Genomic DNA, 55,190 nt, shown 5'->3' with positions numbered 1-55,190 from the left:
TCGGCGCGGGGCACCGGCGTGCGTGCGGCGTCTCGGCTGGTGGCGAGCCCGGCGCGGTGGGGCGTATCGCTTCACAGCTCGAGTATGCGGAGCTGTTACCGCCCATCCCTTGACGGGGCGCGGCCGGAAGTGGGTTGATAGCCACACGTTGACAACGTTGTCAAGAAGTAAACCTTCGGGGGATCGAAGGGATGGTGTGGGGATGCGACGGTGGTTAGCGGCCGTATCGATCACGATGGTCAGCGTGCTGGGTCTGACTGCCTGCGGAGGCGACGGCGGCGGACAGGCATCGCAATCACCCGCGGCGGACAGCGGCGGGAAGCAGCAGGTTGAGGTCTTCTCCTGGTGGACGGGACCGGGTGAGGCCGACGGCCTGCAGGCGATGAAGAAGATCTTCGAGGAGAAGAACCCGGACTACTCCTTCTTCGACGCCGCGGTGGCGGGCGGCTCCGGTGACAAGGCCAAGGCGCTGCTGCAGTCGAAGCTCCAGGCGAACACCCCGCCCGACACGTTCCAGGGCCACGCGGGCGCCGAGCTGCAGGGCTACATCAAGGCGGGCAACCTGGAGGACCTGACCCCGCTCTACGATGAGCTGAAGCTGAAGGACGTCTTCCCCGAGCAGCTCATCGAGCAGATCAGCGTCGACGGCAAGATCTACTCCGTGCCGGTGAACATCCACCGCTCCAACGTCCTGTGGTACAACCCGGGCGTGCTCAAGGAGGCCGGGGTCTCGGGTGCGCCCAAGACGATCGAGGAGTTCATCGCGGCGCTGGAGAAGGTCAAGGGCACCGGCAAGATCCCGCTGTCCATCGGCTCCGAGTGGACGGTCACCCACCTGCTGGAGAGCGTGCTGCTCGGCACGCTGGGCGCCGACAACTACAACGCGCTGTTCAAGCCGGGCGCCGACTGGAACAGCGCGCAGGTGACGACCGCCCTGGAGAACTTCGCCAAGATCATGGAGTACGCGGGCGACCCGCAGGACGACTGGCAGCCGGCGGCCAAGCAGGTGGCCGACGGCGAAGCGGCGTTCAACATCATGGGCGACTGGGCGTACGGCTACTTCCACAACCCGCCGGAGGGCGGCCTCGGCAAGACGTCGAAGACGGACTTCGACTGGGCGCCGTCGCCCGGCACCGAGGGCACCTACCTGTGGCTGTCCGACAGCTTCACGCTGCCCAAGGGCGCGAAGAACCGCGACGGGGCGCTTGCCTGGCTGAAGGTGGCCGCCAGCAAGGAGGGCCAGGACGCCTTCAACCCGAAGAAGGGCTCCATCCCCGCCCGTAAGGACGCCGACCAGTCGCTCTACACCGACTACCTGGCGGACGCGCTGAAGGACTGGCAGAGCAACAAGCTCGCCGGCTCCATCCAGCACGGTGTGGCGGTGAACCAGCCCTGGCTGGCCGCGATCAACGAGGCGGTCGGCCTGTTCATCGGCACCAAGGACGTCAAGGCGCTGCAGCAGGCCCTGGCCGACGCGGCCGCGGCCAACGCGCAGTGACGCTCCTGGTGCATCGCTCGACAACAGCCGCTCGATAAACGGCACAGGCGCGGCGGGCCCGGCTTGCGGGCCCGCCGCCCCCGTGGGAGGTCATGCTTGTGAGGCGGGCACGCTCGTGGCTGCCCGGGCTGCTCCTCGTGACACCGTCGATCATCCTGATCGCTGTCTTCGTGTACGGCATGCTGGGCTGGAACTTCCGCCTGGCGATGACCGACCAGCACGACGAGGTGTCCGAGGGCGAGTTCGTGGGGCTGCAGAACTTCGTGGACATCTGGGACCAGTCCCGGTGGCACCTGTCCGTGAACCACGCGATCATGTTCACGGTCGTCTTCGTGCTGGGAGCGCTGCTGCTCGGGTGGCTCCTGGCGTTCCTGATGGAGAAGGGGATCAGGGGCGAGGGCACGTTCCGCGCGATCTACCTGTTCCCGATGGCCATCTCGTTCGTCGCGACCGGCATCGTGTGGCGGTGGCTGATGAACTCCGGCACGGGGGAGCGGGCGGTCGGTCTGAACCGGCTGTTCGACTGGCTGGGGCTGCCGCAGTGGCAGTGGTTCCGTGACCCCGACTGGGGGATGGCCGCGATGGCACTGCCAGCGATATGGCAGATGTCCGGATATGTCATGGCACTTTTCCTGGCGGGGTTCCGCGGCGTCCCCGAGGAGCTGCGCGAGGCCGCCCGGGTGGACGGCTGCAACGAGTGGGGCGTCTACCGGCACGTGGTGCTGCCCATGCTCCGGCCGGTCACGCTGTCTGCGCTGATCATCCTCGGCCACATCTCGCTCAAGGTCTTCGACCTGATCGTCGCGGTGTCCGGCAAGCAGATCATCACCGACGTGCCCGCGGTCTTCATGTGGGTGGCGGTGTTCGACTCGCACGACCCGGCCAAGGGCGCCACGATCGCGTCCTACATCGTGCTCAGCGTGGCGATCTTCGTGATCCCGTACCTGATCTGGTCGGTGCGTAAGGAGAGGCGGTCATGACGGCGGTGGCCGGGCGCAGGGCGGCGGGCTTTCAGTACGTGCGGCTCGCCGTGCTCATCCTGTTCGTCCTGATCTTCCTCATCCCGATCTACGTGCTGCTGGTCACCAGCTTCAAGCCGCTCACCGAGGCCGACCCGGGGCAGGCGTGGAACCTGCCCCAGACGTGGACGACCGAGGCATGGAGGGTGGCCTGGGAGAAGCTCGCGCCGGGCCTGTGGAACAGCGTGCTGCTCGCGGTGCCGGGCTCGCTGCTGTCGTGCGCGCTCGGCTCCATGAACGGCTACGTGCTGTCCAAGTGGCGCTTCCCCGGGGCCGACGTGCTGTTCACGCTCTTTCTGTTCGGGATGTTCATCCCGTACCAGGGCGTGATGATCCCGCTCGTGCAGCTCCTCGTCGGGCTGAACGACCTCACCGGGCTGGACGGCGTCTTCTACGGCGGCATCCCCGGCCTGGTGCTCGCGCACGTCGTGTACGGCATCCCGATCTGCACGCTGATCTTCCGCAACTACTATGTGACGATCCCCGACGAGCTGATCGAGGCGTCGCGGGTGGACGGGGCGGGCATGCTCCGCGCGTACTGGTCGGTCGTCCTGCCGGTGTCGGGGCCGGCCATCGCCGTGGTGATCATCTGGCAGTTCACCTCGATGTGGAACGACTTCCTGTTCGCGGTGTTCCTCACCGGGCCGACGAGCTGGCCCACGACCGTGATGCTGAACAACATCGCGGGTGCGCAGGCCACCCCGTACAGCCAGCAGATGGCCGCCGCCATCCTGGCGTCGATCCCGACGATGCTGATCTACGTGCTGCTCGGCCGGTTCTTCATGCGCGGGCTCATGGCGGGCGCGCTCAAGGGCTGACACGGGCCGGCCCGGGCCGGATCCGGGTGACTCAGGTCGGCCCGGCTCAGCCCGGGGCGGCTCGGGTCAGCTCGGGTCAGCTCGGGTTGGCGAGGTGGGCGATGGGCTCGCCGCGTACGTAGCGGGCCACGTCGGCGGCCACGATCGCCGCCGCCTTCTTCGCCGTCTCCTTGCTGGCCCCGGCCAGGTGCGGGGTCATCACCAGGTTCGGCGTCGTGAGCAGGCGCGACCCCGGCGGGATCGGCTCGTCGGGGAAGACGTCGCACGCGGCGCCGAACAGGTGGCCGGACTCGAGCGCGTCGCACAGCGCGTCGTAGTCGAGCAGCGCGCCCCGCGCGCAGTTGACCAGCACCGAGCCCTTCGGCATGGCGGCGATCTCGGCCGCGCCGATCATCCCGGCGGTCTCGGGGGTGGCGCGGGCGTGCAGGGAGACGAACAGCGAGCGTTCCAGCAGCTCGCGCAGGCCGACGTTGCCGGGCGCGGCCACGTACGGGTCGTGCACCAGCACGTTCGCGCCGAACCCTTCGAGCATGCGGGCCACCCGGCTGCCGATCGCGCCGTAGCCGATCAGGCCGACCGTGTTGCCGTCGAGCTCGGGCCCGACCTGGTCGTAGGAGTAGTAGTCGCTGCGCCACGCGCCGCCCTTCAGCTCCGTGTGGGTCTGCGGGATGCGGCGGGTGGCGGCGAGCAGCATCGCCAGGGTGTGCTCGGCGGTGGCCACCGCGTTGCGGCCGGGTGCGAACGTCACCTTCACCCCGGCCTCGGTGGCCGCCTTGAGGTTGGCGTTCACCGGACCGCTCCGGCTCACGCAGAACAGCCGCAGGCCGGGCGAGGCGTCCAGCACGCGCTTGGTGAGCGGCGCCATCTGGGTGACGCACACCTCGACGCCGCGCAGCGCCTCGATCAGCTCGTCCTCCACGTCGGACGCCTCGTCCACCTCGCCCACCGGGCCGAACGGCACGACCGGCCAGGGCAGCGTCAGCTCGCGGACGTCCAGCTCACCGGGCACGGCGCTCTTCAGCGCGTCGATGAGCAGGTCGTTCCTGACGAAATGGTCGCCTGCGGCGAGGACTTTGAGTGTCAACGAACGGCTCCAATCGGGGAGTTGTACTGCAGCAGCGCCACCCGTCCCGTGCCGGCCTCGTCCAGGCGCAGCTCGGTCAGGGCGCAGTTGTCCAGCCGGGGAACAGCCGGCGGTACTCGCCGAGCGGCAGCCCGAGCAGCCGGCACAGGGAGAGCCTGATGGCGGTGGTGTGCGCGACGACCAGCACGCGGCCGCCCGCGTGGGCGGCGGCGATGTCGCCGAGCGCGGCGACGAACCGCTCGGCGGCGGCGTACGGGTCCTCGCCGCCCGGCAGCGGATGCGCGGCGGGGTCGGCCTCGAACGCGGCCCTGGCCTCGGGGAAGCGGGCCTTCATCTCGGCCGACGTGAGGCCCTCGCCCTGGCCGAAGTCCAGCTCGCGCAGCCGGGCGTCGGTGCGCACGGAGAGCCCGGCCCTGGCCGCGGCGGTCTCTGCGGTGATCACCGCCCGGCTCAGCGTGGACGCCCACACGGCCGCGAGCCCCGCTCCCGCCGCCCAGGAGGCCAGCTCGGCGGCCTGCTCGTGGCCGCGCGGCGTCAGCTCGATGTCGCTGATCCCGGCGTAGCGGTTCTCGGCGTGCCAGACGGTCTCGCCGTGGCGGACGAGCACGAGGTCGGTCATCGGGCGGTCCTCTCGCGGGCGTGTGCGGCGGCCCGGCCGTCGAGCCAGCCGCGTTCTTCCAGCTCGGCCACGAACCGCAGGTACGGCTCGCGCACGCCGGTGTCCACGGGCTCGACGACGGCGCTGGTCCTGATCATCGCGTCGGGGTCGCCGCCGGCCAGGACGGCCATGCCCAGCGCGGGCTCGGCGTTCTCACGCAGCGTCACCGGGCGTTCGAGCACGTCGGCGCGGAGCCGCGTCCAGTACGCGCTCCTGGTGGCCCCGCCGGTGAGGATGATCTCGCCGTCCACGGGCGCGCCGAGCAGGTCGAGATAGTCGAAGCAGAGCCGTTCGACGAAGGCCGCGCCGAGCAGGATGGCGGCGTAGCGCTCCACGTCGTCGGCCGGCTCGCCGAGCGTGAAGCCCTCGGCGCCGGGCGCGGCGAACGGGAACCGCTCGCCCCGCGAGACCAGCGGGTACGTGACGGCGGGCGGCAGGCGGCGGCCGTAGCGCTCGGCGGCCTGCCGGCTGAGCGCGTCGAGGTCGGCGCCGGGCAGGTCGCGGGAGAGCACGCCCGCGCCCGTGCTGGACGCGCCGCCGGGCAGCCAGGAGCCGTCGGGGGCGCGGTGGGAGTAGACCACGCCGAGCGGGTCGTGGATCAGCTCCTTGGTGACGCCCTTGAGCACCAGCGTCGTGCCGAGCACCGAGTTCCAGCTTCCCGGACGCCGGGCGCCCGCGCCGAGCTGGGCGGCGCAGCCGTCGGTGGTGCCGGCGATCACCGGGGTGCCCTCGGGCAGGCCGGTCTCCTCGGCCGCCGCCGCGCACACCGTGCCGAGGCGGGCGCCTGGGCGTACGACGCGGGGCAGCGTGCCCTCGGGCACCCCCAGCGCGTCGAACACCTCCTCCGGCCAGCGCTCCTCGATCAGGTCCACGCCGGTCTTGAGCGCGTTGCTCAGGTCGGTGGCCACGTCGTGCCCCACCAGGCGGCGGTTGACGAAGTCGCTCTGGTGCGCGGCGCGGGCTCCTCGCGGGGCGTCCCGCAGCAGCCACAGCAGCTTCGGCAGCGCCCAGTTGGGCTGCATGCGGCGGTAGCCGAGGCGCTCCCACACCGCCGCGCCCGCCTCGTTGGCGCGGGTGGCGTCGGCGCGGCGGTCGTCGTACATGAGGGCGGGCGTCAGCGCCCGGCCGCCCGCGTCGGTGAGCAGGATCGTGCCCGAGGTGGCGTCCACGGCCACGCCCTCGACCCGCTCACCGCCGGGCACGCCGCGCAGCGCCTCGCGGGTGGCCGTGGCCAGCTCCCGCCACCACTGCTCGGGGTCCTGCTCGTGCCGGGGGCCGTCGCGGTGGCTGGTCAGCGGGCGGCTGCCGGTGCCCAGCACCCGTCCGTCCGCGGCCACGGCGAGCGCGCGTACGCTCTGCGTCCCGAGGTCGATGCCCACCCACACGCTCATGAACGGCTCCTCAGCTCGGCGAGCAGCGGCCAGGTGCCGGCGGCGCCGCCGCGCAGGGTCAGAAAGTCAGCGAAGAGGTCGTCGTAGAAGGCCCGGCGGGCGGGGTCGGGCTCGACGGGCTCGCGCAGCCGTACGTGCCGGGCCGCCGCCTCGGCGACGGACGGCGCCGCGCCGGTGGCGGCCAGCCCCACCAGGGCCGCGCCCCGCGCGCCCACCTCGCTGTCGGCGGAGCGGTGCACGGGCAGCCCGGTGACGTCGGCGATGAGCCGCAGCCAGACCGCGCTGTTGGCGCCGCCGCCGCACACCCGCAGCTCGGTCGGGGCCGCTCCGGTCGCCTCCAGGCAGTCGCGGATCACCATCGTCAGCCCTTCGAGCACGGCTCTGGCGACGTGCTCGTGGCCGTGCTCGAACGACATGCCGTGCAGCGACCCCCTGGCCTGCGGGTCGGAGAACGGCGCGCGCTCACCGGCCGGCGACAGGTAGGGCAGGAACGCGAGCCCCCGGGCGCCCGGTTCGCTGGTCGCGGCCAGCTCGCCCAGCTCGGCGGGGGCCGACAGCCCCAGCAGGCGGCACGTCCACTGCACGACCTCGGTGCCGGCGAAGGTGGGGAAGGCCCGCAGGTAGCCGCCGGGCAGCGCGATGGTGATGCCGGTCGGCGGGCCGTCGAGGTCGGGGGATGCGGCGATGACCTCGGTGCACAGCGTGGTGCCGAGGATGCCGCACGCCTGTCCCGGGCTGACCGCGCCGGAGCCCAGCGCGGTGGCGGCGATGTCGTACGGGGCCATCACCACCGGCGTTCCCGCCGCAAGGCCCAGCGTCTCGGCGGCCCGCGCGGTGAGCCCGGCGACCGGGCACGGCCGGATCGGCGGCAGCAGCCGCTCGGCCCACTCCAGGCCGAACAGGGCGAGCAGTTCGGGGAGTACGCCCGCTCGGTCAGGTCCATGAACGGCGCCGAGGCGTCGGACTCGTCGGCCGCGATCTCCCCGGTCATCCGGGAGTAGATCCAGCCGCCGCAGGTGAGCATGGCGCTGGACCGGTCGAGCCGGTCGGGGTCGTGGGCGCGCAGCCAGGTGAGGATGGCGTGCGGCAGCCCGGACGCGGCCGAGGAGCCGTTGCGCCGGAACGCCGTCTCGGCCAGTCCGTCGCGCGTCCACGCGGCGACGATGGCGGCGGCCCTGGCGTCGTTCCACAGGATGGCCGGGCCGGTGGGCTCGCCGGCCGCGTCCACCAGCCAGCAGCCGTCGCCCTGGGCGGTGACCGCCACCAGCTCGGCGCCGCCGGTCCTGGCCGCGACCTCGCGCACGGTCTCGGCCACCGCGTCCCACACGGCGTGCATGTCCTGCTCGGTGTGGCCGGGTGCGGGCCTGGTGACGACGGTCTCGCGCCGGGCGACGGCCGTCTCCAGGCCGGACTCGTCGTAGCCGACGGCCTTGATGACGGTGGTGCCGGCGTCCACGCAGATGATCGCCATCATGCCCTTCCATGTGAGGTCCTGGACCGGCGCGAGATCGAGTCGACGATCTCAAGACAGGGGCTGCCCGCGCACGGGCGGACACCCCTGGGTGTCCATCACGGTAGCGCGCAGTCAGAAACTTTGTCCAGCACAGATGTTCAGCGCTGGCGGTGTGAGGATCAGAGCGGTGTGAGGATCAGAGCGGTGTGAGGATCAGAGCTGGTGAGCCGCCGCCACCAGGCCCTCGGCCGTGGGCGTGTCCGTGACGAGCTGGTTGAAGTAGCCGCCCCGCGCGCCGGCCATGATCGAGAGCACCTTCTCGGCGCCCACCGCGACCGCGATCGAGCACGGGATGCGCCGCAACTGCTCCTGCTTGGCGGCGACCAGCCGCTCGCCGCCCGGGTACGTCACCGGCTCGCCGTCGCGGTCGTAGATCCGCATGCACACGTCGCCCACCGCCTGGCGCAGGCTCTCGGCGTCGCGCGGCATGAGCGAGGGCACCGTCTGCCGCATCAGCGGCGGGGAACCGACGCCCACCAGCGCGCACTTGGCCCGCTCCCACAGGTCCATCACCCGGCGCACCGACGGCTCGTGCTGCAGCGAGTAGAACAGCTCGGGTCCGGGCAGCGCCGGCGCATAGAGGTAGGCGGGCACGCCGCCGACGCGTTCTGCCAGGATGCGGGTGGTCTCGTTGGTCTGGAACCAGGGCTGCGGCTCCTCCTGGCCGCCCACCGCCGGGGCGATGGTGACGCCGGGGTAGCGGCCGAGGTCCTCGCGGGCGCACTCGTAGACCGTGGTGCCGGAGGAGACCAGCACGACGTCGCCCGACTCCAGCCCGGCCCCGGCCAGCGCGCGGGCCACGCCGGGGGCCAGCCAGGGGCCGAGCGCCGGGCCGCTGACCTTCGGCACCAGGTGGACGCGGTCGAGGCCGAGCAGCTCGGCCACCTCGGCGGCCAGCGGGCCGTCGCCGAGCGAGGCCGGGCGGTGCACCCTGATCTCGACGATGCCCTGCCTGCGCGCCTCGGTGAGCAGCCGGCTCACGGTGGCCCTGCTGACGCCGAGCCGCTTGGCGATGTCGCCCTGGGTGGCGTCCTCCAGGTAATACTGCTGGGCCGCGGTGTACATCAGCTCCTGGGGAAACCTGGCCTGCGCCTCGGGTGCGACGTCGGCGGCATTCATGCGCGCGCTCCTGAATGGACTGTGAACAGATTTTCAGAACTGATGCGCAACCCACTATAGCCACGTGCCCTTCGCACGTGCCGGAGGAAAGGTCAGCCCCCGATCAGGGCGTCGCCGAGCGGGGTGCGCGCGTACACGACGCTGCGGCCGGTGCGGGTGCCGGCGATCAGGCCCGCGCCGCGCAGCGCCGCCACGTGCTCGCCGGCCGTGCCCACGCTCTGCCCGAGCAGCGCGGCGAGCTGCGTGGTCGTCGCCGGCTCCGCCAGCTCGGCGAGGATGCGGGCCCGGCTGCGGCCGATCAGCGCCGCCAGCCTCGCGGGTGCGGGCCGCGCCTGCCCGTACGCGGCGATGCCCCTGGCCGGGTAGACCAGCGCGTACGGCCAATCCTCCTCCAGGTACGCGCCCACGCTGTCCATGAACGCCGACGGCAGGAACAGCAGCCCCCTGCCGCCCAGCCGCCGCTCCTGCCCGTGCATGCTGCGCAGCTTCACCTCGATCCGCCCGCCGCGCCAGCGCACCTGCGGGCTCAGGTCGTCGAGCGCCGCCTGCCAGCCGTACGCCGCCAGCCGCCCCGCCCGGTAGGCCACGTCCCGCTGCAGCACCGCGCGCAGCCGCGGCCAGTCGTGGACCAGGATCTCCGTCCACAGCGCCTCGTACGCCCGCGCGACCAGCGTCACCACGTCGGGGCCCAGCAGCAGCTCCCGCACCCAGCCCGGCACCGGGGGCCGCTCGGCCAGCACCTGCTCGATCTCCGCGTGCGCCCGTGACACCGGCGTGGCCCGCACGGCGGCGATCTCCGCCTCGAACGGCACGTCCACGGCCGTCGGCGGCGGCGCGACGAAGTCGACGTTCGAGCCCGGGTTGCCGGTGATCGCCATGGCGGCCCGCAGCGCCGGCAGCTCTTCCTCAAGCCGCCGGTACGTCTCGCGCCACCGCGCCGCCCACGGCTCGTGCGCGCCCGCCCGGTAGCGGCCCGCCAGCACCCATTGGGCGTGCATGGTCTCGATCAGCGGCGAGATGGCGAACCTGCTGGCCATCACGTCCTGCGGCACCACCTCGATCGTCACCACCTTTCGGTTATATCCGAAAAAGTCGCCCCACCTCCGGGGCGGGCCCGAGCATCGGGAACCGTGAAAAGCGCGACGTTCGGCGAGGTCTTCGCCGTCAAGGAGTTCCGCGTCCTGTTCGGCAGCTTCGCCCTGATGATCGGCGGCGATGTGATCAGGATGCTGGCGCTGTCCGTGCTCGTCTACGCGCGGACCGGCTCCGCAGGGCTGTCGGCGGCGGCGTACATGGCCGGGTGGCTGCCGTACATCGCAGGCGGGCTGCTTCTGATCTCGCTGGCCGACCGGCTGCCGCCGCGGGCGCTGATGATCGCGGGGGAGCTGGTCAGGGCCGTCACCTGCCTGCTGCTCGCCTACGCCGGGCTGCCGGTGTGGGCGATGCTGGCGCTGGTGCTGGCCACGGGGCTGTTCTCGCCCGTCTTCTTCGCGGCGCGGGCGGCGATGCTGCCCGAGGTGCTGCCCGGCGACGCGTTCGTGCTCGGGCGCTCGCTGCTCAACATGGCGTCGGCGAGCGCACAGGTCGCCGGGCTGGCGGCGGGCGGAGCGGTCCTCGCCGTCGTCGGTCCCTCAGGGGCGCTCGCGATCACCGCCGTGCTGTCGGCGGTGGCGGCCGTGGTGCTGCGGCTCGGGCTGCCGTACACCGCGGCGCGGGGGAACGGCGGGCCCGGCGCGATACGCCAGACGCTGCGGGTCAACCGGCGGCTCATCGCCGACGGGCGCGTACGCGGGCTGCTGCTCGCCATGTGGCTGCCATGCGTGTGCCTGGCGGGGGCCGAGGCCATGGTGGTGCCGTACCTCGGCGGGCAGGGGCAGGCCGGGATGGTGCTCGCGGCGGCGGCCGTCGGCATGGCGGCGGGGGAGTTCGCCGTGGGGCGCTTCGCGGCGCCCGCGCTGCGCGAGCGGTTGTCGTTCCCGCTGGCGCTGCTGCTCGGCGTGCCGTGGACGGCCTTCGCGCTCGGGCCCGGCATCGGGTGGGCGGCGGTGCTCGCGGCGCTCGGCGCCGCGGGGCTGTCGTACCAGCTCGGGCTGCAGCGGCGGTTCGTGGACGCGGTGCCCGAGGAGGTGCGCGGGCAGGCGTTCGGGCTGCAGTCGGCCGGGCTGATGACGGGGCAGGCGGCCGGCGCGGCGCTGATCGGCGCGCTCGGCGAGGTGATCGCGCCGGGGTACGCCATGGCCGCGTCCGGGCTGGCCGGGGTGGTGGTCGCGGTGGCGCTGGCGGGCGTGCTGCGCTCACCGGCCGTCCGCGTCCCCGCCTGAGCCCGCGGTCCCCGCCCGCACACGCGTCCTTGTGTGAACGCGCCCGGTCCGTCGCGTCGGGGGACGCGCGTCGGGAGCCGGCCAGGGGCGGCTCGCCCTCAGAAGCCGGTCGGGGGCAGCTCGCCCGAGCCGCGCACGATGAGGCGTACCGGCAGCTCCACGTGCTCCGAACGGCCGGTGTCGCCGCCCAGGCGGCGGAAGAGCAGCTCGGCCGAGACCCGCCCCATCCACGCCGGATCCTGCGCCACCACCGTCACCCCCGGGTCGAGCAGGTCGGCCAGCTCGAAGTCGTCGAACCCGACCAGCGCGATCCGCCGCCTCTCCAGCGCCCGCAGCGTCGTCACGGTGTAGCGGCCGTTGCCGGTGAACAGCGCCGTCGGCGGGTCGTCGAGGGCGAGCATCCGCTCCAGGTCCGTACGGATCGCCTCCAGCGACGGCGGCCGCATGGCCACCAGCCGCTCGTCGTACAGGCCGCCCAGCTCGTCCCGGTAGCCGCGCCGCCGCTCGGCTGCGGTGAAGATGGCCGGGTCGTCGCCGAGGAAGGCGATCCTGCGGTGCCCGTGCGCCATCAGATGGCGTACCGCCAGCCGCGCACCGCCCGCGTTGTCGGCCAGCACGGTGTCCACGTCGAGCCCCGCGCCCGGCGGCCGGTCGGCGAAGACCACCGGCGTCCCCGCCTCCAGCTCGGGCCGCAGATAGGTGTGGTCGTCACCGGCCGGCACCACGATCAGCCCGTCCACGCGCCGCGCGCAGAACGTCTCGACCAGCTCCCGCTCCCTGCCGGGCTCCTCGCCGGACGAGCCGCTCAGCAGCAGGCAGCCGTGCTCGATCACGACGTCCTCGACCGCCCGGCTCAGCCCCGAGTAGAACGGGTCGGCCACGTCCTCGATGACCAGCCCGATCGTGGCGGTCCTGCCTCTGCGCAGCACGCGCGCGCTCTCGTTGCGGCTGTAGCCGAGCCGCTCGATGGCCGCGCGCACGCGCTCGGCGGTGGCCGGGTGGACGCCGGGCTCGCCGTTCACGACGCGCGAGACGGTCTTGAGCGCGACGCCGGCCGCCGAGGCGACGTCCTTCATCGTCGGTCTCACGCCTGGATCATTTCCTACTCGGGAGGGGCGGACAACGTTGTCAAGCGGTTGTGCCAGAGTGGTCGTCTATGTCGTTGAGATCCGCCGTGCTCGTGGCCGGGTTCGCCCTGGCCGCGCTCAACCTCCGCCCGGCCATCGCGGGCGTCTCCCCGCTGCTCGACGAGATCATGGGCGACGTGGGCCTGAGCCCCGCGGGCGGCGGCGCGATCACCACCGTCATGGTCGTCTGCCTGGGCGTGTTCGGGCCGGTCACGCCGCTGCTCGCGCGCCGCATCGGGCTCGACCGCACGCTGCTCGCCGGCCTGCTCGTCATCGCCGCGGGCGTCGCCGTACGCGGGCTCGACGGCGCGCCGCTGCTCTACATCGGCTCCGCCCTGGCCGCCACCGCCATCGCGGTCATGAACGTCTCCATGCCCGGCGTCGTCAAGCAGCACTTCCCCACCCGCGTCAACCTCATGACCGGCGTCTACGTCTCGGCCGTGGTCGCCGGTGCCGCGCTCGCCTCCGCGCTGGTGGTCCCCGTCGAGCACGCCACCGGCGCCGGCTGGCGCGGCGTCACGGCGCTGCTCGCCGTGCCCGCGCTGCTCGCGGCACTGCTCTGGCTGCCGCAGGCGTTGCGCGGCAGGCCGCAGGTGGGCTCCGACGGCCCGCGCCCGTTCGGCGCCGTGCTGCGCAGCCGCGTCACCTGGTACGTCACCGCGCTGATGGGGCTGCAATCGCTCACCTTCTACGTCATGCTGGCCTGGCTCCCCACCATCTTCCTGGAAGCGGGGCTGCCCGCCGACCAGGCCGGCTACCTGCTCAGCCTGACCAACGCGGTGCAGGTCGGCACCTCGCTCGCGGTGCCCGTGCTGGCCGGGCGGCGCGCCTCGCAGGTGCCGTACGTGGTGGGCGCGTGCGTGCTGACCGTGCTCGGCTACCTCGGCATGCTGCTCGCCCCCACGACGCTGCCGTGGGTGTGGATGATCGTGCTGGGCATCGGCCAGGGCGCCTCGTTCGCGCTGGCGCTGCTGATCATCGCGCTGCGTCCCGCCGACCCTGCGGCCGTGACCGCGCTGTCCGCGGTCGCCCAGTCCGTCGGCTACGTCGTCGCGGCGCTCGGCCCGATGCTGTTCGGCTACCTCAGGGAGATCTCCGGCGGCTGGACGGTGCCGCTTTCGGCCGGACTCGGCGTACTGGTGGTGCAGCTCGTGGCCGGATGGCTGGCCGGTCGCCCTGCTACGTTGGAGGGAGCCCGACGATGATCGAAGGGGAGTCCCGCGTGCTGACCGACACGCTCCGGCGGCTGGCGGACGAGCGCGGCGGGGTGCTCGGAGTGGTGCCCGGCCTCGTCATCGACCCTGACGGCTCCTGGACCCCGGTCACCGAGCTGGTGCGGGAGCCGTACACGCTGCTGACCGAGCTGGTGGACGAGACGGCCGCGCGCTGGAACGCCCCGAGGCACGTCGGCGCGGCGCTGTTCTGGAAGACCTACGGCTATTGGCACGCGCTGCCGCTGGCGCTCGGGTGGGCGCTCGGCGGGCGGGTGCCGATCATGCCGTTCGACGCCACGTACTTCCAGGTCTCGCCCGCCGGGGTGACGCTGGCCGCCTCCCGCGTGCGCTGGGACACCGGCGTCGGCGCCATCCGCGAAGCGCTGGAGGAGTCGCAGCGCCCGCTGGTCGAGGCGATCAACGCGCTGACCAAGGTGGGCGAGCGCACGCTGTGGGGCTCCACGGCGGAGGCGTTCGCCCACCCGCTGACCACGATCGTGCCCGGCGACTACATGGAGCTGCTGCGCTTGATCGGGCCGCCGCTCGACGGGCTGATCGAGCCCGCCGGCGACGGCTACTTCCGCAGGACCTGCTGCCTGTGGATCACCCTGCCGGACGTGGAGCCCTGCGGAAGCTGCTGCGTGCTCAGGCCCGCCGCGCGGGCGCGTGCGGCCTCAGGCGACTGACCCGACCGGCTGCGCCTCGGGCACGGCCTCCTGCCCGGTGATCGGCTCCGGGACCGGCTCGTCGATGGGACGCAGCTCGTCGGCGTAGCTCACCGAGACGCGGCGCATGACGCCCGTGCCGTCGATGGAGTACTGGCCGAGCCGCCACAGCGGCGGCGAGTACGCGTGGATGGACACGCTCTGGTCCACTGCGCCCGTCAGCCGGTGGATGTGGTCGGGACCGAACGAGAACGACTGACCCTCCGTCACCACCGTCTCCAGGTGCTCGCCGCCGATGCGCGGGTTGCACTCGCGCAGCGCGCCCTGCACCACGCGCACCGCCCCCGAGGAGATGTCGTGGTCGTGCCAGCCCGTGTCGTCCTCCGGACGCCAGCACAGCAGCCAGACGTCCACGTACGCGTCGCGGTAGAGGGAGGCGTAGTGCCGCCCGCCGTCGGCGGGGAAGTCCACCTGGTCGCGCCACTCCTCCGGATGGGCGGCCAGCTCGTCCACCAGGTCGCGCAGCTCGCGCCGGTCGAGAGTGCGCTCGGGGAGCCTGGAGCAGGTGCCCCCGTCCTGGATCTGGTCAGTGCTCACGTACGAGTCTCCTTTCTGTTCAGCAGACGACGGGGGTTGACCACCCGGATGGCGTGGCCTGCGGCCGCGCCGAGCCCGGGATCGGGTGCGGTGGCGTAGGGGGCGTCGGATCCGTTGACCACGACGTCGATGCCGAGCTCGCGGACGATCGCGTCGATCGCGCGCGGGCCGTAGGAGGAGGTCTCCACGAAGAAGTCGCGGTCCACCAGGCCGCGCCCGCCGCCGCCCCTGGTGATGAGGCGTTCGGAGTGCAGCGGCGCGAGGCCGGCGAGCAGCGCGAAGCAGACCCGCAGCCGGGGATGCCTGGGCCGGACGACGGCGTGGAAGTAGTGCCATGCCTGGTGCATCTGCTGGACGTACGGCACCAGCGCGGGCCACCAGGGCGGCGTGCCCGGGGTCAGCGCGGCCGGCCCCGGATGCACGAACAGCGGCAGGTCCCTGCCGGTCAGGACTTCGAGGATCCGGTCGTCGGGGACGGCCGTGGCGGGGATCTGCAGGCCCGCGAAGCCGCGGTCGAGATCCTTGGCCAGGCGCTCGGGGTCGATGTCGCTGTGGCAGGTGGCCGCCCACGCGCCGTACGGCTCGCCCAGCGCGAGCGCGCCGTCGTGGTAGGCGTCGATCAGCGGCCAGGCGTCCTCGGGCGGCAGGAACTCGATGCCGAGCGGGCTCGACAGCGACACCAGCGCGAGCTCCAGGCCGGTCGTGTCGCGCCCTTCGTGATCGGCGGGGTTCACCTCGTACGGCGGCTCGCCGTCGAGGATCAGCGTCCAGCCGTCGAGGTACGGCGGGCGGGTTCTGGTGCGCAGGGCATCGACGAATCCGGGCGTCCACAAGTGCTGGTGCACGTCGATCGTCATGCCGTCACTCCCTCCTTCCCCGCCATTTCCTACTCACAATACATGTAAACCGGTCTGCCTGCGCAAGGGTCAGAGTGAACCGTTTCAGTGATACGGTTCAGTGAAACGCTTCACGAAGGTCATGTCAACGGGCGTTTCTTACGTAAAAGCGACAAGCTCTCACGGGAAAGCGGCTCTCGCCGGTCCCACGCAATAGGCTGGCTGAATGCCTCGGAAGAGAGCCACGATCCGTGAGGTGGCGCGGGCCACGGGCCTGTCGCCGGCGGCCGTCTCCTACGCACTGCGCGGCCTTCAGGTGTCGGAGGAGACCATGGAGCGAGTCCGCGCCGCCGCCGCCGAGCTCGGCTACGAGGCCGACCCCATCGCCAGGGCACTCGCCAGCGGCCGCACCGGCATGATCGGCCTGCTGTGCGGCTCGCTCGAAGACCTGTGGCAGCAGTCGCTCGCCGTCGGCATCAGCAGGGGCCTGCGGGAGAAGGACCGCTACGCCCTCATCCTCGACGCGGTCGGCGACCCGGCCCGCGAGCGCGCCCTGGCCCAGCAGCTCCGCGACCAGCGCGTCGACGGCATGATCGTGCAGCCCATCGATCCCGCCGCCGCGTTCTGGCCCGAGCTGTGCGAGTCGGTGCCGGTGGTCGCGATCGGCGACTCCATCACCGGTACGGCCGGTGAGGTCGTCTTCGACAACCGGCGCGGCGTCACGCTCGCCCTGGAGCACCTCCACGCGCTCGGCCACCGCCGCATCGCCGTGCTCACGCCCACCCGGCCGAGCACCCCCGACCGGCCCGCCGACGTCCACGTCTCGGCCGAGGCCGAGCGCCTGCGGCTCGACATCGAGCTGACCACCGCGCCCCACGACCTGGCCGGCGCCACCGCGACCGCCCTGCGGGTGCTGTCGGGCGAGCAGCCGAGCGCGGTGTTCTGCTTCAGCGACTCGATCGCGTACGGCGTCTACGCGGCGGCGGCCGAGCTGGGCCTGTCGATCCCCGGCGACGTGTCCGTCATGGGCTACGACGACCATCCGATGTCGGGGCTGCTCAGCCCGGGGCTCACCACGGTCGACTGGGACATCGACGGCATCGTCAGGGCCGCCGTGCGGCTCATCGCGGCGGCGGCCGACGGCGGGGCGCGCAGGCGGCGGGTCGTGCAGAAGCCGACGCTGCGCGAACGCGGCTCGGTGGCCCGCCGCTCCGGGGCCTGACGGAGCTACGCGCGGGGCGGTCATGTCGCCGGGGCGGCCCGGCGCGGCTTGGCGGGGTTCGCGCGGTGGTCAGCCCGGCGTGGTTGCGGTGGGGCTGGTGCGGTGGTCAGGCTGGCGTGGTTGCGGTGGGGCTGGTGCGGTGGTCAGGCTGGCGTGGTTGCGGTGGGGCTGGTGCGGTGGTCAGGCTGGCGTGGTTGCGGTGGGGCTGGTGCGGGGTGGTCGCCGGGAGCGGCTTCAGTTCGGGAGGGCGCGGGTGAGGGCCTGGCGCGACTCCTCAAGGTCGGCCGTGAGCGGGCGGTCGGGCGCGGGGGCGTCGAGCGCGCGGGCCGCCGCCGTACGCTCGCAGGCCAGCACGATCTCCAGCGGCTCCAGGCAGCGCAGCGTGTGGCGGGCCGCCTGGGTGGCGAAGCCGGCGTGGTCCTCCGCGCCCCGCGAGACCACCGCCGTGCCCGTGGTCACCGGCGCGGCGAGGTGGCGCAGCTCGGCGACCGCGTCCTGGGCGACGTACTCCAGGATCAGCATGCCGGACGCGCCGGGACGGTCGGCGAGGAAGGGCAGGCGGCCGGTGTAGGCCGGGTCCATGAGCGTGGCCAGGCGGGCGGCGCTGAGCTGCGCGGTCTGCACGAGCGCGGGCCGCAGCGCGTCCAGCGCCAGCGCCACGGGCGCCGAGTGGAAGTTGCCGTTGTGCCAGGCCAGGTCTTCGGCGAAGAGCGGGTTCTCGGCCGAGGCGTTGAGGTCGGTCTCGATCGCGGTGACCGCGCGGTCGAGCGCGTCCACGGCCGCGCCGTGCACCTGGGCGAAGGCGCGGAAGCCGTACGGGTCCTGAACGCGGGTGCTGGGCTCGTGCGCCACCAGGCCGCGCAGCGCCGCCGCCACCGCCGCCTGGCCGGGGTGCGGGCGCGCCTCGTGCACGACGGCGGCCAGCGGCTCGGCGGAGGCGTCCACGGCGGCGAACGACATGGCGGCCACCTCGATCGCGGCCTCCATGAGCCGGCGCAGCCGGTGCACCGCGATGGCGGCGTCGGCCAGCGTGGCCGCGCCCGAACTGATGAACGGCAGCGCGTCGCTGGAGGCGAGCGGGAAGCGCGGCTCGGGCGCCGCCACTCCTGGCTCGCGGTTCCAGGGCAGCTCGCCGAGCAGGCAGAGCGCCGTCGTGGACAGCGCGGTCAGATCGCCGGTGCCGATCGCCCCGTACGTGCGCAGCGGCGGCGTGAAACCGTGGTTGATCGCGTACGCGAGCGCCTCGCACACGCCCGGCTCGATGCTCGAGCCGCCCGCGAGGAGCTGGTTGAGCCGGACCACGAGCATCGCCCTGGCCCTGGCGGGTTCGACGGGCGGGCCCGCACCGCACGCGTGGCTGCGCAGCAGGTCGAGGCCGCCGCCCTCCAGGAGCACGTCCCGGTTCGCGCCGACTCCCGTGCTCCTGCCGTACACCGGGCGGCCGGTCAGCTCCTGGGCGGTGGCCCACGCGGCCCGGGCCCGATCGAGGGAGGCGATCGAGACCCGGGCCCCTTCACAGGCGGCCTCGTGCACTCGCGCGCACGTCAGGCCGGAACCGTCGAGCTCCATGGATGGTGCGTGTCTAGTCGCCGTCGGGGACGAACGCGCTGAGCAGCCAGCTCACCACGCTGATGATGATCGCGCCCCAGAAGGCGGCCGGGTAGAAGTTGTCCACATGGAAGGGGATGCCGAGCTCGCCCGCTATCCAACTCGTCAGCAGCAGCATCGCCGCGTTGATGACGAGCAGGAACAGGCCCAGCGTGAGCACGATGATGGCGCAGCCGAGCGCTTTCACGATCGGCTTGACGATGGCGTTGACGACACCGAAGATCAACGCCACGAGCACCAGGACACCCCAGTACTTGGCCGAGTTCGCGGGGGCGTCGACCTCAATGCCGTCGAGCAACTGGATGGCCACCCACAGCGCGACTGCCGCTGCGAGCGTTCTGATGATGAATCTCACGCTGGTTGATCCTCCCACTTGAGCTCAGTGGTCGATAGGGGCGCCGTCAGAACGATGCCCGCCGATCACTCTGCGTAGTCTCCGGTTATCGACGGACATCGGGGGGAAGAGGCGTGCAGGGGAGGAACCGACATGGACGCGAACGGGCTCGAGTCGTTGCCGGCCGCCGAGTTGCACGACCGGGCGGTGCGCTACGCCGTACGCCACGGGGACCTGGGGTTCCTATGGGAGTTGCTGAAAGTGATCCCGGCGGCCGAGGCCGCCAGCGGTCACCACGATGAGAGCGCCAACGACCTCAGCAGGGTCTCGGCGCTGCTGAGCGACGCTCTCGTGGCGGGCGAGGGCAAGCTGGGCGAGGCGCTGCGCCCGATCTATCTCGACTACCTGCGTAAACATCCGGATGCCTGAGCGCCGGGGGCGCGCACGGGTCTCCCGTGCGCGCGCCCGGTCAGAGTCGTGAGCGGAGCGTGACGTGCGGTCCGCGTCACGCGGTGCGGACCGGAGGGGGTGAGGCGCGGCTCGGTCAGCCGGCCAGGCGGGCGCGCCGGTCGTTGTAGGTCGCGAAGCCTGGCGTGGTCAGCTCCTGCCCGTCGTGCAGCACGATCAGCGTCTCGTAGCAGCCCTTCGCGGCCAGCTCGTTCGCGAAGCGGCGGGCCTGGATGGGGCCCATGGCGTACATGGCCGTCGCGTACGCGTCGGCGAGCCCCAGGTCGGGGCCGATGACGGTGACCGAGCCCAGCGTGTCGCGGACCTCGCCGGTGTGCGGGTCGAGCACGCGGGACCCGCCGGAGGTGGCGATGCCGAGGTCGTGTGCGAGCACGGTGCGGCGGATCTTCCCGGTACGCGGGTCGCGCACGGGCACCCGCCAGCGCCTGCCGGGGGCGTGGGAGCCGCGCACGCGTACGTCGTTTCCCGCCGTGATGCGGTGGTCGCCCGCGCCCGCCTGGAGCAGCGCGCGGGACAGTCGCTCCAGTGCCCAGCCCTTGACGTAGCCGGAGGGGTCGGTCACGCCCTTGATGCGGGCGTCGAACCAGCCGCCGGTGGACTCGCTCAGCTCGTCGCAGCGGTGCAGCACCTCGATCAGCTCGGGGATCTGCTTGAGGGTCAGGCCGCGGTTGAGCCGGCTGATCTGGCTGTCCTCCTTGGCCGGGCTGAAGGTGTCCTCGGCCCAGCGCAGCCAGGCGAAGGCGTCGTCCATCAGCGGGGTCAGCTCGCGCGCCGGAAGCGGGGTGCGGATCTCGATGGTGACCGGCCGGCCCATGAAGGTCTCGGTGCGGCTGCTGCCCGGGAAGGACGCCGCCGTGGCCGGTGTCAGGGGAGCCGTGGCGGGCTCGGCGATATGAGAGGTCATCGCGGACTCGGCGATGGAAGTCGTCACGGACTGGAAACGATCAGAAGTCGTCATCTTGCCTCCTTGTCCGCCGTCCACGCTGTCAGATCACTCGTATGGTAAGCCTAAACCTTGAGGTCAGAACTGAAATGGATCTGTGACCTTGGCACGGCCAGGCGCGACAGCGCCCCACCTACATAACGCTGAAAGCGGCGCGGACCTGCTACCACCACCTCGCGCTCGGCGATGTCGGGAATCTCACGTCCGAGCCCGGACGCGCTCACCCGCTCCTTGGCGCGCGGATCGTGCTCGGCGCCCTCCACGAGGATGACGCGGTAGCGGGCCTGCAGCTCGCGCAGCTCGTCGGTGACCCGCTCGGTGCGGTAGACGGCGACGGTGCCCGGCTCATCCGCCAGCCGCTCGTGCAGCGTCCTGGGGTCGAGCCCGGTCGCGATCAGCAGAGACGGTCTGGAGGTCCGGGGCGCGCGGTGGCTCAGTACGGCCATCACGGCCGCGGCCGCGTACAGCAGGAGCGAGCACACCCGGCCGAAGCCACTGACGGCGGTCGTCCCGCCGAACTCGTGCGCCACCAGCAGCGCTCCGGTGAGATAGCCGCCTAGCCGCAGGCGCTGCCTGGCCTCCTCGGTGCGGAGATACGCGGCGGCCTTGACGGTGACGAAGCCGAGGGCGACGAGCAGCGCCGCCGCGGCGTAGGCGGAAGGAGTCCACGGAGCGCCGAAACCCGGCTGGATCGCCCCCAACTCGGCGATCGCGACGCCGCTCCAGAAGAGGATCGGCCCCTGTTGAGCATTCGCCTCGCTAGCCATACCTCAACCTTGCGGACCGAACATGAAAGCCGTCTGAGTAGGGTCTAGAAACATGGCTAACGTGCGTGTGGAGCGGACTGAAGACGGCGGATTCCGGGCGACGAACGCCCGCGGCGCCGAGGTTGCGATCGGCGGCGGCGATCAGGAGGGGGTGTTCACCCCGGTCGAGCTGCTGCTGGCGGCGGTCGGCGGGTGCAACATCGTCACCGTCGAGCCGCTCACCGCCAAGCGGGGTCACCGGCTGGTGCGCCTGGCGATGACCGTCGAGTCGGAGAAGATCGAGCCCAACAAGCTGGGGACGGTCACGGTGACGTACGACGTCGAGCTGCCGTCGGAGGAGGCCGGCGAGGTGTTCGAGGCGGTCGCCCACCGGGTGCACGAGAAGTACTGCACGGTGAGCCGGTCGTTGCAGGACGGCACTGAAGTCCGGTTGGAGCTTCCGTAGTTGGGATTAAACAGATATTCGACCCCGTTATGACGCGACCGTTGCATTCGTCTCGGTAGCGTAGTAGCAGGTCAGGAGCACTGGCGACTGACCGCGAGGACCTTCACCGATGCGGACGCGGAGGGGGACCGCGGGCCGCAAAGTGCGGGACCGCCGGCGTTTTGGGGAAGACGCCGGCCTGGACCGCCGCCGATCGGGCCGGGCAGATTTGGGGGAACTGCCCGGCCCGATCCATGCGTACGCGACCCCCGGCCGGATCCAGGCGTAATCCCTCGGCCGACTCGGGACCCCTCGGCCCGAATTCGGGACCCTCGGCTTGATTCGGGACCCATTCCTGATTCGGGACCCCTCGGCTCGATTTGGGGCCCTCGGCCCGGCCCGGGACCCTCGGCCCGACTCGGGCGTAATCCCGGTCCGATCCCTGCGTTACGCCGGCCTGATCCGTGCGTATCCTCCGGTGAGTGAAGAAAGTTCTCATCGACTGCGATCCGGGGATAGACGACGCACTCGCCCTGGCGCTGGCCGCCGGCTCGTCGGACGAGATCGACCTCGTGGGCATCACCACCGTCGGCGGCAACGTGGACCTGGAATTCACCACCGCCAACGCGCTGGCGCTGCGCGAGTTCCTGCGGATGGGCGACGTGCCGGTCACCCCGGGCAGCGCGGGCGCGCTGCTGCGCCGCACGGTCCGGGCCGCCGACGTGCACGGGCCCACCGGGCTCGGGGACGTCGTCCTGCCCGCCCCCACGCGGGGACCCTCCGAGGGGCACGCGGTCGACTTCATCGTGGAGACGCTGCGGGCCGCGCCCGGCGAGATCACGCTGGTCGCGGTGGGGCCGCTGACGAACATCGCGCTCGCCGTACGCCGTGAGCCGCGCATCGTCGAATGGGCCCGCGACTTCGTCATCATGGGCGGCTCCTTCACGCGCGGCAACCACAACCCGGCCGCCGAGTTCAACATGCTGGCCGACCCCGAGGCCGCCGCGATCGCCTTCGAGGCCGGGTGGACGGTCAAGATGCTGGGTCTCGACGTGACGCTGACCGCCGCCGTGACCTCGCCGGTGCTGGAGCGCATGCGGCCGCTCGGGCGGTTGTCGGAGCTGCTGGTGCCGGCCGCGCAGTACTACGGGATGGTGACGGCCGAGGGCGGGCCCGCGATCCACGACGCATGCGCGGTCGCGTACGTGCTGCGGCCGTCGCTGTTCACCTGCGTGCCCGCCGTGGTGAACGTGGAGACCGCCGGGCAGTACACCAGGGGCATGACCGTGACGGACTTCCGCGTCGAAGGCCGCCAGGCCAACGCCCTCGTCGCGACGTCCATGGATGTGCCGGCGTTCTGGGACCTGGTGCTGGGGGCGTACGAGAAGCTGGCGGCCCGCCTGGCGTGATCGTGTCGTCAGGGACCGGATGAGCACGGATGTGCCTGGGCGGCGCGGGCACTGTCCGAGGGCTGATAGAGTTAACCCCGTTGCGCCGCTAGCTCAGTTGGTCAGAGCAGCTGACTCTTAATCAGCGGGTCCGGGGTTCGAGTCCCTGGCGGCGCACCACAGCAAAACCCCAGCTCGGGATGACCGGGCTGGGGTTTCTGGCGTCTGCGGCGCTTTCACCCCAGGCGGTGGGGCGTCTTCGCCCCAGGCGGTGGGCGTCGCCGTCTTCGCGTGGGAGGCGGGCAAGACCGGCACGAGGTGCCGTGGACGCGCGGCCTACGTGATCGCAGCCGGCCTCGTCCTCATCGGCTCCCTACGTCCAGCAGACGAAGACTGCACTCCTGAGAAGGCGGTGAAGGGGTGGACGGCGTCGCGAAGGCGTAGGCACGGCAGGAGCTTGCCGCGTCGCCTCGGGATGGCGTCGTCACGGTGGGCGCTCCACGGCGGGAACGGCTGTGGCGGGCCGCGCATGCGGCGGGACGGCGGGCGCCGCGTTCAGGGTGCCCGCCGTGGGGTCGCCAGGACGGCCGGTCAGGCGGGGCGTTCGTCGACGCCGACCGCGCCCACGCCGGTGGTGAGGATGCCGCCGCAGTAGCCCTGCGACTCGCCGGAGCCGCCGGGCTCGAGGCGGACCCACTCGCCGACCACGTCAGGGGCCATGCCGCAGACCACCACGGCGCGGAAGATCCACGCGCGGCCCGTGCGGTTGGTGCAGGACGCGATGCCGAGGTCGCGGTCGATCGCGTGGACGAACGTGTGGCAGTCGAGGTGGGTGGCGGCCGCCGCCGGCGACGCGGTGAGCCCCATCGTCAGCAGCGCGAACGCGCCGGCGGCCGCGGCCATCCGGATGGTCATGGACATTGCCCCTCCTGGACGAACGATCGAACATCACTTTGCGTGGTCGATCGTAAGCGAAGGGTGATGGCGTTGCCTAGCGGTAGTAGCCCTCGACGGGAACCCGGGCCTCGTCGTACAAGGCCGGGCCGGTGCTGGGCGGGTCGGTGAAGGCGCTGCCGGGCGGCTTGAGCCCGTCGAGCTGCTCGCCGGACAGCGCGTACACGACCCGGCCGAGCCCCGAGCGGGCGATGGCCCCTGCGCACATGCCGCACGGCTGGCAGCTGGTGAACATGGTGGTGGCCGCCGCCGTGTCCGGGTCGAGCTCGCGGGCCGCCCAGCGGGCCAGCTTCAGCTCGGGGTGCGCGGTGATGTCGCGGTCGGTGAGCGTGCTGTTGCGCTCTTCGGCCAGGATCGTGCCGTCGGGGCCGGCGAGCAGCGAGCCGAACGGCGGGTTGCCGCCCGCCCGCGCCTCGGCGGCCAGCTCGATCGCGCGGCGCAGCAGCCGCTCCTCGTCAGGTGTCACGGTCACCGGCTCCTCCTCGTCGTCGGGGTCTCCGCAGCCTCTCACAGGGGACGCGGCACTCCGCCACCCAATAAAGGGCATCCCCGGTCATTGCGGGCGCGTCGCCACTCGATAAAGGTGCGTCAGGAAGGGCGCGGCGGCCCGTCACGTCTCCTGGAGGCGGCGGATCATGGCCTGCTTGGCCGCGGCGAACTCCTCATCCGTCAGCACCCCCGACTGGTGCAGCCGGCCCAGCTCGGCCAGGCGGCGCAGCACCGCGTCGTGCACGTCGTCGGCGGGCGGCGCGGGCAGCGGCTGGGGCGGCTCGGGCACATCGCGCGGCAGGCGCGCGAGCACGGCCGCGGCCACCAGGGCGGTGGTGCCGCCGTAGCGCTGCACGCCCCACGAGACGCAGCGCGGGTCCTTGTCCGGTGCCAGGCCGGGCCCGCCGCCCTTGAGGCGGAAGCGCAGGCTGCCGTAGCCCATGCCGGACTGCGGCTTCCACTCCACGCTCGCCACGTCGGTCAGCGGGAACTCCTGCGGGCCCAGCTTCTCCTTGTCGCTGCTGGCCCAGCCGGTCCACTCCAGGCGGATGCGCTCGCCGTCGAAGGAGACCGTGCCGTCGCCGGCGGTGGCGGTGATGGGCACGTCGGGGACGCGGACGAGGTAGTGCTCGCAGGGGCCGCTGGGCGTCTGGAAGACCCGCAGGGTGTCGCGCACCTCGTCGGCGAAGTATTCGGCCGCGCCCGTGCGGCCCTTGGGCACGGCCAGCCGGTACGGGTCGGCGGGCGGCGTCAGCGCCCCCGCGACCACGTCGTAGAGCGCGTCGGCGCCCTTGCGCAGCCTTAATCTCAGGTGGCCGCCCTTGCGCCCGGGCTCGAACGACACCCCCGCGATGGCCTCGAGCGGAACGTCGATGTCGCCGAGAGCTCTGCGCAGCTCATCGATGCCTTTATCGCTCCCGGGGACGATACGCAGCGTTTCCCCATCAAACGTCCACGACCCGTCGGGCACCGCGATCTCGGCCATATTCTCAGCCTAGGACACGCGCGCGGCACGATCACAGACGAAGGAGCGCGATGGAGATCTTCACGAGCTGGCCGTCCTGGGCGCACGCGGAGGGCCCGCTGGCCGCGGCGCTCCCCGCGCCCACCGTGGACGCCCTGCGTGACGCGGTCGCCTTCGCCCGGCGCAGGCACGGCGTGCAGCAGCGGCCGACGGGGCGGCCGTACCTGGAGCATCTTCTCGAGGCGCTGGAGGTGGCGGTGCGCGGCGCCGGGCTGAGCGACAGGGACGTGCTGGTCTCGATCGTGCTGCACGACGTCCTGGAGGACACGCCCTGCACCGAGGCGGAGGTCGCGCGCCGGTTCGGGCCCGAGGTGGGCGCGCTGGTGCGGTGGGTGACCAGGCCGCCGGGCGGTGCGAAGGCCGACCACCTGGCCTCGCTGGTGAAGGCGCCGCCCAAGGCGGTGCTGGTGAAGCTGGCCGACCGGGTGAGCAACGTACAGGAGCTGCAGCGCATGCCGTGGCGGTTTCAGCGGCGCTACTACCTGGAGACGGTCGCGTACATCATGCCGCTGGCCGGGGCCCATCCGTGGTTCGCGACGTGGTTCGCCGAGTGGCGTGGACACTGGCGGCGCGTCGAACGCTGGCCGGCCTGACGACCCCAGCGGATGCGATGAGCGGGCCCCTCGCAGGAGGCCCGCCCCGCGTGCGCGTCACGCCTCGGCGTGCACCGCCCGCTCGTTCGGGACGCAGTGGGTCATCTTCAGGTTCTCGACGTCGCGCGGCCCGTTCCTGCCCAGCTTGGCCAGCCGGTCGCGGTCCTCGTCGGTGAGGTCCTGGCTCTGCAGCGGCTCCAGGTGCGAGACGTCGTCGGGTGTGATGCCGAGGCCCTCGCCCACGCGCAGGCCGAGGTCGTCCTCGGCGAGCAGGAAGTGCCAGACCATGCGCTCCTGGATGGGCCGGTCGCACTGCTGGAGGTTGGTGACGAGGTTGCCGACGAGGTCGTCGCGCTCCCACTCCTCCATCAGCAGGTACCGCTGGCCTGCCTGCTTGTAGTCGTTGGTACGCGGGATGCGCTTGCGGGTGAGCCTGCCGGAGACGACCGGGCCGACCTCGTCGGGGTGCGGATAGTGCGCCTCGCGCAGCCCGCCGCGCAGCGACGGCTCGTAGTTGATGTGCGGGTCCTCGCCGCCGGTGTCGACGAAGTACGTCATCTGGCCGTCGCGCTGGTTGGTCCTGCATTCGGCCTTGGTCTGGTTGACCGGGAGCTGCAGATAGTTGGGCCCGACGCGGTAGCGCTGGGTGTCGCTGTAGGAGAACGTGCGGCCGATGAGCATCTTGTCGTCGGAGAAGTCGAGCCCGTCGACCAGCACGCCGGTGCCGAACGCGGCCTGCTCGTTCTCGGCGAACTGGTTCTGCACGTTGCGGTCGAGCACCATGCGGCCGACCGGCAGCGCGGGGAACTCGTTCTCCGGCCAGACCTTGGTGTCGTCGAGCGGGTCGAAGTCCAGCTCGGGATGCTCGTCGTCGGTCATGATCTGCACGCGCAGCTCCCACTCGGGAAAGTCGCCGCGCTCGATGGCGTCGTGCAGGTCCTTGGTGGCGTGGCCGAGGTCGTGCGCCTGGACGGCGGCGGCGTCGGCCTGGGTCATGCTGCGCACGCCCTGCTTGGGGATCCAGTGGTACTTCACCAGCCGGGTCTCGCCCTCCGCGTTGACCCACTTGTACGTGTTCACGCCGAAGCCCTGCATGTGCCGGTAGTCGGCGGGGATGCCGCGCGGGCTGAAGAGGTTGACGAGCATGTGCATGCTCTCCGGCGTCTGCGACATGAAGTCGAAGATCCGGTTGGGGTCCTGGCGGAACGTGACGGGGTCCGGTTTGAGCGAGTGGATCACGTCGGGGAACTTGATGGCGTCCCTGATGAAGAAGACGGCGAGGTTGTTGCCGACGAGGTCCCAGTTGCCGTCCTCGGTGTAGAACTTGACGGCGAAGCCGCGCGGGTCGCGGGCCGTCTCGGCCGAGTCGCGCCCGCCGATCACGGTGGAGAAGCGTACGGCCACGTCGGTGCGCTTGCCCTCTTCCTGGAAGAGCTTGGCCCTGGTGTAGCGGGCGATCGGCTCGTCGCCGAGCTTGCCGTACGACTCGAAGTAGCCGTAGCTGAGCGTGCCCCTGGCGTGCACGACGCGCTCGGGGATGCGTTCGCGGTCGAAGTGGCTGATCTTCTCCAGGAACTGGTAGTTCTCCAGTGTCGCCGGGCCGCGCGGGCCGATCGTCCGCTGGTTCTGGTTGTCGTAGACCGGATGCCCCTGCCGGTTGGTGAGGATGGGGCGCTGATCGTCCGGCCGCGAGCCCTGACCCGAAACGTCGGTCATCGTACCGATTCCTTCCCCCTTGCGTAGTCCTCCCCGCCTGCCCGCGAGGCTGGGACGGAAACAGGGGGAGCCCGGCTACGGGCGGCGGCTGCCGGGCGGCACCACCTGGAGCGCCGTCTCCAGCGCGGTGGCCTCCTCCGGCGTGAGACGCTCGAGGAAGTGGACCAGCGTGGCGGCCTGGTTGCCGCTGGCGGCCAGCGCGTGGCGCATCAGCTCGGCGGTGTAGGCCTCTTTGGTGGAGACGGGCTCGTACATGTAGGCCCGCCCGACCGGCTCGCGCCTGAGCAGGCCCTTGGTGTGCAGCTTGTCCATGACGGTCATGACCGTCGTGTACGCGATCTCCCGCTCCTTGCGGAGGTCTTCGAGCACGTCGCGGACGGATGCGGGCCTGCGGTAGGACCACATCCTGTCCATGATCGTGGCTTCGAGCTCTCCCAGGGGGCGTTTCATGCCCCACATGTTAAAGCGTGGTCACGTACGGACCTCGCCGCTCCAAGACTCGGTCAGCGGCTCACGCCGTCGGACGGCCGCCGCAGCAGGTCGAGGTCGGACCGCCGGGGCAGGCTCTCCCAGTCGCCCTGCGAGGTGACCGCGAACGCCCCCGCCGCGCACGCCGTGGCCAGCCGGTCGGCGGGCTCGGCGCCGGCCAGCCAGTCGGCCAGCCACCCGGCCGCGAACGCGTCGCCCGCGCCCACCGAGTCGACCTCGGTCACCTGGTACGGCTCCGCCCGCAGCACCGCGCCGTCGGACAGCTCCATCGCGCCCTCGGCGCCGAACTTGATCAGCACGTGCCGCGGCCCCCGCTTGGCCAGCTCTGCGGCCAGCTCCTCGGCGTCATCGACGTCGGCGATCAGCCGGCCTTCCGCCTCGGTGGCGAACAGCACGTCCACCTCGCCGATGACCTCGCGCAGCCAGGCACCGGCCTCCTCGGGGCTCCACAGCGCCTTGCGGTAGTTGACGTCCAGCGAGATCGGCACGCCCGCGTCCTTGGCCACGGTCATCGCGTGGCGCACGGCCTCGCGCGCCGACGCCGACAGCGCGGGCGTGATCGCGGAGACGTGCAGGATCCTGGCCGACCTGATGAGCGCGGGGTCGAGGTCGTCGGCGCACAGCCGCGAGCCCGCGCTGCCCTTGCGGTAGTAGCGCACGTCGATGAGGTCGGCCGTGCGCCTGCCCTTGATCATCAGGCCGGTGGGCGCGCCGGGGTCGGCGATGGCCCGCACGTCGACGCCTTCGCCGGCGAGCGTGAACCTGATCAGGTCGCCGAACTCGTCGGCTCCCACCCGGCCCACCCAGGTGGCCGCGTGGCCGAGCCGGGACACGCCGATCGCGACGTTGGACTCCGCGCCGCCCAGGCCGAGGTCGAAGTCGCGGGCGAAGCGCAGTGGCCCCGTGCGCCGCGCCGCGAACAACGCCATGGTCTCACCGAAGGTCACCAGCTCAGTCATCGGATCGTGCTACCCAGCCCTTCCTCGAACCAGCGCCGAATCCCGGCGACCCGGCCGGTCCCGTGGCGGCGCGTCCCCCACACCCTAGCGGGGCGCTTTCGCGCCGCCGCCGGGGCATGGAAGGGACCGGTGAAGGCCGCCGCCGGGGCATGGAAGGGAGCGCTGAAGCCGCCGCCGGGGCATGGAAGGGAGCGCTGAAGGCCGCCGGAGCCGGACGCGACCCCGGACCGGCCGGAGCGCGCCCGGGGCGGCGCGCTCCGGCTCAGGTGCACGGCTCCGGCAGGTGCGGAGTCTCAGCTCTGCGGGCGGCGGCCCAGCTTGTCGGTCCAGCCGAGCTCTTCGAACGTCACCCGCGTGGCGTCCTCGCCCTTCTCCGCCACCGCGTACTCCAGCAGCTCGGCGGTGTCCTCATCGACGACCAGCCGGAACTCGTACCCGTCGTCGCTGTCCACCGCCACGCTGACGCCCTCGCGCCCCGCGGCGTCCTTCACCTCGCCGCCGGAGCGGATGCCCGGCTGGTCGGCGAGGATCCGGAAGACGGCGGCCCGCGTGCCGGGGCTGGTCGGCGCGGTCATCAGATCGACGGCGGTCTGCCACAGGTAGAGGTCGAACTCCTTGTCGTCGTCCGGCAGCCGGTCGAACTGGGCGCGCAGCCGGGCGGCCAGCGCCTTCTTCGACGTGGGCAGGTCGCCGACGTTCTGCAGGGTGATGTCCATGTTGGAGATCGACAGCGGCCTGGGCAGGGTGTCGTCCACGCTCTGAGACCGGTCATCGAGCAGCTTCGGCGAGCCGAGCCTGCGCCACTCGGCCTCGTCCTGCGGCGTGGGGAAGACCACCTCGCGGTCGGAGCGCTTGGTGCGGTTGGTGCCGCCCGCCTGCTTCGGCCGCCACTGCTCCTCGGTCTCGACGACGTACGCCTTGAACGGCGGGCCGTCGGGGTAGACGCTCTCGCGCAGCTCCGCCAGCTTCTTGTTGTACTTCTCATTGATGGCGACCAGCTCGTCGTCCTTCGCGCCGGTCCTGTCGATCTCGGCCTGCTCCTGGCGCTGCAGTTTGGCCACGCCGTCCCAGAACTTCTTCGGCCAGTAGCCGGTGGGTGAGGCCGTGCGCTGCCGCACGTACCAATAGGAGCCGGAGCCGGGCTTCTCGCGCAGGGCGGTGTCGGCGGCGGCGAGCAGGAAGGTACGCGCGTCGATCTTCGCGGTCGGCGACGCCCCCGCCTCGCCGGTCACGACCTGCGAAGTGCCCGGAGGCGGGACCTGCGCGGGCGGCGTGCCGGTGAGCACACCGGTCGAGACGACGACGGCGCCCGCCGTGACGGCGGCGATCGCACCCGCCGCCAGCAGGAACACGGGACGCCGGGCGGGCAGGCGGCGGGGCTCCGGCCGGGTCTCCTCCCGGGCCTCGGCGAACGCCCTGGCGAGGTCGCCGTCGCGGCGCCGCCGGTAGCCCGCCTCGGCGAGCTCGTCCAGCTTCTCCGGCTTGAGCCGGGCGAACGTACGGTCGGTCATGTCCTCCCCCTGAGGGTTGTCGTGCGCACGTCAGCTCTCCTCGGCGAATCTGTTGCGGGGTGATCGGGCCGGTGACCTGGCGGCCCGCGCCTCCTGGCGGAGCGCGCGGCCGAGCCGCTTGCGCGCCCGGTGCAGCCGCACGTTGAAGGTCCGCGCCGAGCAGCCCATGACGGTCGCGGCCTGCTCGGGTGTCAGGCCGTACCAGGTGGCCAGGATCAACGCCTCCACGTCCTTGTCGGGAAGGGCGCGCAGGGCGGAGATGGCCTGCTCCCGGTCCACCACGTGCTCGGCGACGTCCCAGGCCAGGTGCTCGTGCTCGGTGGTCAGCGCGGAGATGCGCTCGACCAGGTCCTGACGCCGGTGCCACAGCTGACGTTGCTTGGCGAGTTTGTTACGGGCGACGCCCAGCAGCCACGGCAGCACCTGCTCGGGTAACTCGTCGAGCCGCCGCCAGGCCACCAGGAACGTCTCGCTGCACACATCCTCGGCCGCGCCCTCCTCGACGCGGAGCAGCACGTAGCCGAGCACGTTCCGGTAGTACCGGTCGTACAGCGCGGTGAATCGCTCTTGGGGATCGTCCACACCCAGTAGTCCCTGCGGCCGTCTCTCGATTACCACGGGACCCGGAATTTCTCAGTGACCGGTGAGGAGCGCCGCCGTCTCCTGCTGTTCCGGCACGCCGATACCGGTGAACAGGGCGTGGGCCCGCGCCCAGAGGCGGGCCGCCCGGCCGTCGTCACCCGCCCTGCTGCGGGCGTGCCCGAGCGTCGTCAGGGCGCGGGCGTGCTGCAGCGGCTGCCCCGACCTGCGGGCGTGCCGCAGCGCCCGCTCGCACTCACGTACGCACGACTCGGTGTCGCCGGACGCCAGGTGGGCGGCGGCGCGAAGGCGGTGCGCGCGGGGCAGGTCGAGCGGGTTGGCGGTGCGCACCAGCTCCAGCGCGTGGCCCGCGTCCAGCAGGGCGTCGGCGTGCCTGCCCTGGCGCAGCCTGACCTCCGCGCGTTCCAGCAGCACCTGGTCGAGGCCCATGCCGGTGTCCTCGGCGAGCTTGGCCGCCGTGCCGAGATGCGCCAGCGCGGCCTCCACCCGGCCGAGCCCGGTCTCGGCGGCGGCGGTGCCGGCGAGCGAGGCGATCTGGCAGCGCCGGTTCTCGACCTCCTGCGCGAGGCCGAGCGCGCGGGTGAAGGCGTCGATCGCGCGTACGTGGTCGCCGGCGTCGCGGTGCACCCAGCCGTACGTCTCGTACGTGACCGCCTCGGCGTAGAGCAGGCCCGCCCCCTGGGCCACGGCCAGCGCCTCGTCCAGGTGACCGAGCGCGTCGGCGAAGCTGGCCTGCCGCTGCCGGACGAGCGCCAGGTTGACCAGCGTCAGCGTACGCAGGTGCGCGTCCTCGGGCCGGCCCGTGAGCCCGAGGCAGGCCAGCAGCGACTCCTCCGCCTGGTCGAGGCGGGCGAGCATGAGGTGGGCGGAGGCCAGGTTGTTGAGCACCCTGGCCTCGCCGCGTACCAGGCCGAGCGAGCGGTTGATCTCCGCGGCCCGCCGGTAGAGCGGGATGGCCCGGCGCGGCTCGCCGAGCTGCTTGCGCGCCACGCCGAGTGTCTGCAGCACCGCCGCCTCCTGCTGCGGCCAGTCCGCGCGGCGGCACAGCTCCTGCGCCCGCCCGAGGTAGCCGAGCGCGCCCTTGAGGTCGGCGACGAGCAGGCGGGCCCGGCCGATCGAGTGGCACATCGCCGCCTGACCGCGCAGGTCGCCCGCGCGTTCCGCGGCGGCGAGCGCGGTCTCGGCCAGGCGCAGCCACTCCACGCGGCTGCGCCGGTACTGCAGCAGCACGTCGGTCAGCGCCTCGACCAGCAGCCAGGCGTGCGGCGCGCCGGAGGCGATCACCCCGGCCAGGTTGTCCCATTCGACGTCCAGCCAGGCGAGCGCCTCCTCCCGTCCGGCGAAGGCCACGGGTTCGCCGCCGGGCGTCTCGGGCACCTCGAAACCGGCCGCCGTGAGCGCGCCCGCCGCCGTGCGCAGGTAGTGGTCGTACAGGCGCCGGAGAGCGGCCTCCCGGTCGGCGGCGGAGTCCTCGGCGAGACCGCGCTGGGCCGCGTACTCCCACACCAGGTCGTGCGCGGCGAAACGGTCGGGGCCGATCTCCTCGATCAGGTGGATCCGCGCCGCCGAGCCGAGCAGGACCGCCGCCTGCTCCGCGGTGGTGCCGGCCAGTGCGGCGACGGCCGCGGCGGAGATGCCGGCGCCCTGCGCCAGCCCGAGCAGGCGGAACGCGCGCCGCGCCGGCTCGGGCAGCGCCCGGTACGACAGGTCGAGCGCCGCCCGCACCGCCACGCTCTCGTCACCGTCCACCCGCAGCCGCACCAGCCGCCCGCGCTCGGCCAGCTCGCGCACGTAGTCGCCGATCCTGCGGTGCTCGTGGTCGCCGATCCAGGACACCGCGATGGACAGCGCGAGCGGCAGGCTGCCGCAGAGCGCCACCAGCTCGCGCGACGCCTCCGACTCGCGCGACAGCCGCTCTTCGCCGACGCCCGCCGAGATCAGCCGCAGCGCCTCGTCCTGCTCCAGCACGCCGAGCGTGATGCGCTCGACCCCGTCCAGCGCGACCAGGCCGCCCAGCCGGTGCCGGCTGGTGATGAGCACGCGGCAGCCGGGGTCGCCGGGCAGCAGCGGGCGTACCTGGTCGGGCTCGCCGACGTCGTCGAGCACCAGCAGCACGCGGCGGCCCGCGAGCAGCGACCGGTAGAGCGCGACCTGCGCGTCCAGCTCGACCGGGATGTCCCTGGCCGGATGCCCGAGCCCCTGCAGCAGCAGCGGCAGCGCCTCGGCCGGTGTCATGGGCGCCCGCTGGTCGAAGCCCCGCAGGTCGAGGAAGAGCTGCCCGTCGGGGAACCAGCCGGCCCGCCGGTGCGCCCACTGCAGCGCCAGCGCCGTCTTGCCGACCCCGGCGGGACCGGCCACGAGCGTCACCCGGCCGTCGTCCATGCGGCGCAGCTCCTCCTCGCGGCCCACGAAGTGGCCGGTGACCGGGGGAAGCTGGCGGGGGATCGGCGCCGCGGGCTCCTCCTGAGGCTCCGCCGTACGCGCCGGCTCGCCGGGCCCCGTCGGCTCCGCGGTCTCCGCCAGGATGCGCTGGTGCAGGGCCTGCAGCTCCCTGCCAGGCTCGACGCCGAGCTCGCGTACGAGCCGGTCACGGAACCCCCGGTAGACCCGCAACGCCTCCGGCAGGCGCCCGCCCCGGTGCAGCGCCAGCATGATCAGGCCGTGCGGACGTTCCCGCAGCGGCTGCTCGGCCACCAGCCTGGCCAGCCCGGCGATGACCTCCTGATGCCGCCCCAGCTCCAGCTGCGCCTGCGCGCGGCCCTCGATCGCCTCGACCCTGAGCTCGTCCAGCCGGTGCCGCTCCGCCTCGGCGACGGGGCAGCTCAGATCCGGGTACGGGTCGCCGCGCCACAGGTCGAGCGCCCGGTCGTAGGCGGCGACGGCCTCGGCGGGCCCTGTGCCGCCCGCCTGCCTGACGAGGGCGGCGAACTCGTCGGCGTCCACCTCGACCGTGCCCTCGGGGATGAGATAACCGGGGCTGCGGGTCTCGATCGTCTCGCCGATCGCCCGGCGCAGCTCGGCGACCAGCGCGCGCACCCGGGCGGCCGCCGACGGCGGCGGATCCCCGCCCCACAGCCGCTCGGCCAGCCGCTCGACCGAGACCACGCGGCCCGCGTCGAGCAGCAGCGCGGCGAGTAACGCGCGCTGCCTGCCGGTCAGGCGCACCCCCCGGCCGTCCACGACGGCCTCCAGAGGACCTAGGAGGGAGACGCGGACAGCCTGACAACGCACAGTCAGAGACGCTAGTGCAGCGTCAGACAAGGGATCAATCGGACCCCTCGCCGTTCCATGCGGGATCCATGCGGCGTCCATGCACCCGGCTGTCAGAGTCTGACCAGCACTTCCGTGACTGATTGGGCGCTGAAGAACCGATGAGGCCGAGACTGAAGACCCTCGCCCGCGAGCGTGCCGGGGACGAGCTGCGGCTCGTGTACGACCCCCGCGACCGGCTGGTCCTCACCGACCCCGAGGGGACGGTGGAGAAGCTGCTCGACCTTCTCGAGCAGGGCGGCAGGACGGTCGAGGAGCTCGCCGACGAGCTGTCGCTGCCGGTCTCCGACGTCTCCGCCGCCGTCGCGGCGCTCGACGCGGAACGCCTGCTGGAGGACGGGGACAGCCTCGGCCTGCTCGACCCCGGCGATGCCGAACGCCACTTCAGCAACCTCGCCTTCTTCGAGTCGTTCGGCACCCTCCGGCGCAGCCGCGAGGACCTGCTGCGCCGGCTGCGCGAGTCGCACGTGCTGGTGCTCGGCACCGGCGGGCTCAACTCCAACACCATCCCCCACCTCGCCGGGCTCGGCGTCGGCAAGATGACCCTGCTCGACAGGGACACCGTGGACCCGCGCAACTTCGCCCGCCAGTACCTCTACCGATGGGACGACGTCGGCTCGCGCAAGGTGGAGCGCGCCGCCGACTGGGTCCGCGCCTTCGACCCGTCCATCGAGGTCGAGACCGTGGACATGGGCGTGGAGAGCCCCGAGCAGCTCGACGAGCTGGTCGCCCGCACCCGCCCCGACGTCGTGGCCTCGGGCATCGACCGGCCGGCCCAGATCGACCTGTGGGTGAACGCCGCCTGCGTGCGGCACGGGGTGCCGTTCGTACGGGGCGGCATGTGGGTCACCTCCGGCACCGTGTGGTCCGTCGCGCCGGGCGTCAGCGCCTGCCGCGCGTGCGTGCCGCCGAGCGCCGGCTCGGACAGCCCCGACCTCGCCGCGATCCGCCTCTACCGCGACGGGCCCAGGCCCAACCGCGGCATCGGGCCGGTCGCCGGACTGCTCGGCGCGTACGGGGCCTTCGAGGTCCTGCGCTACCTCACCGGCTTCGAGCCGCCGGTCTACGCGGGCCGGCCGCTCATCATCGACTTCGCGGGCGGATGCGCCACCAGCCGCACCGAATGGACCCGCGATCCCGACTGTGAAGTCTGCGGAGGGAGGTGACCCATGAAGATCGAGATCGTGCGCATCGAGAACACCCGGCTGACCGTCGACGCCGACCCGGGTTCGGACTCCTGATGATGCGGGGCCGCGCTTCTCTCCGGTGTGGAGCGCGGCCCCACACACAAGAGGCGATCACGGCACGTGCCCGCGTGCCACGCGGTTTACCCGCGCTCCCGGAGCCACCCCCCGCCCTTCACGACGGCCCTCGCGCTCCGGGAGCGACCCCCGCCTTCCGCCTCGCTTCCGCACTTCGACAGCGATCACACTTCTTGGTGGTGGGAACCGATGACCGCGTCCACGGACGCCGGCCTGCGGGAGCGGGCCGCGCGGCTGACCGTCGCCTTCGACGGCGAGGCCTGGGTGCTGGGCCGGCCGGACCTGGGCGTGTTCGTCGCGGTGCCGGAGCCGGGCGCGGTCTTCGTCACCACCCTGCAGGAGACCGGGTCGGTGGCCGAGGCCACGGCGCGCGCCAGTGAGAAGGCCGGAGAGCCGGTCGACGGCGACGACTTCATCGAAGGGCTCACCGCGGCGGGCCTGCTCGATGCCGCCACCGCCGCGCCCGACGACGACACCTCCGGGCGCGGCCGCCGTATCAGGTGGATCGAGGGCATCAGCCCTCAGGCCGCGGCCCGCCTGTTCGGGCGTACCGGATGGACGGTGTACGCGGCGGCGCTGGTGTTCGTCATCGCCGTCCTCGTGGCCCGCCCTGACCTGCGGCCCTCCTGGCAGGACGCGTGGTTCCTGCCCAGCATGGGCCTGTCCGTCTTCGGCTGGCTGGTGCTCGGGATCGCGTTCGGCGCGCTGCATGAGGCGTGGCACTGGCTCGCCGGGCGCGCGGTCGGCGTGCCCGCCACGTTCCGCGTCAGCTACCGCGGCATGTACATCGTCTATGAGACCGACCTGACCCAGATCGTCGCGGTGCCGCGCAACCGCCGTCACGGCGTCTACCTGGCCGGGATGGCCGTCGAGATCGTGGTCGTGGCCGTCGCGCTCGCCCTGCGGATGATCATCCCGCCCGGCCTGGTGAGCGACCTGCTCGCCGCCGTCATCCTGTTCAGGGTCGTCGCCATCGTGTGGCAGTGGGCCGCGCTGCCGCTGCGCAGCGACTCGTACGCGCTGCTCGCCAACGCCCTGCGCTGCCACAACCTCTACCGGACGACCTGGCTGACCGTGAAGAACCGGCTCTTCCGCCTCACCGAGGCGGAGGCCGCCGAGCTCGCCGCGTCAGGGGCGCGCGACCGCGACATGGCCCGCTGGTTCGCGCTCCTGTACGTGGCGGGCATGGCGGTCATGGTCTGGCTCTTCCTCACCGTCATGCTGCCGCTCATGCTGTCGCTCGCCCAGTGGGGCCTCGACCGGCTCGCCTCCGGGCAGATCGGGTCCGCCGAGTTCTGGGAGGCGCTGCTCGTCACCGCGTACGTGGCGCTGCGAATCGGCCTGCCCCCGCTGCTCGCCTTCCGGGAACGCCGGCTCCGCCGCGCCGGCGCCCTGCTCTGACCGCCTCAGGCTGACCGCCACGACCCTGACCGCCTTGAGCTGACCGCCTGGACCTGATCGGCCGCCTGAGCTGATCCGCGGCCTGATCGGCCTTCCCCGACAACCCGGGCGTATCCCGCAATATCCCCCTCGTTATGATCAAGGCGACCGCAGCACATCGGGGGAGCGAATGACGGATTCCCGGCCGAAGACCCTGCTCGCGATGGGCGCCGACACCGCCGCCCGCCTCATCACCGCTCCCGTGCGCGACCGGCTGCTCGCCGTCGCCGACATCGACCCTGATCTGGTGGCCACCGACTTCGCCGACCCCGCTGTGGCAGAGGCGCTGGCCGAGGCCGAGGTGCTGCTGACGAGCTGGTGGTGCCCGCCCATCACCGCCGAGGTGCTGGCGGCGGCGCCCAGGCTGCGCGCGATCGTGCACGCGGCGGGGTCCGTCAAGCACCACGTCACCGAGGCGTGCTGGGAGCGCGGGCTGCTGGTGTCGTCGGCGGCCGCCGCCAACGCCGAGCCGGTCGCCGAGTACACGCTGGCCGCGATCCTGTTCGCCAATAAGCGGGTGCTCGACAGCGCCAGGCTCTACCGGGAGCGGCCGGGCACGCGGCCCGACCTCGACACGCTGTTCCCCGGGTTCGGCAACTACCGGCGGACGGTGGGCGTGATCGGCGCGTCCAGGATCGGGCGGCGGGTGATCGAGCTGCTGCGGCCGTTCGAGCTGGAGGTGCTGGTCGCGGACCCGTACCTGAAGGAGGACCTCGGCGTCGCGCACGTCGAGCTGGACGAGCTGTTCGAGCGCAGCGACGTGGTCACCGTGCACGCGCCCGACCTGCCGGAGACCCGCCACCTCGTCAGCGCGGCCCGCCTGGCGCGCATGCGCGACGGCGCCACCCTCATCAACACCGCCAGGGGCGCCCTCGTCGACCAGGACGCGCTCATCGCCGAGCTGACCTCAGGCCGCCTGTACGCGGTGATCGACGTCACCGACCCCGACCCGCTGCCCGGCCTCACCCCTGTACGACCTGCCGAACGTCCTGCTCACCCCCCACGTCGCGGGCTCGCTCGGCGGCGAGCTGGCCCGCATCGCCGACCTGGCCGTGGACGAGCTGGCCAGGTACGCGCGCGGGCTGCCGTTCGCCCACGGGGTGACGGCCGGGGACCTCGCGATCAGCGCCTGACGCCGCCCGGAGCGGCGGCGCGCCTTCCGGGCGGGGCGCCTTCCGAGCGGGGGCGCGGCGGTGCGCCTAACGGGCGAGAGCGCGGCGGCGGTTCTCCCTGGCCGGGGCGCGCTGGCGGCGGCGGGTTCCCCTGGCGGGCCTCCCCGCGGGGGCGCGCTGGCGGCGGCGGGTTCCCCTGGCGGGGCTTCCCCGTAGAGGCACGATGGCGGCGGCGGACGCCTCGGCCTTACGCTGCTGCGCATGCAGAGACGGGTGATCGACGGCCGCTTCGAGCTGGTGGAGCGCCTCGGCGGAGGCGGCATGGGCCTGGTGTGGCGGGCCTGGGACGTCGCACTGCACCGCGAGGTCGCGCTCAAGGAAGTGCGCCCGCCCGACCCGTCGATCGACGAGCACGATCCCACGCACGCCCGCGAGCTGCGCGCCCGGGTGCTGCGCGAGGCGCGTGCCCTGGCCCGGCTCAACCATCCGCACGTCGTGACCATCCACCACATCGTGGATCCGGGCGAGCAGGGCTACCCGTGGATCGTCATGGAGCTGGTCACCGGCGGCTCGCTCCAGGAGCGCGTCCAGCGCGGTCCCATGCCCCCGGCGGAGGCGGCGCGGATCGGCCGGGAGGTGCTGTCGGCGTTACGCGCGGCCCACGCCGTCGGCATCCACCACCGTGACGTCAAACCCGCCAACGTGCTGCTGCACGCCGACGGCAGGTCCGTGCTCACCGACTTCGGCATCGCGGCCATGCGGGAGTCCACCAGCCTGACGTCCACGGGGGCGTTCATCGGCTCGCCCGAGTACATGGCGCCGGAGCGCATCAACGGCGTCGAGGGCGAGCCGGCCTCCGACCTGTGGTCGCTCGGCATGATGCTGTACGTCGCCGTCGAGGGCCGCCACCCGCTGCGCAGGAACACGGTGCTGGCCACGCTGGCCGCGGTGCTCAACCATGAGGTGCCGCCGCCGGAGCGGGCCGGGGCGCTGACGCCCGTGCTGACCGCGCTGCTCGTTCGCGACCCGGCCGCCCGTCCCGACGCCGAGACGCTCGACCGCATGCTCGCCGCGGCCCTGGACCCCGACGCCGCACCCCCGCTTCAGCCCGCGTCACCGCCCGAGCCGGGCCTGCGGCAGCCCCTCCCGCCGCCCGACAGCGATCATCCGCAGCCCTTCCCGCCGACCGGCCACGGCCATCCGCAGCCCCTGCCTCCTCCCGAGCCCAGCCAGGCGGCCTGGCCTCACGCCACGGGGCCGGGGCATGCCTTGGGGCCGGGGCACGTTGCAGGGCCGGGGCACGCCACGGGGCCTGGGCAGGTCACAGGGCCAGGGCACGCCACGGGGTCAGGGCACGCCTCGGGGTCAGGGCACGCCTCGGGGTCAGGGCACGCCTCGGGGCCGGGACACGCCTCGGGGCCGGGGCAGGCGCACACCGTGCCGCCTGGCCACGCGCGCCCCCAGCAGCGGCCGTCGCCGGGCGGCGGGCCGGTGCCGCAGGCGGACACGCTGGCCCCGCGAGGCGCCGGGCAGCGCGGCAGGGGAGCGGCCGTGGCGGTCTCGCTCTCGGCCGTCGTGGTGGCCGGTGTGCTGGTGTGGCGGCTGCTGCCCGGCACGAACGAGGAGCCCGTACAGGACCCCACCCCGAGCCACCTGGCCCTCACCGCGCCGCCGTCCTGGACGCCGGCCCCGAGCACGGCCGTCCCCAGCCGTACGGCCACCCCCACTCAGACGCCCACGCCGACGGCTCCGCGGAACATGCTGACCCCCGCCGCCATCCGCGAGATGCTCGCCAAGGCCAAGCCGGTCATCGGCGGCAGCAAGGTCGTCAAGATGTACGTGTACGAGCAGCACGCCTCCATCGAGGTGCCGACCAAGCACGACAAGGGCGTCTACGACACCTACGACTACCGCGACGGCCGGCTCGAAGAGCCCCGCATCGGCGGCGAGGTGAAGACGCCGCTGGTCGACCTCGACACGTTCGACTGGGACCGCCTGCCCGCCCTGCTCAAGCGGGCCGACAAGGACCTCGGCGTGCCCAACCCGACATCGCACCACATCATCGTGGACCCCGACTACGGCTTCACCTCGGTCAAGCAGGTGCTGCTCGTCTACGCCAGCGACGAGTACCACCGCACGGGCTACCTCGTGGCGACTCCGCAGGGCAAGGTCATCAAGCTGGTCCGCAACGAGTAGCAGGCCACGGGGACTGAGGCGGCCGGGCCGCGCGGCCGGGGGAGCGGGCCGTCGGGTCAGCAGATGTCGCGGTAGCCGGCCTCCGGGATCAGGCGGGCCCACTCCTCGCGCGTCAGCGAGCCGCCCGCGCGTTCGCACACCGCCCGCGCCGTCAGCGCCGGATCGACGGGGAACTCGCGTACGGAGCCGTCCAGCGCCACGCCGCGCAGGTGGGTGCCGTCCTGGTTGAACGCGGGACCCGCCGCCCACGACCCGGCCTGGCCGACCTCGCGCAGCGTCGCGGTGTCCCACAGCGACGTACGGCCCGCGCTGACCGCCACCAGCTCGCCGTCCGGCGAGAAGCGCAGCTCGTCCACGGGGCCGCCGCCGGTCGTGATGGTGCCGATGGAGGTCCGCTCGCGGACGTTCCACAGCAGCACCCTGCCGCCTTCCAGCCCGAACGCCAGCCGGTCGCCGTCGGGCGAGAACGCCAGCGCGGTCGTCGCCGCGCCGTCGCCGGCCTCGGCGGCCTGATCGAGCGGGGTCACCTGCCCGGTGCGCAGGTCGAGCAGGCGGGTGCCGGTGGCGAGCGTCCTGCCGTCGGGGCTGAAGGCCAGCGCCAGGTCGCCCACGCCCTCGTACGCCCTGATCCGCCGCCCCGAGTGCACGTCCCACGTCTCCAGGAGACGGCCGCGCGCCGTGGCCAGCGTGCGGCCGTCGGGGGAGAGCGCCACGGCCGGAACGTCGCCGCCCGCCGCGATCGACGTCACCCGGCGGGCGCTCGGCACCTCCCATACCGTCACCGGGTCGCCCGCCACCGCGAGCAGCCGTCCGGTCGCGTCGAACGCCAGGTCGCCCGCGGCGGCGATGCGGCCGAGCGTCCTGTGGTTCTCGGCGTCGGTCAGCTCGATCCCGTTGCCCACCTCCTTGGCCGCGACCCTCCCGTTGCCGGAGAACGCGGCCACCTGCTCCTCGCCGGCCGGCGCCGGCAGGCCGGAGACGTCGAGCGAGACGACCGTGCCGACGCCGCTCAGGTAGTGCAGGGCGCGGCCGTCGGCGGAGAAGGCGAGGCCCCTGCCGGGGTCCTTGAGCGGGTAGGAGCCGGCGAGGCGGCGCTCGGCGACGTTCCACACGCGTACCTCGCCGTCGCCGGGCAGCGCGAGCAGGCGGCCGTCCGGGCTGAACACCAGCGGGCCCGCCGCCGTCGCGGGCGTCACCTCCAGGCCGTCCACGATCTCGACGCCCCAGGTGCCGTCCGCGCCCGTGCCGGGATCGCTGCTCTTGACCCGCTCCTTCTTCGCCTGCATGGCCCGCGCCACGACCCGCGCGGTCTCCGCCCGTACCTGCGCCTGCGCCTTCGCGCTCTCCGCCTGCGTCTTCGCGCCTTGCCGCACGGACGCGGCGTCCCGCGTCACCATGGTGTCCCGCGCGTTCGCGTCCGCGGGCTCAGGCCCCGACGCGGCGCCACGCGCTTCTCCGGCGGTACGTGCGTCCCCGGCGGTGCGAGCTTCCCCGGCGGCAGGCGCTGGTTCGGCAGCGCGCGCCGATGCCACGGCGTCCCGCGTCTCGCCGGGCTCCGCCACCGGCGGGGCGTTCACGGCCTTGGCGAGCGTCACGGTCCGCGCCCGCGCTGCGTCACCCGCGGGCGCGGCGTTGCGCCCACCGGTGTTCTGCCCGGCTCCCGCGTCGGGGCCGGACGGCCTCGCACGGTCGCCCCGCGCCCTCTTGTCCTCGGGTTTCGTGGCAGCGGTCTCGTCGGCAGTGCCCCCAGCGGTGCCCTCAGCGGTGCCCTCAGCGGGGCCCTCAGCAGGGCCCTCAGCGGGGTCCGTGCGCGTCACGTCCGGCGTGGGCGTCGCGGTGGGCCGGGAGGTCCCGGACGCCGGGACCTTGGTCGGCTCGGGCGAGGCGGTGGCCGATGGGGAGCCGCTCGGCGAGGGGGTGGGGAAGGGCCGCCGGGTGGAGGTGGTGGCGTGGCTGCGCGACGGGACGGGCTTCGGTGCGGCGATCCTGTCGCGCGACGCGACCGCCGGCCCGCGCGTCTCGGGCGCAGGGCGGAACGTCTCGCCCTTCCCCGAGGGTGTCTCGCCCTTCCCCGAGGGCACAGGGCGGGCCGTGGCGGGCGTGTCGGGCGCGGCGGGAGGAGCGGCCGTGGCGACCGGGCGCGGCGATGCGGCGTCCGTACGGGCGTCGGGGGCGGCCGGAGACGACGGCTGCGGAAGGGCGAGGAGCCCGGGACCGGGGGAGAACGGCGTGGTCGGCGACGGCAGGACCGGCAGGTCGGGCTCCTGCGTCGCGGTGCGGGCGGTGAGGGCGTCGGAGGCGTCCGTACGCCTGCCGCCCGTGCCCACCAGCGTGACCCCGTCGCGCCCGGCGACCGCGAGCGTGACGCCGTCGGGGCTGAAGGCGAGGGCCGGCGCGGCGGCCCCGGCGAGCGGAGCGACCTTCACCACCCCGGTGCGCACCCGCCTGGGCACCAGCTCCCACAGCTCCACCCGCCCGTCGAGGCCGGACAGCGCCGCGCGGGTGCCGTCGGGCGAGAGCGCCACCTTGCGATCGACCACGTCGAACAGCACGCGCGGCCCCCGGTAGACCCGGGTCCTGTTGCCGCGGCTGATCGTGAAGACCCCGTCGGCCGGCGGGTGGCCGGTCGCCACCTCGATGGGCCCGTCAGGTCCCTCTGCGAACCGCCCGTCGTCGCTCAGCCCGGCGCTCCCTGAAGGCATCGGGTAGGAGGCGACCCGCCGCCCGCCCGGCACGTCGTAGACGGTCACGGACGCGGTGTCCCACCGGACGAGCTCGTCGCCGCGCAGCAGGTAGTTGGCCCGCCCGTCCGCGCGCGGATCGGTGAACACGCCCAGCTCGGGCTGGACCAGCGACGCCTGCAGCGCGGCCCGCGCCTCAAAGACCGGCGACATCCGCCAGGCGGCCACGCTGAGCCGCATCGCGGTGCGGGGATCGGTGGTCCGCATCGCGTCGGCCCGCGCGGCGACGGCCCGCGCGCCGGCCTCGATGAGGCGGTCGCGCAGGTCGTTCTGCCCGTGGACGGTCACCACCGTCATGGTCACCGCGACCGCGACCACGGCGGCGACGGCCGACAGCGCGGGCACGAGCATCTTCCTGCGCTGCCTGGACAGCGCCACGCTGTCGCTGATGAAGTCGCGTTCGAGCTGGCTGAGCCGCACGTGGCGGCGCTTGGCCGCGGCCCAGCCGAGCGCGTCGGCGAGCTCGTCGCCGCGCAGCAGGTGGCTGCGGTCGCGCCGGTGCTCGGACCAGTGTCTGGCGGCCTCGCGGAGGTGGCGGTGCACGGCCATGCCGTCGCGTTCGTCGGCGACCCAGCCGCGCAGCCGGGGCCAGGCGCGGTAGAGGGCGGCGCTCGCGGGGGTGACGCGGTCGTCGCTGATCGCGACGAGCTTGCCGATGGCGGTCTGTGAGGGGGGAACGCGGATGCTGCGGCGTACGAGGAGGCCCGCCGCCATGAGCGGAGCCAGCGCCTCGCCCTCGTCCTGCGGCCGGTCGCCGTCGAGCAGCCGCAGCAGCAGCCCCGGCACCTCTTCCTGCTGGCGCGGCGTGAGCGACAGGTACGCCTGTTCGGCCACCTCGCCCAGCGACGGCGTACGCACGAACGCCTCAGGCGGGCGCAGCTCGGTCTCGCTCTCGATGAGCAGCTCGGACGCGGCGGGCCGGTCGGCCGGATCCTTGGCCAGCGCCCGCTCCACGAGCCCGGCCAGCGGCTCGGGCAGGCAGCTCAGGTCGGGATCGACGGTCAGCAGCCGGTGCATGACGGCCCCCGGGCTGTCGCCGCCGAACGGGTCGCTGCCGGTGGCCGCGAACAGCACCACCGCGCCCCACGCGAACACGTCCGCGGGAGCCCCGGCCTCCTGCCCGGTCAGCACCTCGGGCGCCTGGTACGGGCACGTGCCGCCCGCCTGCGCCCCGGCCGCCAGCCCCAGCTCGATCACCCTGGGCCCGTCGTCGGCCAGCAGCACGCACTCGGGATTGAGCCCGGAATGAGTCAGCCCGGCCGCGTGCAGCGACCGCAGCGCCGTCGCCAGCGCGGCGGCCAGCGCGATCAGCTCGTCGCCGGAGTAGGGGCCGCCGTGCAGCCCGACGGCCTGGCGCAGGTCGGGGCCGTTGACGTATTCGCTGACCACGTACGGGATGCCGCCGTCGGACCCGACGGCCACCACTTGGGCGAGATGGCGGCAGGTCACCTGCTCGTAGCGGTGGCCGACCTCGCACCTGGGCACGGTGACGGCGAAGCGCCGCCCCTCGTCGTCATAGGCGTCGTAGACGACCCCGCGCCCACCCGCGCCAAGCCTGGCAGCCAGCCAATAGCCGCCAAGCTTCTCGGGGTCACCGGGCACCAAGCGCATCGTCACTGATGCTTAGATGCACGACACCGCCCATTGGTTGCCTCGAAGACGCCACAGGTCCCCCGCGCGCCTCGGGGGACCCATGCGTCATGATCATTATGCCAGGGTTCCGGCACGTGCCTGCCACTCCGGGCGGAGTATGGCCATCACGACCACGTCGTGCCATTCGCCCTCCCACAGCAGCGCGTCGCGTTCGACGCCCTCCATGACGAACCCCGCCTTCTCGTAGACGTGCCTGGCCCGCTCGTTGAAGTCGAACACCTCCAGCCGCACCCGGTGCAGCGGCGTCGTGCGGAACGCGTGGCCGAGCACCAGCTCGATGGCCTCGCTGCCGTAACCCTTGCCGAAGGCGCGCGCGCCGATCAGCGCGATGCGCAGGTTGCAGGACAGGTTGTCGGTGTCGAGCTCGTTGAGCACGACCTCGCCCACGAACGCGCCGTCCACCGTGATCGCCAGGTCGAGCCGGTCGGCGTGCCCCGCCCTGGTGGCGTACCAGGTGCGCAGGCTCTCCAGGTCGAAGCGGGCGCGCGAACCGGTGAGCCGGCGCACCTCCGGATCGGACACCAGCTCGAACAGGCCCTCGGCGTGCTCGGGCCCGACCGGGCACAGCGTCACCCGCTCGCCCTTCAGCGTGGGTTTCTCGGCGAACATCCTCGTTGGCTATCAGCCGCGATCATCACCGGGCAAGCCCATTTTGCTCAGCACCGCGTCGCGCACCTGCTCCGGGCTCATCACGCCGACGTCGCACATCAGGTCGGACACCTCGCGGAAATACCCCTCACGGCGGGCCCGCATGGCGGCCGGGTCATAGTCGGGGCGGTGGTCGCTGGTGTGCATGCGCTCGCGCAGCACCTCGTCGTCGGCGTCCACCCACACCACGAACGCCTTGCGCAGCGCCGCCCGCACCTCGGGGCTCTCCAGCGTGCTCGCCGCCGCCGCGATGACCTTGGGCGGTCCGGCCAGCTCGTCCAGCACGTGCTCCGCCTCGTACCGGTGCAGCGTCTCCTTGCCCTCGCGGGCCGCGATCGGCGCGGAGGTCGCCCCGTACTTGGCGAGGAGGTACTGGTCGCTGTCGGACAGGGGGAGCCCCAGCGCCTCGGCGATCAACCGACCGGAGGTCGACTTGCCCGAGCCCATCAGCCCGATCATCACGACGGGTTTGTTTTTCGACATGTGGATAGAGGTTCCTTCTTGTCAAGGAGGTAGATCAGATGACCATCGCCGGAAGCATCATCCTCATCATGCTCGGTGCGATCCTCACCTGGGCCGTCGAGTTCGACCTCGCCGGCCTCGACATCAACGTAGTCGGCGTCGTGCTCATGCTGGGCGGCCTGGTCGGGCTGGGGTTCGGCCTCTACCGCATCAGGGTCGCGCGGCGCGCGGTCGGCCCGATCGACGAGCCGGTCCACCGCCACGAGATCTACGAGGAGCCGCACGCCCGGCGTACCACCGTGTACGAGGACCGCCGCCGCTACGACGAGCCGCCCCTTTAACCGCCGCCCCTTCAGGAGGTGCAGCCCCATGCCAGGTGTTGACGAGCTGCCGTCGACCGTCAAGCGTTCTCCCAAGAAGGCGCAGGACACGTGGATCAAGGCCCACGACTCGGCCGTCAAGGAGTACGGCGAGGGACGCCGCGCGCACATGACCGCGTTCGCCGCGCTCAAGCACTCGTTCGAGAAGGTCGGCGACCACTGGGAGCCGAAGGCGAAGAAGGGCCCGTCCGACAAGGGCGCGACCGACCGCTCCGGCCGTACGGCCGAGGGCGTGGACGCCAACGCGAGCAAGACCCACCTGCAGGGCCTGGCCGCCAAGCTCGGCGTGCGCGGCCGGTCGAAGATGACCAAGCAGGAGCTCGTCACGGCCATCAAAAAGGCCAACAGGAGGGCCACGGCCAAGTCCCGCTGAGCGTCACCCGTACCGGCCTGCGCCGGCGGGCCGTTCCGGGCTTCCCGGCGACCAGCCGGGTGCCCAGGACGACAGGGCCGGCGAGGAGCGGCGGTCGGCCACCGCCGCGCATCGCCGGCCTTTTCGCATGCCCCGCGCCCTCCGTTCACCCGCCCTCCGCTTCCCGAGCCGCGCCCGGTGCTTCCGCGTGGCGGACGCGCGCCGCCCGTGGCCCCGGCAGCAGTCGCCCGCCGGTGGGGCCACGCGCTCCGAGTGACCGTCGCGTGGCGGTCCGGCGGTGATCGGCTTCTACGGTGGGCATCCGAACGGCGCTCGTCCCAACGCGCTTCCGCGTGGCGAGCAGGCGGGGTCAGAGCCGGGCGGCGGGAATCAGAGGAGGCGCTTGACGGCGTCCGCGATGGCGTGGCGGTCGATGCGGGCGTCGGCGAGCTGCTCCCGCGACGTCGCGGATCCGGGCAGATCACGTACGGCCAGCTTGATCACGCGCGGCCCCAGCTCGCTCACCGCGTCCGTCACGGCGTCGCCCAGCCCGCCCTCGATCCTGTGGTCCTCGACCGTGATGAGGTTCCCCGTGGTGGTGGCCGCCTCGGTCAGCGCGGCGGTGTCCACGGGCTTGATGGAGTACAGGTCGATGACGCCCACCGGGATGCCGTCCGCACGCAGGGAGCCGGCCGCCGCCAGCGCCTCGTGCACGGTCACCCCGGCCGCCACGATCGTGGCCCGGTCGCCGGCGGAGTGTCGCAGCACGCGTGAGCCGCCCACGGGGAAGCGCTCGCCCGGCTGGTAGATGACCGGCGTGGGCCCGCGCGTCGTACGCAGGTAGGACACGCCCTCCAGGTCGGCCATCTCCGCCAGCAGCGCCGCCGTCTGGTTGGCGTCGCAGGGGTAGAGCACGGTGCTGCCGTGTACGGCGCGCAGCATGGCGAGGTCTTCCAGGCCCATCTGTGACGGCCCGTCCTGGCCGATCTCCACTCCGGCGTGCGAGCCGACGAGCCTGATCGAGGCTCCGCTCACCCCGGCCATCCTGATGAAGTCGTGCGCCCTGGTCAGGAACGCCGCGAACGTGGCCGCGTACGGCTTCCACCCCCGCACCTGAAGACCGACGGCGGCGGCGACGAGCTGCTGCTCGGCGATGTACATCTCGAAGAACCGCTCGGGGAACTCCTTGGCGAACGCCTCGGCCCTGGTGGAGTCGGCCACCTCGCCGTCCAGCGCCACCACGTCGCCCCTGGCCGCGCCGAGCGCCGCCAGCGCCGCCCCGTACGCGTCCCGGGTCGCCGCCTGCTCGCCCACCGGGTACGCGGGCAGCGCGAGCCCGTCGTCGCCGAACCTGAACGGCGCGGCATCCGTCTCCGGCGGGTGCACGGCGACGCGGACGTCCCGGATCCCGCCCAGCTCCTCCACGGCCTTGTCCGGGTCCTTCAGCGCCTTGCCGTGGGCGCCCTCGCGGTTCTCGGCCTCCAGCACGCCCTCGCCCTTGCGGGTCTTGGCCAGGATCACGGTGGGCCGCCGCCGGGTGTTCGCGGCGTCGGCGAGCGCGAAGTCGATCTGCCCGGGGTCGTGGCCGTCGATCTCGATGGTGTGCCAGCCGAACGCGCCGAACCTGCGGGCGTACGCGCCGATGTCCCAGCCGTGCCGGGTGGGCCCGCGCTGGCCGAGGCGGTTGATGTCCACGATCGCGGTCAGGTTCGCCAGGCCCTCGCTGCCCGCGTGCTCGGCCGCCTCCCAGATGGAGCCCTCCGCCAGCTCGCCGTCGCCGCACAGCACCCACACCCGGTACGGCAGGCGTTCCAGCCGCCCGGCCATCGCCACGCCGACCCCGATGGGCAGGCCCTGGCCGAGCGAGCCGGTGGCGACGTCCACCCAGGGCAGGCGCGGGGTCGGATGCCCTTCGAGCCGGCTGCCCCGCCGACGGAACGTCAGCAGCTCATCGTCATCGATCGCGCCCGCGGCCTTGTAGAGGGCGTAGAGGAGGGGAGAGGCGTGGCCCTTGGAGAAGATCAGGTGGTCGTTGGCGGGGTGGCCGGGCCGGTCGAAGTCGTAGCGCAGGTGGCAGGCGAACAGCACGGCCATGAGGTCGGCGGCCGACATCGACGAGGTGGGGTGGCCGGAGGCGGCCGCGGCGGCGGCCCGTACGGAGTCGACCCGGAGCTGCGCCGCCAGCTCGGCCAGATACTGAAGATCGCGCTCAGGCACGATGTCCTCCTCGTTGACGGGTTCCCGCCCGCCTACCCGGGCAGGAGCGGATAAGTCGGCTCCCGCCCGAGGCGGTCAGGGGCGGTCGGAGGCGGCCGGCCTGGCGTAGTCCGTCGGCGGTCGGAGGTGGCCTACCCGGTGCAGTCCGTCGGCGGTCGGAGGTGACCGGCCCGGTGCAGTCCGTCGGCGGTCAGAGGTGGCCGGCCTGGCGCAGCATGGCGGCGGTCGCCGCGGCGGCGCCGCCCATCGCCAGCGTGAGGAGGACGGGCGCGCGGTGCTGGGAGAGCCAGAGCTGGGGACTGCGCCCGTGTGAGCGGCGGTCGAACGTGCCGTGCGCACCGTAGTCGGTGTCCTCGTCGGCGGGCTCCCACAGGTTGGACACTCCGCTCGGCGCCTGCTCGCTGGTCTGCTGCGATTCGATGCCGGTCCGCGCGAGGTAGCGGTCGATCAGGGCGGGGGCGAGCCGCTGCGCGATGAGGGTGGCGACCGTGCTGGTGCCGACCCAGTACTCCTTGCGCTCGGGGTGCTCGGCCGCGTACACGAGGGCGCGCGCGGCCACCTCCGGCTGGTAGATCGGGGGTACGGGCTGGGGGTGCCGGCGCAGCTTGGACAGCACCCACTCGAACTGCGGGGTGTTGAGCGCGGGAAGCTGCACCAGGGTGATCTTGACGTTGCTCTGCTCGGCGAGCAGCTCCGTGCGCACCGACTCGGTGAAGCCCTTGACCGCGTGCTTCGCGCCGCAGTACGCCGACTGCAGGGGGATCGCCCGGTACGCCAGCGCTGCGCCGGCCTGGACGATCGCGCCCGCGTTGCGCGGGCGCATGAGGTCGAGCGCCACCTTGGTGCCCCAGACGTATCCGAGGTATGTCACGGCGGTGGCGCGTTCGAACTCCTCGGGGGAGATGTCAGTGAATTTCGCGAATACGGAGGAGAAGGCGGCGTTGATCCAGACGGAGATGGGGCCCAGCTCCTTCTCGATCCGCTCGGCCGCCTGCCGCACCTGCTCGTAATCCGATACGTCGGCCTCGTAGACCTGGCCCGTGCCGCCGCCGGTGCCGACGTCCACGGCCGCCGCGCCCAGCCCGGCGGTGCCGCGGGCGATCAGGGCCACCTTGGCACCCTGCGTGCCCAGCTCGCGGGCGACCGCCCGCCCCACCCCGCCGCTCGCGCCCGTCACCACGACCACCCGCCCGCGCAGTGGTGCCATGCCGGGATCAGCCCGCCTCTCCGTCTTGTCCGGAGCGCTGTTTCTGCCGTCGTACGGCCATGAGCAGGTCGGTCACCGCGACGATCGCCGCGATGACCGCGATGACGGCCAGGACCCACGCCCGGGTCATGATTCCCAGCACCGTGAACGCGAACAGGAACACCAGCATGAAGGAGACGACTCTGATGTGCACCACGTCGCGGGGGGTGGCGGGCACCATGGCGTGACCTCTGCTGTCTCGTTCCTCGTGCCACTCACCTTTGTCAGACATAGGGCTTCCCCTGCCCGTGCCGTTTGCCGCCTAACGTCGGGGGTAGCCGCTTCGAGTGCCCGAGACGAAACCCCGTACAGAACCACCCGATGCCGAAGCCCTGGCAGCGGCCTTCGCGACCGCGCCACACAACGGGCCACACGGCAACGGGCCACACATCAACGGGCCAGACGGCAACGGGCCGGACGTCAACGGGCCGGACATCGAGCTGCATCCGAGCGACCAGAGCGAGCCGGGCATCACCCGGCGACGGCGCGGGCGCGGGTTCAGCTACCACGACTGCGACGGGCGGCCGGTGCGCGACCCGGAGGTGCTCGCCCGCATCAGGGCGCTCGCCATCCCACCGGCCTGGCGCGACGTGTGGATCTGCGCTTCACCCCATGGGCACCTGCAGGCCGTGGGCACCGACGCGGCGGGACGGCGGCAGTACCGCTACCACGACGTGTGGCGCGAGCAGCAGGACCGGGCCAAGTTCGACCGGGTGCTCGAGGTGGCCGAGCGGCTGCCGGCGTTCAGGAAGATCGTGGACGAGCAGCTCCAGGGACGCGGGCTGACCAGGGAACGGGTGCTGGCCACCGCCGCCCGGCTGCTCGACATCGGCTTCTTCCGCATCGGCGGGGAGAGCTACGACACCTACGGCCTGGCCACGCTCAGGATGGAGCACATCACCTGCTCGCGCGGCATCGTCACCTGCGCCTACCAGGCCAAGGGCGACATCCTGCGCGAGGTGGACGTCGCCGACCCCGGGGCGTGCAAGGTGCTGCGCGCGCTGAAGGCGCTGCGGGTGGACGGCGAGCTGCTGCGCTACCGGCGCGCCGACGGCTGGGGCGACATCAAGAGCGAGGACATCAACGAGTACCTGCGCGAGACCATCGGCCACGAGGTCACGGCCAAGGACTTCCGCACCTGGCACGCCACCGTGCTGGCGGCCGTGGGGCTGGCGGTGTCCGGGCCGGCCGGGCGCGAGAGCGTCACCCGCAAGAAGCAGGCCATCACCCGGGTGATGCGCGAGGTGTCGGAGTACCTGGGCAACACGCCGACCGTGGCCAGGGCGTCGTACGTGGACCCGAGAGTGATCGAGGCGTACGACCAGGAGCGGACGATCGCCGCGGTGCTCACCGAGCTGGGAGCGGACACCGACTTCGGCCAGCTCGCCACGGCGGGCCCGGTGGAACGGGCGGTTATCGACCTGATTCGTGCTGCTTGAGGCTGTTTGAGCGATTGGCGCTCGGGCATGCGGCGACAGAGAAGGGGGACGAGCGATGGAAGCTCCGCAGTACGTCGCGGCCCGTGTCCAGCAGGCGCTGGCCGAGGACGCCCGTACGACCGAGCTGGGAATCCGCGTCGACATCCGAGGTGATCAGCTCTTCCTGCGCGGCCAGGTCAGCGGGTGGGAGCAGCGCGACCGGCTCGGGCAGGTGGCCCACGAGGTCGCGCCCGACCTGCACCTGCACAACGAGATCAACGTCGTCGAGGCCGGCGAGCCGGGGGAGGATGAGCATCTTGACTGACCTGCGGATAGCCGCGGTAGGCGACATCCATCTGGGTGAAGACGTCAAGGGCCAGTACAGGAAGCGGCTGCGCGGCATCGAGGACCGCGCCGACGTCTTCATGCTCGCGGGCGACCTGACCAGGCACGGCACGCTGGAGGAAGGCCGGATCGTGGCCGACGAGCTGCGCGGCCTGCCCATCCCGGCGGTCGCCGTGCTCGGCAACCACGACTACCACTCCGACCTGGAGCGCGAGATCGCCGCCGAGCTGCGCGACGCGGGCGTCACCGTGCTCGACGACGACGGTGTGGTGCTGCAGTGCGGCGACAAGAAGCTGGGCGTCGTCGGCGGGAAGGGGTTCGGCGGCGGGTTCGCGGGCAAGTGCGCCAGCGAGTTCGGCGAGCGCGAGATCAAGGCGTTCGTCCACCACACCCGCCAGATCGCCGAGTCGTGGAAGATGGCGCTCAAGGAGATCGTCGCCGACTATCGCGTGGTGCTCTCCCACTACTCACCGATCAAGGAGACGCTGGAGGGCGAGCCGCCGGAGATCTACCCGTTTCTCGGCAGCTACCTGCTGGCCGAGGCCGTCGATACGGCGGGCGCCGACCTCATCCTGCACGGACACGCGCACAAGGGCAGCGAGAAGGGCATGACGCCGGGCGGCATCCGGGTGCGCAACGTGGCGCTGCCGGTGCTCGGCCGGGCCTACTGCGTCTACTGCATCAATTGCGCGGAAGTCCACGAGTAAGACGTGCGGCGCTGAAAAACGCTCATTTCCCCGGAGAACCGGAGAACCGCCGGGCCGCTCTCGGAGATCGGCCCGGTGGATGCGGGCAGGGAGACCGGGAGAACGGCTCCCTTAGACATGGAAGATGCTGACCCCACCGGGCCCGACCAGGAGTCCGAGGACGATGAGCACGATACCCCAGAGGATGTCGCGCCGGGCCAGGAGCACGTAGATCCCGGCGATGACGAGAATGACGGCGATGATCCAGAGCAATGTAGCCATGGGCCTGCACCTGCCCTCGGCGGGTGACTCATAACCTGTTTCTTACGCCGGCAAAGAAAACGGGAAATGCATCGCCGTTTTCGGCCCTGCTTAAACGCTCTGTCTTGAACGCCCTGTCTGAACGTCCTGTCTTGAACGCTCCGTTCGAACAGCGGTCATTCGGCGGACTTCATCAGTTTCGCGTACGCGAGCCGCAGCCAGCGTCCCGCCAGCGCCGCCACGGCGGCGGCCACGCCGACCGTCCCGCCGTACGCGCCGAGGAGTCCCGCGTAGCGCGCCAGCGGCCGATCCTGGCCGGTCGCATAGGTCTGCTCGGTCCTTGCCAGGATTTCGGTCATAGCTCATCGGGCTACCCAGATACCCCTGTCCCCAACGTCTAGCCGACGATCGTTCGGGTAGCCGATGCGCATGGGCAGCCACAGCCACGCGGTCACCGACGCGATCCTCGACACGCTCAAGCGAGCCAGCTCGGGGCTCAAGGACGCCGGTGTCAAATTCGCGCTGGCCGGAGGCTGTGCCGCCTACGCGCGCGGCGCCGCGCCCTCACTGCACGACGTGGACTTCGTGCTGACCGAGCACGACGTGCCCGCCGCCCTTGAGGCGCTGCGCGGCATCGGCTTCCAGACCGCCAAGCCGCCGGAGGACTGGCTGGTCAAGGCGTACGACGAAGGGCGGCTCGTCGACCTGATCTTCCGGATCTCCGACATGCCGATCACCGACGAGCTGCTCGACCGGGCCGAGCCGCTGAAGGCGTCGGCGGTGATCGTGCCCGTGCTCCAGGCCACCGACCTGGTGATCTCCTGGCTGCTGCCGCTGTCGGAGCATGCCTGCGACTACGGCGCGCTGCTCGCGCAGGTGCGGGCGCTGCGCGAGCAGGTGGACTGGCCGCGGGTGGCCGCCGTCACCGAGACCTCGCCGTACGCGGCGACGTTCATCACCCTGCTGGAGCGCCTGGGCGTGCTCGACGGCCCGGTGATCCCCAAGGGCGAGTCCACGTGGCCGTGAGTCAGCGGCGGCGGCTTCCGTCCGAGACCCGCTTGAGAATGCGGTCCCACTCGGTGCCGAACGGGTTGTCCTGCACGAGGTAGGTCCACGTCGCCGACGGCCGCTTCAGGTCGGGCTCCGGCGCCTCGAACGACTCCAGCGAGCGCCGCTCCACCTCCGCCAGCAGCTTCTTGTACTCGGCCACCGCCTCGCGGTGGAACTCGTCGATCGGGCTCATCCGGCCGAGCGCCCGCAGGTGGATGCCCTCGCGCAGGTCGGTCAGGAACGCGAGATGCTCGGTCCAGCAGCTGTCGATCGCGTGCAGCACGATCTGCCGCGCCGTCTCGTCGCGGGTGTCCTCCGGCATCGCCGCCCACCGCTCGGGGTCGGCCTCGGCCAGCGCCTTGGAGGCGGCGTCGCCGTGCAGCACCTTGTCGCGCCACTCCAGGATCAGCTCGCGCTGGTGCTCCAGCAGCCGCGTGTAGCGCCACGTGTTGCGGTGGATCTCAAGGTTGACGCCCTCGGCGACGCGCTGCGCGTGGCCCACGATGTACGCCCCGCGCCGGTGCCTGATGATCCCGTCGGGATCGGGGGCGGGCGGGCGCTCGTCGGGCACGAACTGCGTGATCAGCGGGTCTTCCATGCTGACGAAGAACACCGAGCCGCCGGGGTCGCCCTGCCGCCCGGCCCGTCCGCGGAGCTGGTCGTCGAGCCGGCTGCTGGCGTGGCGGCCCGAGCCGATCACGTACAGGCCGCCCAGTTCGGCCACGCCCTCGCCGAGCCTGATGTCGGTGCCGCGGCCTGCCATCTGCGTGGAGACGGTGATCGCGCCGCGCTCGCCCGCCTTGGCGATGATCGCCGCCTCTTCGGCGTCGTTCTTGGCGTTGAGCACCACCGGCTCGAGGCCGCGCCGCTGCAGCAGCTTGGCGAGGTTCTCCGACTCGGCCACGTCGAGCGTGCCGATGAGGATCGGCCGCCCGGTCTCGTGGACCGCCTGGATCTCCTCCACCAGCGCCGCGTCCTTGTCGGGCACCGTCGGATAGATGCGGTCGGGCTCGTCCACCCGGATGCACGGCCGGTTGGGCGGGATCACCGCGACCTTCAGCCCGTAGAACTCGCCGAGCTGCTCGCTGACCGCCACCGCCGT

The 55,190-nt window shown here is 72.6% G+C and carries 52 protein-coding genes, 1 tRNA gene and 1 pseudogene (1 of these 54 cut by a window edge); 22 read left to right on the top strand and 32 right to left on the bottom strand.

Annotated elements, in window-relative coordinates; genetic code table 11:
• The first annotated feature begins 235 nt into the window (after positions 1–235).
• The 3 genes from ACFMQL_RS06940 (at position 236) to ACFMQL_RS06930 (ending at position 3,335) form a co-directional block, all read left to right on the top strand.
• Complete coding sequence (locus tag ACFMQL_RS06940; RefSeq protein ID WP_364059567.1) at positions 236–1,498, top strand: ABC transporter substrate-binding protein; 1,263 nt, start codon at positions 236–238, stop codon at positions 1,496–1,498.
• Between the two features lie 92 nt (positions 1,499–1,590).
• Positions 1,591–2,478: a carbohydrate ABC transporter permease gene (locus ACFMQL_RS06935; RefSeq protein ID WP_378784977.1), complete on the top strand. Its 888-nt coding sequence runs from the start codon at positions 1,591–1,593 to the stop codon at positions 2,476–2,478.
• Complete coding sequence (locus ACFMQL_RS06930; RefSeq protein WP_364058773.1) at positions 2,475–3,335, top strand: carbohydrate ABC transporter permease; 861 nt, start codon at positions 2,475–2,477, stop codon at positions 3,333–3,335. The genes ACFMQL_RS06935 and ACFMQL_RS06930 overlap by 4 nt, the downstream gene beginning before the upstream one ends.
• Before the next feature lie 76 nt (positions 3,336–3,411).
• Here ACFMQL_RS06930 and ACFMQL_RS06925 read toward each other — a convergent pair whose 3' ends face one another.
• From ACFMQL_RS06925 to ACFMQL_RS06895, 7 genes are all read right to left on the bottom strand, one after another.
• Positions 3,412–4,419, bottom strand: a complete 1,008-nt coding sequence (locus ACFMQL_RS06925; RefSeq protein WP_378784975.1) for a 2-hydroxyacid dehydrogenase — start codon at positions 4,417–4,419, stop codon at positions 3,412–3,414.
• 76 nt (positions 4,420–4,495) lie between these two features.
• Positions 4,496–5,038: a histidine phosphatase family protein gene (locus ACFMQL_RS06920; protein ID WP_378784974.1), complete on the bottom strand. Its 543-nt coding sequence runs from the start codon at positions 5,036–5,038 to the stop codon at positions 4,496–4,498.
• Positions 5,035–6,468, bottom strand: a complete 1,434-nt coding sequence (locus ACFMQL_RS06915) for an FGGY family carbohydrate kinase (RefSeq protein ID WP_364058764.1) — start codon at positions 6,466–6,468, stop codon at positions 5,035–5,037. Before ACFMQL_RS06915 ends, ACFMQL_RS06920 begins: the two co-directional genes overlap by 4 nt.
• Positions 6,465–7,253 carry an FGGY-family carbohydrate kinase gene (locus ACFMQL_RS06910; protein ID WP_378790142.1) on the bottom strand — a complete coding sequence of 263 codons (789 nt, stop codon included), beginning with the start codon at positions 7,251–7,253 and terminating at the stop codon, positions 6,465–6,467. The genes ACFMQL_RS06915 and ACFMQL_RS06910 overlap by 4 nt, the downstream gene beginning before the upstream one ends.
• The gene (locus ACFMQL_RS06905) at positions 7,253–7,942 is read right to left on the bottom strand and encodes an FGGY family carbohydrate kinase (protein WP_378784972.1); all 690 of its coding nucleotides are present in this window, start codon (positions 7,940–7,942) and stop codon (positions 7,253–7,255) included. The genes ACFMQL_RS06910 and ACFMQL_RS06905 overlap by 1 nt, the downstream gene beginning before the upstream one ends.
• A 192-nt stretch (positions 7,943–8,134) precedes the next feature.
• Positions 8,135–9,100 carry a sugar-binding transcriptional regulator gene (locus ACFMQL_RS06900; protein WP_378784971.1) on the bottom strand — a complete coding sequence of 322 codons (966 nt, stop codon included), beginning with the start codon at positions 9,098–9,100 and terminating at the stop codon, positions 8,135–8,137.
• A 92-nt stretch (positions 9,101–9,192) separates the two neighbouring features.
• The gene (locus ACFMQL_RS06895; RefSeq protein WP_364058755.1) at positions 9,193–10,170 is read right to left on the bottom strand and encodes a DUF5937 family protein; all 978 of its coding nucleotides are present in this window, start codon (positions 10,168–10,170) and stop codon (positions 9,193–9,195) included.
• Positions 10,171–10,230: 60 nt separating this feature from the next.
• Between ACFMQL_RS06895 and ACFMQL_RS06890 the strand changes: the two genes are divergently transcribed.
• Positions 10,231–11,421 carry an MFS transporter gene (locus ACFMQL_RS06890; protein WP_364058752.1) on the top strand — a complete coding sequence of 397 codons (1,191 nt, stop codon included), beginning with the start codon at positions 10,231–10,233 and terminating at the stop codon, positions 11,419–11,421.
• Between the two features lie 98 nt (positions 11,422–11,519).
• Here the strand turns inward: ACFMQL_RS06890 and ACFMQL_RS06885 are convergent, their stop codons facing one another.
• Entirely contained in the window at positions 11,520–12,509 is a 990-nt protein-coding gene (locus ACFMQL_RS06885; protein ID WP_378784969.1) for a LacI family DNA-binding transcriptional regulator, read from the bottom strand.
• A gap of 68 nt (positions 12,510–12,577) precedes the next feature.
• Between ACFMQL_RS06885 and ACFMQL_RS06880 the strand changes: the two genes are divergently transcribed.
• Positions 12,578–13,753: an MFS transporter gene (locus ACFMQL_RS06880; protein ID WP_364058749.1), complete on the top strand. Its 1,176-nt coding sequence runs from the start codon at positions 12,578–12,580 to the stop codon at positions 13,751–13,753.
• On the top strand, positions 13,750–14,448 hold the full coding sequence (locus ACFMQL_RS06875) for a (2Fe-2S)-binding protein (protein ID WP_364058746.1): 699 nt from the start codon (positions 13,750–13,752) through the stop codon (positions 14,446–14,448). Before ACFMQL_RS06880 ends, ACFMQL_RS06875 begins: the two co-directional genes overlap by 4 nt.
• Here ACFMQL_RS06875 and ACFMQL_RS06870 read toward each other — a convergent pair.
• Positions 14,437–15,024: a cysteine dioxygenase gene (locus tag ACFMQL_RS06870; RefSeq protein WP_378784968.1), complete on the bottom strand. Its 588-nt coding sequence runs from the start codon at positions 15,022–15,024 to the stop codon at positions 14,437–14,439. The genes ACFMQL_RS06875 and ACFMQL_RS06870 overlap by 12 nt on opposite strands.
• A complete protein-coding gene (locus tag ACFMQL_RS06865; RefSeq protein WP_378784967.1) occupies positions 15,021–15,881 on the bottom strand; it encodes an amidohydrolase in 861 nt (286 codons plus the stop codon). Before ACFMQL_RS06865 ends, ACFMQL_RS06870 begins: the two co-directional genes overlap by 4 nt.
• Before the next feature lie 205 nt (positions 15,882–16,086).
• Here ACFMQL_RS06865 and ACFMQL_RS06860 point away from each other — a divergent pair, with 205 nt between their 5' ends.
• Positions 16,087–17,082: a LacI family DNA-binding transcriptional regulator gene (locus ACFMQL_RS06860; protein WP_364058737.1), complete on the top strand. Its 996-nt coding sequence runs from the start codon at positions 16,087–16,089 to the stop codon at positions 17,080–17,082.
• Positions 17,083–17,316: 234 nt separating this feature from the next.
• Here ACFMQL_RS06860 and ACFMQL_RS06855 read toward each other — a convergent pair whose 3' ends face one another.
• Both ACFMQL_RS06855 and ACFMQL_RS06850 read right to left on the bottom strand, forming a co-directional pair.
• On the bottom strand, positions 17,317–18,651 hold the full coding sequence (locus tag ACFMQL_RS06855) for an aromatic amino acid ammonia-lyase (RefSeq protein ID WP_378784966.1): 1,335 nt from the start codon (positions 18,649–18,651) through the stop codon (positions 17,317–17,319).
• A 13-nt stretch (positions 18,652–18,664) separates the two neighbouring features.
• A complete protein-coding gene (locus tag ACFMQL_RS06850; protein ID WP_364058731.1) occupies positions 18,665–19,045 on the bottom strand; it encodes a phage holin family protein in 381 nt (126 codons plus the stop codon).
• A 132-nt stretch (positions 19,046–19,177) separates the two neighbouring features.
• On the opposite strand from ACFMQL_RS06850, the gene ACFMQL_RS06845 reads away from it, so the two are divergent.
• Complete coding sequence (locus ACFMQL_RS06845) at positions 19,178–19,453, top strand: hypothetical protein (RefSeq protein WP_364058728.1); 276 nt, start codon at positions 19,178–19,180, stop codon at positions 19,451–19,453.
• 115 nt (positions 19,454–19,568) lie between these two features.
• Here ACFMQL_RS06845 and ACFMQL_RS06840 read toward each other — a convergent pair whose 3' ends face one another.
• Complete coding sequence (locus ACFMQL_RS06840; protein ID WP_364058725.1) at positions 19,569–20,450, bottom strand: FAD:protein FMN transferase; 882 nt, start codon at positions 20,448–20,450, stop codon at positions 19,569–19,571.
• Between the two features lie 50 nt (positions 20,451–20,500).
• Entirely contained in the window at positions 20,501–21,202 is a 702-nt protein-coding gene (locus tag ACFMQL_RS06835) for a hypothetical protein (protein WP_378784963.1), read from the bottom strand.
• 52 nt (positions 21,203–21,254) lie between these two features.
• Between ACFMQL_RS06835 and ACFMQL_RS06830 the strand changes: the two genes are divergently transcribed.
• The 3 genes from ACFMQL_RS06830 to ACFMQL_RS06820 all read left to right on the top strand — a co-directional run bounded on the left by ACFMQL_RS06830 (position 21,255) and on the right by ACFMQL_RS06820 (position 23,194).
• Entirely contained in the window at positions 21,255–21,647 is a 393-nt protein-coding gene (locus tag ACFMQL_RS06830) for an OsmC family protein (RefSeq protein WP_364058719.1), read from the top strand.
• 461 nt (positions 21,648–22,108) lie between these two features.
• Entirely contained in the window at positions 22,109–23,035 is a 927-nt protein-coding gene (locus ACFMQL_RS06825; RefSeq protein WP_364058716.1) for a nucleoside hydrolase, read from the top strand.
• 82 nt (positions 23,036–23,117) lie between these two features.
• Positions 23,118–23,194, top strand: a tRNA-Lys gene (locus tag ACFMQL_RS06820).
• Between the two features lie 411 nt (positions 23,195–23,605).
• Here the strand turns inward: ACFMQL_RS06820 and ACFMQL_RS06815 are convergent.
• From ACFMQL_RS06815 to ACFMQL_RS06805, 3 genes are all read right to left on the bottom strand, one after another.
• Positions 23,606–23,935 (bottom strand): hypothetical protein, encoded by a 330-nt coding sequence (locus ACFMQL_RS06815; RefSeq protein WP_364058714.1) that lies wholly within the window; start codon positions 23,933–23,935, stop codon positions 23,606–23,608.
• Positions 23,936–24,005: 70 nt separating this feature from the next.
• On the bottom strand, positions 24,006–24,440 hold the full coding sequence (locus ACFMQL_RS06810; RefSeq protein ID WP_364058711.1) for a nucleoside deaminase: 435 nt from the start codon (positions 24,438–24,440) through the stop codon (positions 24,006–24,008).
• 138 nt (positions 24,441–24,578) lie between these two features.
• The gene (locus tag ACFMQL_RS06805) at positions 24,579–25,442 is read right to left on the bottom strand and encodes a DUF4429 domain-containing protein (protein ID WP_364058708.1); all 864 of its coding nucleotides are present in this window, start codon (positions 25,440–25,442) and stop codon (positions 24,579–24,581) included.
• 50 nt (positions 25,443–25,492) lie between these two features.
• On the opposite strand from ACFMQL_RS06805, the gene ACFMQL_RS06800 reads away from it, so the two are divergent.
• Positions 25,493–26,074, top strand: coding sequence for an HD domain-containing protein (locus ACFMQL_RS06800; protein ID WP_378784961.1), 582 nt, complete (start codon positions 25,493–25,495; stop codon positions 26,072–26,074).
• A gap of 57 nt (positions 26,075–26,131) precedes the next feature.
• Here the strand turns inward: ACFMQL_RS06800 and ACFMQL_RS06795 are convergent, their stop codons facing one another.
• From ACFMQL_RS06795 to ACFMQL_RS06770, 6 genes are all read right to left on the bottom strand, one after another.
• Complete coding sequence (locus ACFMQL_RS06795; protein WP_364058701.1) at positions 26,132–27,790, bottom strand: catalase; 1,659 nt, start codon at positions 27,788–27,790, stop codon at positions 26,132–26,134.
• A 75-nt stretch (positions 27,791–27,865) separates the two neighbouring features.
• The gene (locus tag ACFMQL_RS06790) at positions 27,866–28,240 is read right to left on the bottom strand and encodes a BlaI/MecI/CopY family transcriptional regulator (RefSeq protein WP_364058698.1); all 375 of its coding nucleotides are present in this window, start codon (positions 28,238–28,240) and stop codon (positions 27,866–27,868) included.
• A gap of 53 nt (positions 28,241–28,293) precedes the next feature.
• Positions 28,294–29,238 carry a sugar kinase gene (locus tag ACFMQL_RS06785; RefSeq protein ID WP_364058695.1) on the bottom strand — a complete coding sequence of 315 codons (945 nt, stop codon included), beginning with the start codon at positions 29,236–29,238 and terminating at the stop codon, positions 28,294–28,296.
• Positions 29,239–29,531: 293 nt separating this feature from the next.
• Positions 29,532–30,749 (bottom strand): hypothetical protein, encoded by a 1,218-nt coding sequence (locus ACFMQL_RS06780; RefSeq protein WP_378784959.1) that lies wholly within the window; start codon positions 30,747–30,749, stop codon positions 29,532–29,534.
• Between the two features lie 30 nt (positions 30,750–30,779).
• Positions 30,780–31,331, bottom strand: coding sequence for a sigma-70 family RNA polymerase sigma factor (locus ACFMQL_RS06775; protein ID WP_364058689.1), 552 nt, complete (start codon positions 31,329–31,331; stop codon positions 30,780–30,782).
• A 51-nt stretch (positions 31,332–31,382) separates the two neighbouring features.
• Positions 31,383–34,529 (bottom strand): BTAD domain-containing putative transcriptional regulator, encoded by a 3,147-nt coding sequence (locus ACFMQL_RS06770; protein ID WP_364058686.1) that lies wholly within the window; start codon positions 34,527–34,529, stop codon positions 31,383–31,385.
• Positions 34,530–34,720: 191 nt separating this feature from the next.
• Between ACFMQL_RS06770 and ACFMQL_RS06765 the strand changes: the two genes are divergently transcribed.
• The 4 genes and pseudogenes from ACFMQL_RS06765 (at position 34,721) to ACFMQL_RS06750 (ending at position 40,629) form a co-directional block, all read left to right on the top strand.
• Positions 34,721–35,785: a HesA/MoeB/ThiF family protein gene (locus ACFMQL_RS06765; RefSeq protein ID WP_378784958.1), complete on the top strand. Its 1,065-nt coding sequence runs from the start codon at positions 34,721–34,723 to the stop codon at positions 35,783–35,785.
• Positions 35,786–36,070: 285 nt separating this feature from the next.
• Positions 36,071–37,282 (top strand): hypothetical protein, encoded by a 1,212-nt coding sequence (locus ACFMQL_RS06760; RefSeq protein WP_364058680.1) that lies wholly within the window; start codon positions 36,071–36,073, stop codon positions 37,280–37,282.
• A 169-nt stretch (positions 37,283–37,451) separates the two neighbouring features.
• Positions 37,452–38,231, top strand: a pseudogene (locus ACFMQL_RS06755) (hydroxyacid dehydrogenase); the annotation flags it as partial.
• Positions 38,232–38,694: 463 nt separating this feature from the next.
• Entirely contained in the window at positions 38,695–40,629 is a 1,935-nt protein-coding gene (locus ACFMQL_RS06750) for a protein kinase (RefSeq protein WP_378784956.1), read from the top strand.
• A 56-nt stretch (positions 40,630–40,685) separates the two neighbouring features.
• Here the strand turns inward: ACFMQL_RS06750 and ACFMQL_RS06745 are convergent, their stop codons facing one another.
• From ACFMQL_RS06745 to ACFMQL_RS06735, 3 genes are all read right to left on the bottom strand, one after another.
• Positions 40,686–44,972 (bottom strand): protein kinase, encoded by a 4,287-nt coding sequence (locus ACFMQL_RS06745; RefSeq protein WP_364058671.1) that lies wholly within the window; start codon positions 44,970–44,972, stop codon positions 40,686–40,688.
• A gap of 105 nt (positions 44,973–45,077) precedes the next feature.
• Positions 45,078–45,632, bottom strand: a complete 555-nt coding sequence (locus ACFMQL_RS06740; protein WP_364058668.1) for a GNAT family protein — start codon at positions 45,630–45,632, stop codon at positions 45,078–45,080.
• Positions 45,633–45,644: 12 nt separating this feature from the next.
• Positions 45,645–46,154, bottom strand: a complete 510-nt coding sequence (locus ACFMQL_RS06735; protein WP_364058665.1) for a shikimate kinase — start codon at positions 46,152–46,154, stop codon at positions 45,645–45,647.
• A 38-nt stretch (positions 46,155–46,192) separates the two neighbouring features.
• On the opposite strand from ACFMQL_RS06735, the gene ACFMQL_RS06730 reads away from it, so the two are divergent.
• Together ACFMQL_RS06730 and ACFMQL_RS06725 are read left to right on the top strand one after the other, a co-directional pair.
• Positions 46,193–46,474 carry a hypothetical protein gene (locus ACFMQL_RS06730; protein WP_364058662.1) on the top strand — a complete coding sequence of 94 codons (282 nt, stop codon included), beginning with the start codon at positions 46,193–46,195 and terminating at the stop codon, positions 46,472–46,474.
• A 28-nt stretch (positions 46,475–46,502) separates the two neighbouring features.
• Complete coding sequence (locus ACFMQL_RS06725) at positions 46,503–46,886, top strand: ChaB family protein (protein WP_364058659.1); 384 nt, start codon at positions 46,503–46,505, stop codon at positions 46,884–46,886.
• Positions 46,887–47,255: 369 nt separating this feature from the next.
• Here the strand turns inward: ACFMQL_RS06725 and ACFMQL_RS06720 are convergent, their stop codons facing one another.
• The 3 genes from ACFMQL_RS06720 to ACFMQL_RS06710 form a co-directional block, all read right to left on the bottom strand.
• Entirely contained in the window at positions 47,256–49,082 is a 1,827-nt protein-coding gene (locus ACFMQL_RS06720) for a transketolase (protein WP_378784952.1), read from the bottom strand.
• A 190-nt stretch (positions 49,083–49,272) separates the two neighbouring features.
• Positions 49,273–50,289 carry an SDR family oxidoreductase gene (locus tag ACFMQL_RS06715; protein WP_378784951.1) on the bottom strand — a complete coding sequence of 339 codons (1,017 nt, stop codon included), beginning with the start codon at positions 50,287–50,289 and terminating at the stop codon, positions 49,273–49,275.
• A gap of 7 nt (positions 50,290–50,296) precedes the next feature.
• Entirely contained in the window at positions 50,297–50,560 is a 264-nt protein-coding gene (locus ACFMQL_RS06710; protein WP_364058650.1) for a hypothetical protein, read from the bottom strand.
• A gap of 55 nt (positions 50,561–50,615) precedes the next feature.
• Between ACFMQL_RS06710 and ACFMQL_RS06705 the strand changes: the two genes are divergently transcribed.
• Genes ACFMQL_RS06705 through ACFMQL_RS06695 form a run of 3 tightly spaced genes read left to right on the top strand, consistent with a single transcriptional unit; the run spans position 50,616 to position 52,798 of the window.
• On the top strand, positions 50,616–51,767 hold the full coding sequence (locus ACFMQL_RS06705) for a DNA topoisomerase IB (protein WP_364058647.1): 1,152 nt from the start codon (positions 50,616–50,618) through the stop codon (positions 51,765–51,767).
• A 55-nt stretch (positions 51,768–51,822) separates the two neighbouring features.
• Positions 51,823–52,071 (top strand): BON domain-containing protein, encoded by a 249-nt coding sequence (locus ACFMQL_RS06700; RefSeq protein ID WP_364058644.1) that lies wholly within the window; start codon positions 51,823–51,825, stop codon positions 52,069–52,071.
• Complete coding sequence (locus tag ACFMQL_RS06695; RefSeq protein ID WP_378784948.1) at positions 52,055–52,798, top strand: metallophosphoesterase; 744 nt, start codon at positions 52,055–52,057, stop codon at positions 52,796–52,798. Before ACFMQL_RS06700 ends, ACFMQL_RS06695 begins: the two co-directional genes overlap by 17 nt.
• A gap of 111 nt (positions 52,799–52,909) precedes the next feature.
• Here ACFMQL_RS06695 and ACFMQL_RS06690 read toward each other — a convergent pair whose 3' ends face one another.
• A complete protein-coding gene (locus tag ACFMQL_RS06690) occupies positions 52,910–53,059 on the bottom strand; it encodes a GPGG-motif small membrane protein (RefSeq protein WP_364058638.1) in 150 nt (49 codons plus the stop codon).
• A 155-nt stretch (positions 53,060–53,214) separates the two neighbouring features.
• Positions 53,215–53,397 carry a hypothetical protein gene (locus ACFMQL_RS06685; RefSeq protein ID WP_364058635.1) on the bottom strand — a complete coding sequence of 61 codons (183 nt, stop codon included), beginning with the start codon at positions 53,395–53,397 and terminating at the stop codon, positions 53,215–53,217.
• 70 nt (positions 53,398–53,467) lie between these two features.
• On the opposite strand from ACFMQL_RS06685, the gene ACFMQL_RS06680 reads away from it, so the two are divergent.
• Positions 53,468–54,064 carry a nucleotidyltransferase gene (locus ACFMQL_RS06680; protein ID WP_364058632.1) on the top strand — a complete coding sequence of 199 codons (597 nt, stop codon included), beginning with the start codon at positions 53,468–53,470 and terminating at the stop codon, positions 54,062–54,064.
• A gap of 1 nt (position 54,065) precedes the next feature.
• Here the strand turns inward: ACFMQL_RS06680 and secA2 are convergent, their stop codons facing one another.
• Positions 54,066–55,190, bottom strand: the 3' portion of a protein-coding gene (gene secA2 / locus ACFMQL_RS06675) for an accessory Sec system translocase SecA2 (RefSeq protein ID WP_378784946.1). The gene runs 1,077 nt beyond the window's last position; the window shows 1,125 of its 2,202 coding nt (coding positions 1,078–2,202); its start codon lies beyond the right edge, outside the window — the gene reads right to left on this strand; the stop codon is at positions 54,066–54,068.

Origin of the sequence: Nonomuraea fastidiosa, from assembly GCF_042751225.1 — a bacterium.
GTDB lineage: Bacteria > Actinomycetota > Actinomycetes > Streptosporangiales > Streptosporangiaceae > Nonomuraea > Nonomuraea fastidiosa.
Note: the sequence above shows the minus strand (reverse complement) of the source record. Positions and strands in the feature narration are given on the sequence as shown.

Bases quoted from the DNA above. Each gene is read 5' to 3' on its own strand.
- ACFMQL_RS06880 (WP_364058749.1), top strand. From the start codon at position 12,578: ATGTCGTTGAGATCCGCCGTGCTCGTGGCCGGGTTCGCCCTGGCCGCG.
- ACFMQL_RS06860 (WP_364058737.1), top strand. From the start codon at position 16,087: ATGCCTCGGAAGAGAGCCACGATCCGTGAGGTGGCGCGGGCCACGGGC.
- ACFMQL_RS06795 (WP_364058701.1), bottom strand. From the start codon at position 27,790: ATGACCGACGTTTCGGGTCAGGGCTCGCGGCCGGACGATCAGCGCCCC.
- ACFMQL_RS06815 (WP_364058714.1), bottom strand. From the start codon at position 23,935: ATGTCCATGACCATCCGGATGGCCGCGGCCGCCGGCGCGTTCGCGCTG.
- ACFMQL_RS06715 (WP_378784951.1), bottom strand. From the start codon at position 50,289: ATGGCACCACTGCGCGGGCGGGTGGTCGTGGTGACGGGCGCGAGCGGC.
- ACFMQL_RS06915 (WP_364058764.1), bottom strand. From the start codon at position 6,468: ATGAGCGTGTGGGTGGGCATCGACCTCGGGACGCAGAGCGTACGCGCG.
- ACFMQL_RS06680 (WP_364058632.1), top strand. From the start codon at position 53,468: ATGGGCAGCCACAGCCACGCGGTCACCGACGCGATCCTCGACACGCTC.
- ACFMQL_RS06685 (WP_364058635.1), bottom strand. From the start codon at position 53,397: ATGACCGAAATCCTGGCAAGGACCGAGCAGACCTATGCGACCGGCCAG.
- ACFMQL_RS06760 (WP_364058680.1), top strand. From the start codon at position 36,071: ATGACCGCGTCCACGGACGCCGGCCTGCGGGAGCGGGCCGCGCGGCTG.
- ACFMQL_RS06930 (WP_364058773.1), top strand. From the start codon at position 2,475: ATGACGGCGGTGGCCGGGCGCAGGGCGGCGGGCTTTCAGTACGTGCGG.
- ACFMQL_RS06700 (WP_364058644.1), top strand. From the start codon at position 51,823: ATGGAAGCTCCGCAGTACGTCGCGGCCCGTGTCCAGCAGGCGCTGGCC.
- ACFMQL_RS06905 (WP_378784972.1), bottom strand. From the start codon at position 7,942: ATGATGGCGATCATCTGCGTGGACGCCGGCACCACCGTCATCAAGGCC.
- ACFMQL_RS06865 (WP_378784967.1), bottom strand. From the start codon at position 15,881: ATGACGATCGACGTGCACCAGCACTTGTGGACGCCCGGATTCGTCGAT.
- ACFMQL_RS06750 (WP_378784956.1), top strand. From the start codon at position 38,695: ATGCAGAGACGGGTGATCGACGGCCGCTTCGAGCTGGTGGAGCGCCTC.
- ACFMQL_RS06740 (WP_364058668.1), bottom strand. From the start codon at position 45,632: ATGTTCGCCGAGAAACCCACGCTGAAGGGCGAGCGGGTGACGCTGTGC.
- ACFMQL_RS06835 (WP_378784963.1), bottom strand. From the start codon at position 21,202: ATGGCTAGCGAGGCGAATGCTCAACAGGGGCCGATCCTCTTCTGGAGC.
- ACFMQL_RS06910 (WP_378790142.1), bottom strand. From the start codon at position 7,253: ATGGCCCCGTACGACATCGCCGCCACCGCGCTGGGCTCCGGCGCGGTC.
- ACFMQL_RS06805 (WP_364058708.1), bottom strand. From the start codon at position 25,442: ATGGCCGAGATCGCGGTGCCCGACGGGTCGTGGACGTTTGATGGGGAA.
- ACFMQL_RS06830 (WP_364058719.1), top strand. From the start codon at position 21,255: ATGGCTAACGTGCGTGTGGAGCGGACTGAAGACGGCGGATTCCGGGCG.
- ACFMQL_RS06735 (WP_364058665.1), bottom strand. From the start codon at position 46,154: ATGTCGAAAAACAAACCCGTCGTGATGATCGGGCTGATGGGCTCGGGC.
- ACFMQL_RS06695 (WP_378784948.1), top strand. From the start codon at position 52,055: ATGAGCATCTTGACTGACCTGCGGATAGCCGCGGTAGGCGACATCCAT.
- ACFMQL_RS06840 (WP_364058725.1), bottom strand. From the start codon at position 20,450: ATGACGACTTCTGATCGTTTCCAGTCCGTGACGACTTCCATCGCCGAG.
- ACFMQL_RS06900 (WP_378784971.1), bottom strand. From the start codon at position 9,100: ATGAATGCCGCCGACGTCGCACCCGAGGCGCAGGCCAGGTTTCCCCAG.
- ACFMQL_RS06935 (WP_378784977.1), top strand. From the start codon at position 1,591: ATGCTTGTGAGGCGGGCACGCTCGTGGCTGCCCGGGCTGCTCCTCGTG.
- ACFMQL_RS06800 (WP_378784961.1), top strand. From the start codon at position 25,493: ATGGAGATCTTCACGAGCTGGCCGTCCTGGGCGCACGCGGAGGGCCCG.
- ACFMQL_RS06845 (WP_364058728.1), top strand. From the start codon at position 19,178: ATGGACGCGAACGGGCTCGAGTCGTTGCCGGCCGCCGAGTTGCACGAC.
- ACFMQL_RS06875 (WP_364058746.1), top strand. From the start codon at position 13,750: ATGATCGAAGGGGAGTCCCGCGTGCTGACCGACACGCTCCGGCGGCTG.
- ACFMQL_RS06940 (WP_364059567.1), top strand. From the start codon at position 236: ATGGTCAGCGTGCTGGGTCTGACTGCCTGCGGAGGCGACGGCGGCGGA.
- ACFMQL_RS06785 (WP_364058695.1), bottom strand. From the start codon at position 29,238: ATGACTGAGCTGGTGACCTTCGGTGAGACCATGGCGTTGTTCGCGGCG.
- ACFMQL_RS06725 (WP_364058659.1), top strand. From the start codon at position 46,503: ATGCCAGGTGTTGACGAGCTGCCGTCGACCGTCAAGCGTTCTCCCAAG.
- ACFMQL_RS06690 (WP_364058638.1), bottom strand. From the start codon at position 53,059: ATGGCTACATTGCTCTGGATCATCGCCGTCATTCTCGTCATCGCCGGG.
- ACFMQL_RS06790 (WP_364058698.1), bottom strand. From the start codon at position 28,240: ATGAAACGCCCCCTGGGAGAGCTCGAAGCCACGATCATGGACAGGATG.
- ACFMQL_RS06780 (WP_378784959.1), bottom strand. From the start codon at position 30,749: ATGACCGACCGTACGTTCGCCCGGCTCAAGCCGGAGAAGCTGGACGAG.
- ACFMQL_RS06855 (WP_378784966.1), bottom strand. From the start codon at position 18,651: ATGGAGCTCGACGGTTCCGGCCTGACGTGCGCGCGAGTGCACGAGGCC.
- ACFMQL_RS06920 (WP_378784974.1), bottom strand. From the start codon at position 5,038: ATGACCGACCTCGTGCTCGTCCGCCACGGCGAGACCGTCTGGCACGCC.
- ACFMQL_RS06730 (WP_364058662.1), top strand. From the start codon at position 46,193: ATGACCATCGCCGGAAGCATCATCCTCATCATGCTCGGTGCGATCCTC.
- ACFMQL_RS06765 (WP_378784958.1), top strand. From the start codon at position 34,721: ATGAGGCCGAGACTGAAGACCCTCGCCCGCGAGCGTGCCGGGGACGAG.
- ACFMQL_RS06710 (WP_364058650.1), bottom strand. From the start codon at position 50,560: ATGTCTGACAAAGGTGAGTGGCACGAGGAACGAGACAGCAGAGGTCAC.